This is a genomic window from Spirosoma flavus (assembly GCF_054778555.1).
In genome coordinates, this window is sequence record NZ_BAAGZL010000002.1 from 173,015 (window position 1) to 230,685 (window position 57,671).

The window sequence follows — 57,671 nt, forward strand, 5'->3', positions numbered from 1 at the left end:
TACAGAAGGTGGATTCGAGAACGTAACGACTTGATTGGCCTGCTGCCCAAACGTAGCTGAAAGCATGAGTAGATTAGCAGATATAAAGTAGATGAACTTATGTGAAATGCTCATAAATTTTTGGTCATCAGATTGATAGGATGGGGTAATAGGTATTGGCTCAACGCTTTAGCAATGAGCTGATACGGTGGATAAATCAACAAAAATGATTATTCCTGCAGAATAGGAGTGCCAGGCTCGGGCATGGACGTAGCCGTCGGCTTTTTAACGGCAATTAACGTAATGATTGCTGATAGGAGCAGAGAACCGGACATAAAAAGATATGAAGCGCTGAAACCGCCGGTTGTGCCGTTTAGATATCCAACTATATAGGAGCCAAGGAAGGAGCCAAGCGCGCCAAAGCTGTTAATCAATGCCATAGCGCCACCCGCTACGTTCTTAGGCAATATTTCTGGAATAATGGCGAAAAATGGTCCATAAGGAGCATACATGGCCCCGCCAGCTATGATAAGCAGTACAAACGAAAGCCAGAACTGATTGACACCAATGACGTAAGATGCGTAGAAAGCAATTGCACCCAATAGCAGGAATGGCCACACAAAGATCTTGCGGTTCAGGGTTTTATCAGAAAAATAGGACGCGCTTAGCATACCGATAATCGCTAGTAGATAGGGAACCGACGATAGCCAACCCGTTTTAACAATGTTCATATTGGGTGCTGCATTCAGAATAGACGGCAACCACATCACGAATCCATACACGCCAATGCTCCAGAGGGCATACTGTAAACTGAGTAGTATAACCACGCGTGATTTGAACGCTTCTCCGTAATTTTTGACGGGCTTAATTCCCTGTTGTTCAAGTTGTAGCTGATTCTCCAGGGCCTGTTTTTCGGCATCGGTCAACCACGTAGCATTCTGTGGCTTATCGTCCACCAGTCGCCACCAGAAAAAGGCCCAAATAATGGCAGGCAACCCTTCAATAATAAACATCCACCGCCAGCCAACCGCCTGAACCAGATAACCCGATAGCACCGACATCCAGAGAATCGTCGCTGGGTTACCCAGAATTAAGAAAGTATTGGCCTGTGATCGTTCGGTTTTGGTAAACCATCGGCTCAAAAAGAGTAGCATCGCCGGCATCACCGCACTTTCGACAACGCCCAACATGAACCGAATCACGATCAGCGCGTTGACGTTACTAATAACGCCCGTTGCTGTTGCAAGGCCACCCCAAAGCAGCAACGACCAGAAAATGAGTTTTTTAGCGCTTTTCTTCTCGGCATAAACGGCTCCTGGAACCTGGAAGAAAAAGTAACCCAAAAAGAAAAGCGACCCCAGCAGCGACGACATGGCGGGCGTAATTTTCAGATCGGTTGCCAAACCGCTGGCGGCACCAAATCCATAATTCGCCCGGTCGAGGTAGGCTAAACTATAGGTGATAAAGGCAATGGGTAACAGGCGGTACCAGCGGGATTTCGCGAGAGTGGCGTTCATGCAGATCGGACGTTGATTCGAAAGAGGGATTACGTACTACGTTCTAAAGACAGGCATTTGGGTAGCTCTACTGTGCTTAATTAGTGCGTAGTATCTAAAGAGTCATGCAGCTTTTTCGGTTTTTTCGGCTCCTTGACATTGATTCAGCCCATAAATGAAAGCATTATCCGTAACCTATGAATACCTAATTGTACCCTCTTCGGAAATAGTAAAATTAATTATTGAATCGCTACAGAATGGAAACTGATACGTCGCGGATGGTTTGGGTGGATTACCTGCGGGCATTTGTTACGTTGCTGGTGGTAACGCATCATGTCGCACTGGCTTATCCTACGTTCGCATATTTTAACCCTACGCATTACATCAGTTCCACAGCGCCAATCGTCGATGAAAAACGCTGGGTGGGGATGGATATCCTGATTGGCTTTAATGATATATTTTTCATGCCGCTCATGTTTTTTATCAGCGGACTGTTTGTCTACCGTGGTCTTGTTAAAAAAGGTGCGAAAACGTACCTGAAAGATCGGCTGCTACGTCTGGGGCTTCCGTTTTTGGTGGCGGAGGTCTTACTTATTCCGTTTGCATATTTTCCTTCGTACTACGTAGCAACGCACGATACGTCGCTCTTTAGTTTTCTGAATGATTACGTTTTCCCGCAGCAATGGCCGGTGGGGCCGCCCTGGTTTATCTGGCTGTTACTGGCTTTCGACGGAATAACTGCTCTTATTTTCAGTATCTGGCCTGCGTTTTTTAGCAGTATTGGCCAATGGCTGACTCGTCTGGGCGAGAAGCCGCTACGTCTGGGAACCATTCTCTACGTAGTGGTCGCCCTAAGTTTTATTCCGATTAGTTTATGGGTAGGACAATATACCTGGGTTGGAAATTGGGGGCCATTTGATTTTCAACTCAATCGGGTAATTTTCTATTTATTATTTTTTCTGCTGGGCGGTTGTCTGGGTGCTACTTCCTGGCAAAACGTCTTTTTCCGTAATAACAAACTTTTCGGAATTAGTTGGCCGTTCTGGCTTGGCTTAAGCCTTATGTGCTACGTTCTGGTCCGTCTTATTTCGGACTTTGGAACCAACCAAGTAAAACAGGGAAACTGGACGGAGCCAATAGGCTATTTAATCTTCGATTTAGCATTTGTAGCCAGCTGTCTAGCCAGTATTTGCGCCAGCTTAAGCGTCTTCCGGCAGGCTATTTCCAAACCAAACCCCATCTGGCAAACTCTTTCAGCGAACGCTTATGGTATATACGTACTGCACTACGGCTTTGTGACCTGGCTTCAGTTTGCGCTGTTACGTAGCGACGTTGTGGTGCCTTTAAAATTCCCGCTTGTGTTTATGGGAGCGTTAGGGTTGAGTTATATGAGTAGTGTTTTGTTACGCCAGAGTGGGTGGGGGGCGAAAGTTTTGTAAATTACTTTTCGATAAATAGAATGAAATTATTGTAATCAAATATTGCAGATAAAACAAAAGCCTGATACTGTTTCGTATCAGGCTTTTGTTTTATCTGCAGAGAGAGAGGGATTCGAACCCCCGGACCTGTTACAGTCTTCGGTTTTCAAGACCGACGCAATCGACCACTCTGCCATCTCTCTTTCTGGGTGCAAATATACAAGCGTTTTCACATTTGTCAACCCATAGCGGGGCACTTTCGGGCAAAAAAGCTAATTTTGGCCCATGTTTAAAGAGCGAAAGTGAGCAGGCTGCGTTCGGCAACGAGTGAACGTGCGGTAAATAGCTGCCCTTCAGCCGGAATGCCGGATCACCACTCTTTCGCTCATTCACTCTTTCGCTCTTTCAAAATGGACGCTACGGAATCGCTTCCGACAGTTGAAACCGCCCGCAAACTGGGCCTGCTCCCCGAAGAATTTGACCGGATCAACCAGATACTGGGCCGTCAACCGAATTTTACCGAGCTGAGTATCTTCTCAGTAATGTGGTCGGAACACTGTTCGTATAAAAACTCCATCGTCTGGCTTAAAACGCTGCCTCGTGATTCAGAACGGATGCTGGCTAAAGCGGGAGAAGAAAATGCGGGTCTGGTCGATATTGGCGATGGACTGGCCTGTTCGTTCAAAATTGAGTCGCATAACCACCCCTCGGCACTGGAACCCTATCAGGGAGCGGCTACGGGTGTGGGCGGCATCAATCGCGATATTTTCACGATGGGCGCCCGACCCATTGCGCAATTGAATTCGCTACGTTTCGGTGATTTAAGTCTAGCAAAAACCAAGCGTCTGCTACGTGGCGTCGTGAAAGGTATTGGCGACTACGGCAACGCGTTCGGTATTCCAACAGTAGGTGGAGAGATTTATTTCGATGAGTGTTACAATACCAATCCACTCGTCAATGCATTCTCGGCGGGTATTGTCGAAGTGGGTAACGTAGCAAAAGCGACCAGTTACGGCGTTGGTAATCCGGTATTTATTGTCGGTTCGGCTACGGGCAAAGACGGTATTCACGGCGCTACGTTCGCGTCGGAAGATATTACGGCGGCCTCTACCGAAAAGCTGCCCGCTGTGCAGGTAGGCGATCCATTCATGGAGAAACTGCTGCTCGAAGCTACTCTCGAAATCATTGCCACCGGCCACGTGATTGGAATTCAGGACATGGGTGCAGCCGGTATTATATGCTCTACGTCGGAGATGAGTGCCAAAGGCGAACACGGTATGATCATCGACCTCGACAAAGTACCAACTCGCCAAGCCAACATGGCACCGTTCGAGATTCTGCTGTCGGAGTCGCAGGAGCGTATGCTTGTGGTCATTGAAAAAGGCAAAGAGAGTGTTATTCAGGCTATTTTCGATAAGTGGGATTTGAACTGCGCGCAAATTGGTGAAGTAACCGACACGCAGCGGCTCCATTTCTACCGCTACGGTGAACTTGTTGCCGACGTACCGGCGTATGACCTCGTGCTTGGCGGGGGGGCACCGCAGTATCACCGCGAGTACAAAGAACCAGCCTACATCCAGGAATATGCTAAATTCAACGCAGACGACATAGACGATATTGAGCTAGAAGACGTAGCGAAAATCGCCGAACATCTGCTTTCTCACCCCAACATTTGCTCCCGCAAGTGGGTGTATGAACAGTACGATTCGATGGTGGGAACGGCCAACCGCAGCACAAACGCGCCTTCCGATGCGGCCGTTGTTCGTGTGAAAGGCCCCGGTTTACCTGCTACTGACAAATCCATTGTCATTACGGTCGACTGCAACAGCCGCTACGTTAACGCGAACCCACGTCAGGGGGCGATGATTGCTGTTGCTGAAGCCTGCCGTAACATCGTTTGTACAGGTGGTGAGCCACTGGCAGTGACCAACAACCTCAATTTTGGCAATCCATACGTACCGGAAGTTTACTGGCATTTTGTGGAAGCCGTGCAGGGCATGGGCGAAGCTTGTCGTCGGTTCAGTACGCCGGTAACCGGCGGAAACGTGAGTTTCTACAACCAGAGTTCCGACCACGGCCCGGTGTTCCCGACACCCACGATTGGTATGCTGGGGCTGATGGAAAACCCAGACCATCGGATGACCCTGGATTTTAAAAACGAAGGTGATTTGATTTTCCTCGTCGGCCCATCGACCAACGATATTGCTTCGTCTGAATACCTGTATTCGTATCTGGGTATCAAGGCATCACCCGCGCCAACTTTTGATTTTGAAACGGAATGGCGGGTGCAGGAAAGCATTAAAACCATGATACGTCACGGGTGGCTGCAATCGGCGCACGACGTATCGGATGGAGGGCTGTTTGTTACGCTGGCCGAGTCTGCGATGGCGGGAAACAAGGGCTTCTCGATTAATGTCGATACGCGGCACCGCACCGACTCGTACTTATTCGGCGAAAGTCAGAGCCGGGTTGTTATTTCGATTTCGCCCGAGCAACTGCAACACGTAGAAGGCTACTTAAATGACAGCATTCTGCCATTCCGCTTTCTGGGCAACGTAACAGCGGAGGGACTACGTGTCGAAGACACCTTAGTAATGACCAGTGAAGCGGCCAAATCGCTGTACGACAATGCTTTGGGGAATATTATGAAGTAAGACGCTTTTTAACCCCTTCGGCGACTCGGAGGGGTTGAAAATCCTGATATTTACCGATAAGTCATCGGAATAAGACACGTAACGTAGTACAAATGTCTCAAGACTTAGCTTCTCTTACCCGCGAACTTTGCCAGATTGCCAGCGATGCCGGAGCGTTTCTGCTTCAGGAACGGCGTCTGTTTAAACGCGACGCCATCGAATACAAAGGGCTGAATAATCTGGTTTCCTACGTCGATAAAGAAACTGAAAAACAACTTGTCGAGCGGTTGCATACATTGCTTCCCGAGGCCGGATTTATTACCGAAGAAGGTACGACGGGTCAAGACGCCGATCAGAATGGGCTGAACTGGATTATCGACCCACTCGACGGAACTGCCAATTTTATTCACGGCCTGCCAGTATTTTCCGTCAGTATTGGTTTGGCCGAGGGCAAGAAACCCATTGCCGGCGTGGTTTACGATCCCAGCCGCGATGAGTGTTTTTCGGCCTGGGATGGGGGAGGAGCGTATTGCAATGGCGAATCCATTGCGGTATCGCCCGCCAAAACGCTGGGTGAAAGCCTGATTGCGACGGGCTTTCCATATTACCGTTTTGATCAGATGCAGACGTACCTGCAGATCCTGGAGTCGCTGATGCAGCGAACGCATGGCCTGCGCCGGATGGGTTCGGCAGCTATCGATCTTTCTTACGTTGCCTGTGGACGTTTTGAAGCGTTTTACGAGTATAATCTCAACTCATGGGACATGGCTGCGGGCGTATTGCTCGTGCGCGAAGCGGGCGGTATTGTTACTGATTTCGATGGGGGGGATGAGTTTTTATTTCGGGGCGACGTAGTGGCAGGATGCGGTATACACCCTGAACTGATTCAGGCTATCAAAGAATACTGGCCGTAAGATTTTTCAAACCGGACTACCTGAATTTCGGAAATCGGTCGATTTCTGTAGGCCAACGTAGCACGATATTTGTTGAAACATACCACCAAAATCTGCGTTCCGACAGAAAAGCAACTTAAATACGTATGCAGGACCTTGAGACACTACGTTATCCCATCGGCGATTTTGTATATGGGAAAACCTATTCGACCGAAGACACCCAGCAGCATATTGCCATCCTGGATGAATTTCCCATCAAACTAACTGAACTAGTTGGCAAGTGGGGTGATGACCGGATTGATATACCTTATCGGCCCGGCGGCTGGACCATTCGGCAGCTTATTCACCATGTAGCAGACAGCCACATGAATGCCTACGTTCGGACGAAGTTAGCCCTGACGGAAAATAATCCGACTATCAGCCCGTACGAAGAAGGTGAATGGGCTAAGCTGCCTGATAGTCAACTCGATATTGCTCCCTCGCTGGTCATTCTGCGTAATCTGCACCATCGATGGGTAACGATATTTCAATCATTATCCGACTCCGATTTTTCCCGAACGTATTACCATCCGGGGAGCCAGCGCTCATTTGAGCTCCGCGAAGCCTTAGCTATGTATGCCTGGCACGGCGAACACCACTATCAACACGCATACCGGCTGGCCCAACGGAACGGATGGGGTTGAAAAAATGTATGATGTATGAAGTAGAATATTTAGCGTTCCAAATACATTCTACTTGATTCATAGCTATGCAAGAGGTCATTATTTTTCTGGTTTTTGCCGCTGCGCTGACGTATCTGGGTTACCGTGTTTATCGTAACTTCTCGAAAAAACAGGCCGGCTGTGGAAAGGGATGTGGTTGTGCTGCCGATGCGAAAATGACTCGGGCGCATTAACCGATAGATTACAAGCGAGACCGAAACCTAACATTTTTACATGCCGATGGTTTTGTTGATGCAATGAATGCTCAACGAATCATCGGTTTTTTTATACTACTAGCCTTTGTCGCGGGGGGCAATAGTTGTAAGCGCGTAAAACCAGCGGCTCCAGCTGCCGAGGAATTTGAACCTCCGGTCACAAACCCTGTGTCATATATGGCTGGAAATCTTACGTTTAACATTCGCGACCTTGAACAGAAAATCAATAAAGGATTACCAACTACACTAGTTACCGAAGAAACATTTGAGGGAAGGAAAGGGGAGGCTTGGCGGCTTCGCGTAGAACGTACTGGTCCCGTCAAAATCCGGTATGCAAACCGACGGGTGTTCATGTCGGCACCCTTGCAGGTTTGGTACAGCAATCCAATCGGCCTGCGTAAAAGCGAAAAGCGAAAAAGTCGGCCACTTTGTGCACTGGCCGTAAATTTAGCAAGTTCCATCGGCGTTGCGGGCAATTGGCGGTTAAAGACTCAGTCCAAATTCGAAGAATATCAATGGATTGAAAAACCAACTGTTCGCTTGCTGGGCATAAAGGTTAGTGTGCAGAATATAGCTGAAAAAATTCTGGATAAACGCAAGGCCGACATCGAAGATGCCATTGATAAAGCCGTTTATAAAGGTTTAAGGCTTGATAAAGAGGTCGGTAAAATCTGGCGTGATATGCAGAAACCACTACGTATCGCCAAAGTGCCGGAGAATATCTGGCTGTTACCCAAACCGTTCAGTATTGCTGCTGCCCCGGTTCGGGGTGATGCACGACGTATTACGGTACCTATTCAGATTGCGTTCCGTGTCGATACGCGCATCGGTCCTATGCCCACCGTCGATACGTTGGAACGGTTGCCCCGACTGCTCCATCGAAATGCGCTTCCGAAAGCCGCCCGACTAGAAGTATTGGCTTTTATCCCTTATACTGACGTGAACAACGTATTGGCCCGTACGTTAGAAAAAGAAAAGCTTAATTTGATGGGCGGAAACCTGAAAATTAAGAGCGCCAACGTTTACGGAAGCGGCAAGAAGATAATTTTAAAGACAGAAGTTGGAGGAGCGGTAAACGGTACGTTATATTTTCACGGAAAGCCCGCCTATGATACGTTGACCAATACGCTACGTATCAAGGATGTTGACTTCGACGTAGAAACCAAAGAACGCCTATTTGCCACCGCCGACTGGCTGCTCCACGACAATCTGCGCGACACGATTCAGGCGGCCATGGTTGTTCCACTCCGCCAGCAGGTTACAAGTATTCCTGAAAAGATAGAAACGGCTTTCTCAAAAGCGAAAGCAGGGAAAAAAACAGCCCTCGATATTGATACGTTTCGCCTGGTTCCGCAACGTATCGTGGTACGTCCCGACGGCATTCAATTGCTGATCAAAGTGCGTTCGAAAATAGCCGTAAAGGTGAAAAGGCTGTAATTGATGTATGATCTTTCAAGAGTTGAAGCTTATTTCTATTTATACCTCATGCATCAGGCGGCTGGTTTCCAGCGCCATAAATATCGACAGGCGGTGGTGCGATACGGTCGCCAGTTATCGGCAATCTGGTGTAGCACTTTGTATAAAGCTTTTCCACTTAATTCACCCGTTTGATCGCTGTACGCACGTATCACCCGTTGGCGAATAATAAGATCGTCGATTGGGAAAATATCATGTCGGTTAAGCACAAACATCAATAACATCTCCACCGTCCAGCGACCAACGCCCTTGATTGGAATCAGGTATTGCACAATTTCCTCGTCGGTCATAGCATCCAGATGGGCGCGGTCGATGGGATTCTTCTGAGAAAATTCAGCTACACTCTGTAAATACTTGATTTTCTGAAACGATAAACCGGCGCTCCGTAGCTCATCGGTGGTTTTCAGAAGTAAAGCCTTTGCATGGGGATAATTATCTGGAAACAGTGCCCGAAAGCGAGAAAAAATGGCATCGGCCGCCTTCACCGAAATCTGCTGCGACACAATACTTTCCAAGAGTGCCAGATAGACGTCATCAGCGTAATCATTAAAAATTTTAGGCGCTTCCGTTTCGGCAATAATTCGCGCCATAATGGGGTCTTGGGCGAGATGGGAGAGGATCGCAGCTTCTGTTTGGGGCGTCATAAAGGCATGTAGGATATTTGATTAATGGAATATATCCTATCTCATAAATCATACATTTTTTCATTCCACTCCGTTTCATACGGCTAAATTTCCAATTGAGTCATGTGTTCTACCAGTTGATCCAGTACCCGTTCGGGTTGTCGAAAAGCGGGTGATAAGTTTGTATCGGCTTTCAGGAATACAAGATGGCCAGACATTCGAATCTTTCTCTTTTTTCTAAAACAACACAACTAATGACACGATTAACTACTTTCTGCTTAGCCAACGCATTGTTGGTAATTGCCTGCACCACTACGTCGGTATCGGCGCAATCAACGGCTCACCGGGCCGCTCCTGCCAAACAGGCAACGCGGACCAGCCCATCGCGGCCGATGACGTATAAACCAGTACGTCCGACCCAATCCACCCAGTCCCAACCGGCTGCTACGTCGCAGGCGAGACCTGTTCAGGAACAACCTGCAGCTTCTCAACCGGCTGTAAGCCAGACCCGGAATGAACCAGCCGCCACATCGACGCAACAATCGGCCAGTCGTTCTCAATCGTCGGGGCAGCGCGCACGTAACGTATCACACCGGGGTTCGCGGGCAAGCTATCTGAATCTAGGTATCGGCCTTGCTACGTATTACGGCGGTGGTGTACCTGTAGGTGTATCGTATGAAGTTGGCTTGAAGAGTAATCCTAACTTTTCGGTAGGAGCTTCGGTTGATTATTTCCACTACAACTATGGGTATTATTCCAGCGGCTACAATTTCGTCTATGCTGGTGCTAGAGGATCGTTTCACCTGGCTGAGGCTTTTAACACTCAAAGCAAAAGCTTCGACCCTTACATAGGTGCTACGTTAGGTTTCCGTTACGCTGGTTACAGCGACTCTTATGGGTACGATTATTACGGTAGCGGTTATAACAGTGGTGTATTCGTCGGCATACAGTTGGGATCACGCTTTTTGTTCAGTAAGAAAGTTGGTGCGTTTGCGGAAGTAGGATACGGCGTTTCAGCCCTGAAACTAGGCCTGACTGCAAAATTTTAATGAACAACATTTGTTAACTAATAAACAACAGAAAACATGAAATCGACACGATACATCCGCACCATTTTGCGTAGTGAACGAGTCCGGTTGCTGGGTATGGGAACGGTAACGACCCGTCCTGCACGGCGTACGGCAACTTTCGCCCTTGGACGATAAGTAAGATCAACTCACGAATACATTTCCGAACGAGCCCGGCCAACGCTGGGCTTTTTCTGTTTTCCTGGATGAGAATATTTTGAATAACTTGCCGCGACGTATTCATTTTTCATGACAACTTTTTCTTCACAAACGGTTCTCATTACCGGGGCCGGACAAGGTATTGGATTTGCAATCGCCCGCGCACTTGTTCAACAGGGTGCCAACGTAATACTGAATGATTTTGACGAAGAGCTGGCCCGAAAAGCAGCTGAAAGAATTCAGCAGGAAGTAACTTCGACAAGCGCTGGCCAGTGTGAAGCCTACCCTGGCGATGCATCCGACGTAGCGTTCATCGAAAAGATGGTCGCCCTTGCAGTGAGTCGGTTTGGGGCGGTTGATATTGCTATTGCCAATGCCGGTATCACCATCTTCGGCGATATTTTTACCACAACTCCTGAGGCTTTTCAGAAAATAGTCGACCTGAATTTACGGGGCAGTTTTTTTCTGGCGCAGGTAGCTGCTAAACAGATGCGCAGTCAGGGGAAAGGGGGGAGTATATTATTTATGTCGTCGGTGGTTGGGCACGTAGCACACCCCGGATTGCCGGTGTACAGCATGACTAAAGCAGGGCTGGAAATGCTGGCGAAACAACTCGTTATTGATTTTTCGCCCTTGGGCATTACCGTGAATGCCATCGCTCCCGGTGCTACGTTGACCGAACGGACACTTGACGATCCGACTTATGTACCCATCTGGTCGCGTATCACACCCATGGGTCGTCCGGCAACGGTTGATGACATTACTAATGCTGCCTTATTTCTCGTAGCTCCCGCATCACGGCACATCACGGGCCAAAGCCTGGTGGTCGACGGTGGCTGGACCAGTGTGGGGGTGCCACCGGTATAAATTTTAAAGAGTGAAAGAAATAAAGAGTGAAAGAGTGAATAGCTGATACGCCAGCAAAAATCATCTGGCAGGAAATTCGCTCATTTACTCTTTATTTCCGCCCCAGCGTAATAAGCACCACGCCAACCAGCGAGACGATGGCTCCGATAAAAGATTGTTGGGTAAAAATTTCGCCGGCAAACAGGGAGCCCAGCAACATGGCCACTACCGGATTGACAAAAGCATACGTAGCGAGTAGTTGTGGGGGCGCATTACGGGCGAGCCATGAGTACGACGAAAAGCCGATGATGCTGCCAAAAATGACCAGGTAAATCATTGAGCCAACAGCTTTGGAGGGTGCATCGAAAATGCTCCATAGCGTAACAGGCTCCAATACCAGACTCAACAGCAACGTGGCGATACCGCCAACCAACATCTGAATGCCACTGGATAAAGTAGCTGATGGCAGTTTGAGACGAGGTGTCATCAACGTTCCGATAGCCCAGGCAAAATTGCCAAAGGCTACTAAACCAGAGCCAATTAATTTGGCATCCAGGCCACTCGTACCCTGCAACTTGTCGGGTTTAACGAGTAAAAAGACACCAATCAGGCCAACTGCCAGCCCTGCCAAAGCCAAATTACTAGGTCGTTGTTTGCCGAATGAAATCCAGTTCAGGGAAAGCAGATAAACAGGTAATAAGCCACCTAACAAGGCGGCCATTCCACTGGGAATATATTGCAGACCAATTGCCAGACATCCATTCGAAAAAGTGAGTAATACAATGCCCAACGTACCAGCCGAACGCCACTCCTGCCATGTTGGACGAGGTGTGCCTGTCAGACGTGCATAGCCATAGAGTAAAACGCCCGCAATCAGATACCGCACCGCTACCATATACAAAGGCGGCATCCGTTCGGTCATGAAATGGATAAAGAGGTAAGTTGAACCCCACAGAATATAGACCGAAATTAAATTTGCCCAAAGGGTCAGTCGATTGGGAGCAGGAGCAAGAGGAGAACTAACGGCTTGCATACAACTATTGAATTTATGCTGTTGCTAACGCGAATTTGTTGGATTTTTCTCCGATAGTAATCCCATTTTTTATTCTTTCTAAAATTGGTTATGAAAATTCTAAGCAAAATTTTATTCTGTCCCGAGATTTTAACAGGATTGGAAAGATTTACTGGTTTTTGTTTTCGGCGCTACTTCTCACTACGTAGCAAATCATGATAATCCCTGAAATCCTGTTTAAATCCCGGTTCAGACTAGTACGTTACCTGTGTATTATTGGCTTCGAGTTGCTTAATCTGAGGGGCGTAAATGCTGTTCATAGCTTCGCGACCGAAAAGCGGATTACTGCCCATAAACACCTTTTTTAAACCTTTCATTGATAATAGCACCGTCGGAAATTCCTGCACATTATTGTTGTTTAACGACAGTTCTTCCAACGAGGGCAGCGACGACAATACATTCGGAACAACCGTATACCAGTTATAACCCAGATCGAGAACGCGAAGATACCTGAGTCGCTGAAAATCGGCAGGAAGCTGGCTCAATCGGTTATGATGGGCATATAATACTTGTAAGTGAGGTAATTTGGCAAGCGATGCCGGCAACTCTTTCAAATCATTATGGGCAACGGCGAGTTGTTCCAGCCGTTTCATCTTCCCAAGTTGAGGAGGAAGTTTAGTTAAATTGTTGTAATACAAATCAAGGACTTTTACATGTTTCAATCGCTTAATTGTACGGGGAATTGACGTTAATCCGGCGTTGTAAAGATTAAGATCGTTTAACCGACGCATGCGTCGTAATGCGTTGCCATTCAGTTCTTTCAATTTGTTATTGCCCATCCAGAGACTTTCAAGCCGACGATTTTGCCGGACTGATGCAGGAATTTTTGTCAGTTTGTTCCCTTGTAAATTGAGCGATTGCAGGTGTTTATTTCGCGTAATGAACACACTGTCATCTGGAATTGAATTGTAGAGTACGCTCAACCGCTTCAACGTTGGAATATCAGCGGTAAGCCGGGCGGGTAGTTCGTGGAGATCATTTCTTGATAAATCCAATTCTTCCAGTTTAGGGAAAAGATAAACGATTTCTGGTATGTTTGTTAAATTCAATTGATTAAAAGCCAGCATCTTAACTGTATCAGGGCGGGTGGTTTTTTGGGCTGCTTCGAGCGTATTGATGATACCTGGACCCCGCCGAACGGTACGTGGTGTTACAAATGATTTTCCGTATTGGAGCATTGTAGTCACCCGAAAAGCAACGTTTCCTGTAGCTGGATAGGGGGTTGCTGTATAAAAGTCTTCCAGGTTTTTTATCATCGGAGCTAATACCGAGTCGGGGAGGGGGCGGTCGGGATTAAGGATGGCAAAACTGGCCAGTCCATCAGGCTGATAATATTCATAAACAATTACGCTGAATCCCTTTTGCGGAATATTACTCCGTTTTTTTACAAATGACTGGAACTGCTTATAACGTTCCTGCACCGCGCTCATTGCACCCTGGGGTTTCCCCTTAAATAAGTCTGTCAGGTCCGAATGTTTTTTATCAAGAGCAGATTGATTGATATGATACGTAGCGGTATCACGCAGGAGTAGAACTCTTACCTGTGCTACACCCGACAGCGAAAGCAATCCCAAAAAGACCGATAAGGCATACTTAATCATAACGAACGTAGTGTTTAGGTGACTAACGATATTTATAGTTTAAAAATGCAAAAAAGAACCGGGATTTGCCGGATCTAAGGATTGAACAGATTTTGCCCTTAATAAATTAGATGAACAAAATCCTGAAAATCCATAAATCAGTGTTATCCCGGTTCAGAAAATTTTAGTTCTTACCGCCACTCACCGACGAAGCAGGCTTATTATCAGCCGCTTTCTTGGCCGCTTTAGCAAAATCACCCGCTTTAATAATCGAGATTTTAGTTGGATCGATGTGCTTTTTCATGGCCGCATTTACCTGTTCAGGCGTGAGCGATTCCAATTTTTTCTCGAAGTCGGCATCCCAGCTTAAGGTCCGGTTCAGGTACAGGTAGTTGTTGAGCGTACCGGCCAGCGAAGGATCTTGTGCCCGGTTTACCACCCGCGACTGTAGCAAGCCTGAACGAGCTGCCTTGATTTCATCGGCGGTAAAACCTTCTTTAACGGCTTTGTCCATTTCTTCCCGGAACGCTTTTTCCAGGCGTTCGGCGTTTTCCGGATTGTAAATGGCATACGTCATGAACGTACCGGTTTTATCGAATGGGTTGGCCTGTAACTGCGAACCAACACCGTAACTAATACCTTCTTTCTGACGAATACGTACCGCCAGCCGCGAATTCAAAAAGCCACCGCCCAGCATGTAGTTTCCCAGCACCAGTGCCGGATAATCTGGGTCGTCGTCGCGCAAAGGCATATTGAAACCAGCTACCATAACCGCATTGGCTTTGTCAGGAGCTTCGATGCTTTGTGGAGTAGGTTTAATGTCATTATACGGCGTAACCAGACGGCTAAACGTCTTTTTCGCTTTCCAGGTCCCCAGTTCGTCGGTAATTACTTTCTTGACAGCAGGCTCGTCAAAGTCACCGACGACAGACATGGTCGCGTTTTGGGCACCATAGAAATCTTTGTGGAACTGCTTCAGGTCATCAAGTTTCAGTGCGTTCACGTCAGCTACGTCCTCGTCAGGAGTTGATGTATAACGGACATCATCTTTCGGATAAGGGCTCATCTGCCGCTGGAAAGCCGTGAAAGCAATAGACTGTGGTTCAGAACGTTGTGCTTCGATCTGCGCCAGTTGTTCCTGTTTCAGCTTTTCAAACTCGTTGGCGTCGAAAGCCGGGTGTTTCAGGATATCACCAACCAAACGTATTACGGCGGGCAAATTCTCCTTCGTGGTTTTGATGGACACGTTTACCTGATTACCACCACCGAAAACCCCAACCTGAGCTTTTAATTTGTCGAACTCATCCTTAATCTGCTGACGACTCTTGGTTGTGGTTCCTTTGTCGAGCATCTGCGCCGTAAAAACCGAAATGGCACTCTTGTTTTTCAGGCTGTTAACGTCGCCATAACGTAGCGTCAGTCGGGCGTTTACTTCGTTACCACGGGTGGTTTTTGGAAGCAGTGCCAGTTCGATAGTGTTAGGCTGTTCCGAACGGCGGGTACGTCCATCAATATTAGCTGGCGACGGGTCGAAGGCTTCGCCCTGCGCTTCTACCGCACGACCTTTGTAATCCTTCACCATCGACGCAATGTCAGGTGCATTTGGTACGTCGACACGGTCGGGTGCGGCTTCTGGCACAAACATCCCAACCGTACGGTTCGAAGGCTTGAAATAATATTTTGCTACCCGCTGGGCGTCGGCAGGGGTTACTTTTTCCAGCGCATCGCGGTACAGAAAACCTAATCGCCAATCGCCGGTAGCAATATATTCGCTCATAGCCAAGCCAACCCGTTCGGCACTTTTAAAACTTAACTCAACGTCTTTCAGGATTTTAGCCTTGGCGCGATCCACTTCCTCCTTCGTAGGCGTCTTGATGGCAACAGAATCCAACGTAGCAAGTAGCGTGTTACGGGCGTCTTCCAACGATTTGTCTTTCAACATTTCGGCGGCAAAATACACGTAGCCAGGATCTTTGGTCGTGAACGAATAGCCGTACTGCTGAGACGCTTTTTTAGTTTCTACCAGAGCTTTATACAAACGACCCGCAGGCTCACTGGTCAGCAATTCAATCACTACGTCCATTGCCGGGTAGTCGGGGTGCGAACCGGGCATGATGTGATACAGCGCCGATACCACCTTCGTATCGCCCACCCGACGTAGCGTCACCTGCTTTTCGCCGTCTTGCGTAGGTTCGATGCTATAAGTTGGCTGCAGCACCCGCGTAGGCCGTGGAATTGCCCCAAAATACTGATTAACAAGGGCCAATGTTTTACTTTCGTCGATTTTACCAGCTACAACTAGTACCGCATTGTCGGGCTGATAGAATTTTTTGTAAAAGGCCTGAAGATTTTCGATCGGTACTTTTTCGATATCGGAACGGTTACCGATGGTCGATTTACCGTAGTTGTGCCACAGATAGGACGCCGAAACAACGCGCTCGTTCAGTACGTTCTGGGGAGAGTTTTCGCCCATTTCAAACTCGTTACGTACCACCGAGAATTCCGTAGACAAGTCTTCTTTCTTGATAAACGAATTAACCATCCGGTCGCTTTCGAGGTCGAGCGCCCATTTCAGGTTTTCGTCGGTAGCGGCAAAGGTTTCAAAGTAGTTTGTACGGTCGAGCCAGGTAGTACCGTTGGGTCGTGCGCCGTGGCTGGTGAGTTCCTGCGGAATGTTAGTGTGCTTGGTGGAACCTTTAAACACCATGTGTTCGAGCAGGTGAGCCATCCCTGTTTCGCCAAGGCCTTCGTGGCGAGAACCGACTAAATAGGTGATATTGACCGTAATAGTTGGTTTCGATGGGTCTGGAAAAAGCAGGACTTTAAGGCCATTTTTTAGATTGTATTCGGTAATACCTTCAACGGATGCACCTTTGGTAACCCCTTCTGGCAACGTAACGGCAGCGGCCTTATCCTGCGCCTGGACAAATGATAAATTGCCCACGAGCAACGTAGCAGCTATCAAACCCATGCGTTTCCACCGGGTTCGGTTCAACGCGGGCTGATTGAAAATTGCTTGCATAAAAGTTCAGTTAGATGTAAGTACGGTAAACTAATCGTGTAGTTACGAATAAAAGTATAAATCCTGCCTTTGTCAACTGGATTTATACTTATTTAACGAAAATACGGATGAACGGTAGATGCTACGTAGTGAAAGAGCGAATGAGTGAAAGAGTGAAAGAGGAGCTACGTAGTTATTCACCGAGCCAGTGCCGAAATGCGGTTGCTTTCTCTTTACTAATCACTACGTCGAACGTATCATTCGGGCTTTTCAGGTGGACCTGGAGTTTGCCGCCGTCGGTATGTCGGTAACCAGCCACAGCGTCGAGTTGGATGAGCGACTGACGATTGGCCCGAAAAAAACAGGCTGGGTCGGTTAAATCTTCCAGCTCATCGAGGGTTTTGTAATCAGTTATCAGTTTTTTGCCGTCGATGGTGTGGAGGTAAATAAGTTCATGGCGCAGGAAATAAGCTACCTGTTCCTGAGGTACAGAAACGATTTGCCGCAAATGGTGCCCCGAGAATCGACGTTTAAAGTGCTGAGTAGGTGTCTGTTCGGACAATTGATTCAGAAAATGCCGGAAATGCTCTTCAAATCCGCCGGCGCCGTTCAATGCCCAGCGGTGGAATTTGCTCAGCGCCGTTTTCAGCTCGTCGGGATCGATGGGTTTGAGCAGGTAGTCCAGGCTGTTGAGTTTAAACGCCCGAATCGCGTATTCATCATAAGCCGTCGTGAATATAACGGGAGCGCTCAGGTTGACTTGCCGGAATGCTTCAAAACTGATGCCGTCAGATAGTTGTATATCTGAAATAATCAGGTCGGGATTGGGTAGCCCAGTCGTTCGTCGCTGACTAAAGTAGTCACAAATGGCCTGTACGCTCGCTAATGGCCCTTCAATAGCCGCCTTCGGCTCAAGCAACTGCACCAGTTTCTGAAGCTGCCGGGCAATGAGCGGTTCGTCTTCAATCAGCAAAATGGTCATTGGGAGAGGATGCGAAAAGTCAGATGATATCACCAGGCTGCAACGTGCCAGAATGATTTATCAGGATTAAAACACGCTAGAATCTTTATAAAGCCATTTTGTACGTTCAAAACAAAGTCAAACTGAACACCTTTGTGAATTGAGGTACGATTTGTATCTCAACTCACAAAAATGGTTAAAATCTGTATGCTCAATGTAATGCCTAAGAAGGTGGCATATAGTGATCTTCGTGCGTATAGCCATACTCGGCAACTTTCTGTGCCCGATATCGATATAAATCAGAACCATCGGGGGCCCACGTATCAAGCCCATCAACGTAACGGTTAAACATACAGAATGCGGCTGCAATCAGTACCGTATCGTGAATGTCGTGGTCGGTTGCCCCTTCTGCCCTCGCTTGGCTAACCTGATCAGGTGTTACGTATTTACCGCCCTGCTGTACGCTACCCGCTATAGCTAACAAGGCTTTAAGTTTATCTGAGATGTCGGCATGTTCATAATCCTGTTTAACCGATTGTACCAGCGACCAATCCGTATCGCCGAGGTGATGACTGGCAACCGCACCGTGTATAGTCTGGCAGAAAAAACAGTCGTTGCGGGCCGATACGAACGTAGCGATCAATTCCCGTTCGCCCTCGCTCAGGGTGGAATCCGGATGTTTAGCGTTGAAACGTAGTAGTACGTTGACTAGCTCATTGAGCGGGCGAGCCGTCTCGGGGCTAAACGCCATTGGTCCTCGAATACCGGGTAATCCGGGTAAAAAATCAATGTGGGGCATAAATCAGGTTTAATTAACTCGGTTTAGGTAATACGTATCCCAGCGTTCCCATGCGTTCACCCATAGCTACGTAAGCGGCTGGATCTTCGGGCGTTACAGTTGACAGCCCATCAACGTAGCGGTTATACATCGAAAACGACGCGGCAATCAGCACGGTATCGTGTACATCACCATCGGTGGCTCCTTCCGCTCGGGCAGCCGATACTACGTCGTCGGTAACCGTTCGGGCATCGGTTGCTACGTGTTTTGCGATGTTCAGCAAAGCGCGAAGTTTTGGCGAAATGGAAGCCGTGTCTGGATTCTGAAGCGTCTCATCGACGACAGAAGCCTGATCCCCAAACAGATAGCGCGACGCGGCTGCATGACTGTTCATGCAAAAATCCGTACAGTTCTGGCTCGATACAAACGCGGCAATCAGTTCACGTTCGGCGTCAGCGAGCGTACTATCGGGTGAGCCCGCCCGTAACAGCGCCTGAGCAAGTTCGTAAAGCGGTTTACCCGTATCGGGGCGGTACGTCGCCAGGCTTCGAATGCCTGGTGCATCATTATTGAGTTGAATATGTGGCATTTGTGAGGTGCTGGTTTAAAAGTGGTTAACTGCGATGCTACGTTAGGTGATCGTTAATGAGAATCAGGTTTGTACCGAACAAATACGGCCATCCAGGCAATCAGAAAGGCAATGGAAAACGTCAGTAACGCATTGCCGAAACCGCCCAGTCCCAGTACCATTGTTCCCACAAAAAAAACGGCGGTTGCTGTAAAAAAACGACCGATGTTAAAACTAATACCCACTGCCGTTGCCCGAATCCGAACCGGAAATAAGGCCGGAATAATACTCGACAGAGCTCCCTGACTGATGCCAAAAAACAAAGCTACGAAAGCTGTTTCGGCATATATAATCGGTGTAAACTGGCGATTCGTTAAAAACAGTAGTGCACAACCGCCCGCGCATCCAGCAAAGGTTAGCAAAAGCGTTGTTCGCGAACCCAATCGACCAATTAATACCCCCGACAACATACCACCGATAATACCCCCCATGCCGAGGAGCATCATCGTTAAACCGCGTTCTTTCCCCCCGGTTTGGCCAGCTGGTAGTAACGATTGTACCCAGGTCGGAATCCAGGAAAATGTGCCCCACAATCCGATCAGTACCGTACCAAAGACCAGAACGCCGGTTAAAAGGTTGGATTTGTCGGCAGAAGTCCAGGTCTTTTCGGTTTGAGGTTGCTGGCGGAGTCGTTCCCAGTTCGCCGATTCGGGCAGTCGGACCAGCATAAGCGCCGACACCAGAACAGGAATTATCCCCAGCCAGAACGCCTGCCGCCAGGGCACCAGCCCCGCATTGAGCCCGCCTGTCGCCACAATCCCCACCGGAAACATAACGGCGAGAACACCCAGGACCACCGCCCGACTTTTCTCAGGCCAGATTTCTGACAGATAAACCGTTGTGAGCAGTAAAACCCCACCCACGCCGGCCCCCGTCAGGAATCGGTAAAGCAGCAGTACTGGCCAACTCGGCGCAAAAACGGTAAATACCATTGCCACACCATAGAGGAACGTAACGAAGGCCACCGCCCGCGATCGGCCAATCTTATCGCCAATCAGTCCGAACACGAGTCCACCCGTCATCCAGCCATACAAAAATGCGGCACTGATGTAAGCCCCCACATCGCCCAGTTGGGTTTCGGAAACCGATTTGCCGAGTAGTTCCGGTATGGCAACGGGCAGGAACGTAGCCATGAGCGTTGAGGCCGTTCCGCCCAGCAAATACGACAGCGCGCACAAACCAAAGGCGAGCCAGTCGGCACGTAGCGTTTCTGGTTTTGTTAATGTTGCTTCCATATGGATTAATGAGTGAAAGAGCGAAAGAGTGAATGAGCGAATAGCTGCCGGAGAGACGCTCTTTCGCCCATTCACTCTTTCACTCTTTATTTAATTCCCTGATCAAATACCAGCGATACGTAGTACAGTCCGCCCACCGCCGGGGAGCCGTACGACTGCACGATGTACTGATTCGTTAAGTTATTGGCACCAAGTTTCAGCACCGTTTTCAACGACGGCATCCGATAGCTGACCTGCGCATCAAGCAAATGATAAGCCGGTACGCGTCCGGGAATCAGCGCGTTGAACGAACCGACCCAGTCGAAACTTTCCTGCCAGTGCCACGCTACGTTAAAGCCAATGTTGGGCGCAATAGTGCGGTGGCCGACCGTTACGTTCGTTTTGAAACGGGGTGTATTGAAAGCCGCTACGTTGTTGGGGTCAGCGTTTCGTATGTCGAACGACGACCACGTACCATTGGTCCCGATCTGATAACCGCCGGATGTTCGATAGGTCAGACCGAGCGTTGCGCCTTGTGCCGATACTTTGTCGGGAGCATTGGTATAAAGCTGAAACGCCTGTACCCGACCACTCAAAATATCCTGCGCAGCCGCCGGATTCGGCTTACCATCCGACCCCAATACCGGACTCTGCGGACGTAGCACAACCGTATTGAGAATGAAGTTGTTATAGACTCCATAATAGTAGTTCGCATCGACTGACAGATTGCTGCTGAGAAGTCCGCGATAGCCAATTTCGAAACTATTAACTCGTTCGGGCGCAATGTATGGTACGTTCGATTTCTGCAATTTGTCCTTATTATTCAGCACCGCCTGTTGCGGACCCACTTTGTTTACGTCGGCTCCGAAACCGGCCCCAAACACATTCACGCTGGCGGCTGTGTACGAATTTTCATACACGTTCATGCCCGCGCTGTTGCTGGGCGCACCACCCAGAATAGTAATTGGCCCTACATTGAGCTTGATGAACTGATCGGAAGGAGTGGGGTTGCGGAACCCGGTCTGATAACTCGCCCGGAAATGATGCCGGTCGGTGGCCGAAAACACCGCTGAGGCACGGGGCGTAAAATAGCCCGCGAAATTCTGATTTTTATCGTATCGGCCAGATACCGTGAGTTTTAGCTTGTCGGCCAGAAACGCCTTACTAACCTGGGCAAAGGCACCGTATTCATAATACAGAATCCGTCCTCCTTTATCATCGAACAACGTACCGTTGGTGAACAGACTATACTCCCGGTAATTACCACCAACGAGCACTTCTGCTACGTTGTTAAGCGCCGATGTCAGGTTATACTGACCATCGGCGTGCCACATGCTGGTTTGGCTCAGAATTCCCGCACCAGCCAGTCCCTGAACAGCGGTTAGCCGATTTTTCTGAGCTTCATATTCGGCTGTGCCGGGGAGTAATCGACCCTGGTCGGCGAAGGCGCGGGCGGCTGTATGATCGCTGCCCGTTACGTTCGGAATAGTGCCCCCGTAGGCTGCTGTATACCGGGCAAACCACGTATCGTCGGCTTTGTCGGGTGTTACTACGTTACCGTTCAGATCGCGCACCCACGTCCGGTTTATCTGCTGGCCCAACGAGCGGGTATTGTACGAATCGTGCGAGTCCTCGGCGTTGCTGTACCAGCGCACAAAAAACTGTTTTCCCCGTAACTCCAGCCGGTGTTGCGTGAGAGAGAACCCATTGACCGAGAAGCGGTTAGACCCCGTGTAATTAGCTGTACCTTTCGCGTAATTAAAAGCATAAATGGCTTCCAGCTTCGGAGTGATCCGGTAGTGAAGCGCGCCGTTTAGCTTCAGACTATACACGTTGTAATCGGTCAGGTCTTTCTCCTGATAGCCCGTCCTCGACACTTGCCCCGCACCAGTCAACGTTCTGACAACCTCATCCCCATAAATATTGAGCGCATTCCGGGCCGGATTTTGTGCACCACGCTGCTCCACAAGGGTCGACTGGTTTACGTCCGTATAATCGGTAGCGAACCAGTCGAGACCCCACATGTACGACGCATTCAGTTTGAAAGCCAGCTTGTTATTGAACGCTTTAGCGTAACGAATGGCATGATCGTTATAAATGGCCGCACTGGTATTAGGATCGCTCAGGTGATTCACACCCACTTTGGCCTGAACACTCAAACCCTGATACGTAAATGGGTCTTTGCTCGTCATCAGCAATGCACCGTTGAAAGCCGCCGGCCCATATAAGGCCGAAGCTGCGCCGGGCACAAGTTCTACACTTTCGGCATCTAAGTCGCTCAGACCAAACATATTACCGACCGAAAATCCGAATCCGGCGGGTTGGTTGTCCACGCCATCAATAAGTTGCAGAAAGCGGCTGTTTCCCGTACTGGCAAAGCCCCGCGTGTTAATTTGCCGATACGTAAGACCGCTTGTCACCATATCAACGCCTTTGAGGTTATTGATTCCCTCGTAGAATGTAGCCGATGGCGTTTCGCGAATCGTTCGGGCGTCCATTTTTTTCAATCGTGACGGGGGCTCTGACCAGCCGTTCCTCAACACGGGAGGCCCCAACCACTACTTCGTCTAACTCGCTGATTGATGGATTCAGAAGGAGGCTGATTGGCGAATTCGGATCGGTTACCAAAACCGTTTGCGGCTCATACCCAACCATCGAAATACGTAGTGTAAGTGGCCCTTTTCGATTGATCGAAATACTGAATTTACCATCACTATCCGTAACGGTACCTGAATTTTGTCCTTTTGCGGTAACGGTTGCACCAACGAGTGGTTTTTGTGTAACAGGGTCCATGACGGAGCCGGTTACGTTTACAGACTGCGCTATTGTTAGGGTACTAATGAGCCAGAACCATGCGAAAAGCAGGGCGTGCTTCTTTATGTTCATGAGATAAGAATCTTTAGGATTGGCCACGTAGCATTTGGCCTTTCTAGCACGTAGTGAACGTAATGGGAAAGCCTGGTTTGCTACGTAGCGTGTTAATTATGAATTACTTGATGAACTCTGTGGTGCCGGATAACCTCCCGGCGGACGAGTATAGCCACGGTGCACAATACGGTCGCCCAGCGTATCATAATAAGCTGGGTCGGTGGGCGTTACAGTTGCCATACCATCAACGTATTTGTTGTACAGGCAAAACAGCGCGGCAATCAGTACCGTATCATGAATTTCGCGGTCGGAAGCACCGGCTTTTTGAGCACGGGCCACAGCTTCCGACGTAACGGCCCGACCCGATTTCTGAGTTTGAGCGGCAATTTGCAGCAGGGCTTTCATCTTCTCGCTCACGGGCGCCGTTTCGATATCGGCTTTCACCGCCCTTGCAGTTGTATCGTCGCCCAGCAGCAGGTCAGCGGCTTTTGTATGGGCGGCATTGCAAAAGTTGGTGCAGTTTCGCGACGACACCAGGGCGGCAATTAGCTCGCGTTCGCCCTGTGTCAGTGTCGATTCACCACGTAGCAGGATCTGGGTAAGTTCCCGAATTGGCATGGCCGTATCGAGCCGGTATTCGAGCAAGCCCGTAATACCCGGTAAATGATCCGGTAAAGGAATATGAGGCATGATTTAATGTTGTATAGAAGTTAGCCACGGGTCGCTATCAGACGTAGCGAATTTGTGCTAACCTGGTCATTGTCAGTAAATAGAAGGCCTATCGTTTCCTGCGTCGTGACGGCGCGCAGAAACGACTAAACGATTTCAGAAATCGTACTTTCCAGACAAAACGGGTCGTCTGTGCTGCTGATCATTCTGCATACCGTAATGAATCGACGCTACGTGTAAGGCAACGTTGCTACGTTCAGTCAACAGAATGCGACTGCTTCGAGGGACACAAAACGGAAGAGAAAATACCGGTCAGGCTTCGGGCGGAGGAGAAGAAACGCGTAGGGCCAACTGACGGGATAGAAGCGGTTTTTCGGGAATCCGAATGTGGTTACGCCAAGCTGGCGAATTGAAACAGAAGGCAAGGCGCGGGGTCGGCGAATATTCTTTAAGCAAAAATTTCAGTAACGTATTGGCCTTTTTCGGGGAATCGTCGGGGCCTGTTACGTGCTCCTGCATGAATGATAGTAAGTCGCTCTGCCAGAACGAATTACTTTCCGTTTGCAGGCCAGCGATATACAACGTATCACCCGCAATGCTCATGCTGACTACTGAATAGTACTGCCCTCGGTGCGTGAAGCCATCCGACGTAGTGCGGGTAATCGCGTTGGCATCGGGCTTATCTTTAAGAGGAATCTGGAACTCAACAATACTATCGACCGAACGATACACCTGAAGCCGTTTGGAAAGGTCGTGTTCGGCCTGCCACCAGGTGCCAACGCACACCAGCATATAAGCCAGCACGTGGCTTAATAGCAAGCAAACCAGACCAACCGATAGAGCCTTCTTCACGCGGATACTTCAGGGGAATTTTTTCCAATAATAATACTAAATTTTAAAGCAAGCTACCAACCGGCCTTATCTGTAGTATCCTCATTTTGCCACGAGAGGCACACGTACCTGAAAAACAGCCTCTTTCTCGTCAAATTCAACTGGCTGCGGGCTTAGATAACTATACAATTGTTTTAGATTCTCAAGTCCCTGCTTATTCGATGTTTCAACCTGTCGTTTACGATGAACCGGATTTGATACGTTCAGAAAACCGTCGCTGGCGCTGATGGTGACAATTAGAGGGTGGGCTTCGCTGATGACGTTGTGCTTGATAGCGTTTTCAATCAGAATCTGGAGCGTAACCGGCACAATCTGCTGCTCAAGGGCGTCATCACCAACGTAGCACTTTACAATAAACTGCCCGTCGAAGCGCGTCTTCAGGAGTGATACGTAGTTTTTGATAAACGCCAGTTCCGTTTCGACGGATACCAGCGCCTTGTTTTTGTGTTGCAATACGTAGCGGAATACCTTCGACAATTGTTGCAGAAATTGGCGCGCCAGCGCCGGGTTGTCGTCAATTAAGCTGTCGAGCGACGAGAGGCTATTAAACAAAAAATGTGGACTGATCTGGTTTTTCAGGCTGTCGAGCTGCACCTGCACTTTTTCTTTTTCGAGTTGGGTTGCACGTAATGCATTTTTCTGCCATTGGGTCAATAAATGACTGGCAATGAAGCCTAGACACGTAACTGTATTGACGAGAAAAACCAGCAGCGAAATGATGATGATGGTAAAGCGATTGAATTGCGCCAATATCTCCGGTACGACGTACGTAACGACTACATACCCCACAATAAAGAAGATAGTCTTGACAATTGACCAACCGCCAACGAGTTGAACCAGTACGCGCCATTGGACATTTTTTTCGAACGGAAGAATTCGATTGAGCCATTCATTTAACCGATAATGAAAAACCCAGATGACGTTAAAAACGAAGAACGATGAAAAAAACAGGAGGACCTGTAGCTCCCACGATATATTTGGAATAAGCCACTGACGAGCCACAATTCCTGCCAGAGCCATCCATAAGAACAGGACTTCGACGTATTTATTGAACTTTATTTTCATGACTGGCGATAATCATTCCGTCCGACATTTCGATTACGCGGTCAGTTCCGTCGGCAAAATCAGGATCGTGCGTAACGGCAATGATGGTCTGGCCTTTCTGAGCCAGATCCCGAAAAATTGAGAACACATTTTCGGTATTTGCTTTGTCCAGGTTACCGGTTGGTTCATCGCCCATAATGATGGTCGGGTCGTTGATGAGGGCGCGGGCAATAGCCACCCGCTGCTGCTGTCCACCCGATAACTTACTGGCCGATTTCCGGGCGAAATCGGCCATGCCAATCAACCGGAGTTTTTCCATGGCCCGTTCTTCTATTTCTTTTTCTGAATATTTGCCAAGTTTCAGTCCGGGTAACATAACGTTTTGCAGGGCCGAAAATTCCGGAAGCAGAAAGTGAAACTGAAATACAAATCCCAGGTGTTCGTTGCGAAAGTGCGCCAGAAAATCCTGATTCCGTCCTTTCAACGGCGTACCGGCCATTTCAATCTGCCCCTCATAATCCGTATCCATAGTTGACAGCAAATACAACAAGGTCGATTTACCGCAACCCGATTTTCCAACAATAGACAGAAATTCACCTGTCTGTACGTCGAACGTAACATCTTTCAGAACCTGAAATTTCTCCGGGTCGTAAAAGTATTTGTTAATATGCTTGGCAGAAAGAACAGACATAATTTAAAGAGCGAAAGAGTGAATGAGCGAAAGACCGGCCCCCCGGAGCGGTGAAAAGCTGCTGGAGTTTATCGCTCTTTCGCTCATTCACTCTTTCGCTCTTTAATGACCTAACCACGTAGTATCGACACCGGGTCTACCTGCGCGGCTTTTCGGGATGGAAGAAAGCCAGCGAGAACGGTGGTGATGACACCGAACAGGATGCCCATAACGTAGTATTTCCCGTCGAAAATGACGGGGAATGTTTTAATGCTTAGGAAATCGCCCGCATCGAATGGGGTGATAGACAGCATGTAACTCAGGCCAAAACCAATAAAAAGCCCCAGCAAGCCACCCGATAAACCAATGAAAACCGCCTGCAGCAAAAAAATAGCGACGATATCTTTTCCGTCGAAACCAGTGGCTTTGAGGATGGCGATGTCTTTGATTTTATTGATGACAGTCATGTTCATGATGTTGTAAATGCCGAACCCCGCCACGACCAGCAAGGTCATCGATACGACAAACGTCATGACGTTACGTATCTTTTCGCCCGCCAGAATGGCCGTGTTGGCGGTTGCCCAGTCTTCGGTGTAATAGCCGTACATGGCCCGAAGCCGCTTGCCAAACGGAAGCGCCTGAAGCGGGTCAATCATTTTGATGTGGATGTCAGTAATGTAGCTCGGATCTTTCTGAAGCATTTCCTGAACCGTCGACAGGTTGGCGTAACTCTTGGTGTTATCGACTGTGCCAACGCCAAACCCGAACGTACCGACCACCCGCAGAATCCGCGTTCCTCCGGCGGGCGTAGTAACACTAACTTTATCGCCAACGCGAACGTTGAGTTTACGAGCCAATACCACGCCCATAATTAGCCCATCGGGATTGGTTTTCAGACTATTAATGGACCCAGACTTTAACCGGGTTGTCAATCGGTAAAGCCGGTTTTCCCGCTCAATATCTACACCCGAAATTGTTCCCGACAATTGAATTGGACCATTATTGTAAAATGCCTGCGTGGCAACCTGGGGCGAAACGCCAAGCACACCTGATTCTTTCTCAACCCGTTCGGCAATGGCAATTCCATTCTTGATACGTGCCTGTTCGTCTTTCGGTTTCTGGTGATATACGACGTTAAACTGACCGGGTTTCAATTGTTCAATTAAACTTGGTCGCTGGGTATTCACTTCGTTATACATCCGAATGTGCGGACTGGCGTCCAGCGCCGAATCTTCCAGAAATTGATTCACGCCCTGCATAAACGATATCATCGTAATGAACATGGCAATTCCGAACGTAACGCCGAGCATAGCAACAAGCGTTTGCCGCTTTTTTGCCAGCAAATGGGTCCGGGCAATTTGTGATGCGATACGTATGTCCATGGTGAAAGAGCGAAAGAACGAAAGAGTGAAAGAGCAGGGGAATGAAAGGTTGAATGGGTGTCGCTAGCTGTACGCGCTTTCACTCTTTCGTTCTTTCGCTCTTTAATTTTACTCATTTAAAATTAGTTTTGTCTTCTCCGTTAAGCCGCCTTTCACTTCCACAAAATCGAAGTTTTCGGCGCCTTTCTGGAATTTGATTTTTTGGCTATTTCCATTCTGCTCAATCAGTACGCTGTCGGCGCCGATGACGTAGGATTTCGGAATGGTCAGTACGTGGTCATTCTGGCTAATTATGATATTGGCTTCTACGGTTAGGCCGTAGTAAGAATCGGGTTTTTCACCCACAAACTCAGCGTCGACCCGGAAGGACTGATCGGTACGGTTGAGTTTAGGATAGATTTTACTAACGCGGGCTTTAAACGTTTTTTCGCCATATATGTCGGCCTTTAGTACTACGTCCTGTCCAATCCGAAGCCGCCCGAAATCGCTCTCATCGACTGACAATTGCGCATAAAGCTGATTTCCGCTGCCAACCAGCGCTAACTGATCGCCGATACGTACTACCTCGCCGGGGTCTTTATAAACTTCGTATACTTTCCCATTGACAAAGCTGCGAATGCGCGTGTTACGTCCCGCTACTTCCGAGCTTACCAGTTGACTCCTGTTGTTTGCTACGTCGAGACGAATCTGGTCGCGGCTACGTGCCAGCGTATTTTGCTGCGCCCGAAGGTTATTCCGTGAGAGCGTAAAGTTGAGTTCGGCCCGTTCGAGTTCGGCTTTGGATGTAGCGTTCTGAGCGTATAATTCGCGAAACCGATTGTAGTTAATCGAGTCGTTGGCGAGCCGGGTGCGGGCGTTACGTACCTGCGCTTCTAGTTCGGCCAGCACGGGCGAATTGGTGCTGAGGTTAGCCCGGGCCTGTCGGTAAGCGTTGGCAGCTGCCTCCTGGCGGGCATCTTCAGAAGCGCTTTCCAGCACAAATAACAACTGACTCTGGTGGATGGAATCGCCCTCGTTAATCAGGCGTTTTTCCAGTACACCGGCCGCATCGGCCGTTACGGTATATTCGTTACGTGGATACACATTTCCCGACGCATACACCGCTTCTGTCAATTCTCGATACGTTGGCGATGTGCCTTCTTCACTACGTTTACAACCAGCGCAGATCAGTATGAAGAATATAAATTGGTAGAATGCAGTTTTCATCAATGTTCAGATTTACTGTTTTCTGTTTACTGCTGGCAGTTTACAGATATTGATACGTATTAAAATCCTTTTTTTAAATCAGTAAATGGACGACTGTAAACCTCTCTATTGACCGTTACGGATTTGTAAAATCGTCTGGTTGATAAACACGTTCGATAAATTGTTTAGATAGCGATTCTGAGCTGTTAGTGCTTCATTGAACACGTTGAGATACTGATCGTAAGCGAACAATCCGGATCGGTATTTAACGAGGGCAATTTGTACGTTCTGGCTGCTGAGTTCGTAATTTTGACGATTTAAATCCAACGAGCGTACCGCCTGATTGAACGTATTACGTATGTCTTCATTGTCCGTTTGTTGTTTGTTACGTTCGTAAGCAAGGGCGATTTCGGCGGCTTTAATTTGTAATTTGGCGCGGATTAAATTGCTGTTACGTAACCCGCCTGTATACAGATACCAATTGAACTGTAAACCCGCTACACCAATCTGATACCACGGTTGGGAGGTATTTAAGAAGTTAATCTGATTCCGCTGAGCCTGCTCCATATAGCGGCCGTAGGCCGACAAAGTAGGCCAACGTTGTAATCGCTCCCGGTTCAATTGAAGTTGTGCGAGTTCAATTCGTGCCTGTTGAAGTATAATCTGCGGTCGTTCAACGGACAGTAAATCGGTAGTTGGAATTGGTGAACCTGTTGATCGTGTAGACAGATTTTCGGACAATACCAGACTATCGGCAGGTGCCAGCCCCAATATGAGTTTCAATTGATTGAGGTTCCGAGTGTAGGCCAGTTCATTCTGATACAGAACGTCGGCGGTGGTCAGCTGAACTGAACGTATTCGGTTGTATTCCAGCGGTTCAATCAAGCCTTTAGCCAATCTTTCGCGGGCAATCTGCGTGAGCGTATCAGCCGCAGAAAGGTTGCGTTTGGTCAACGTAATGGCCGAACCGGTAAGCAACGTAGCATGATACACCCGGGCCGTCTGCGTCGAAATTTCATCCTGAAGCACCAGATTCTGACTATCGGTAATTCTTAGATTCTGGTCGGTAATACCGATGTCAGCGCGGGCGGGGCGATTTACAATTGGTACGTTAACTTCTACTCCGGCAGCCAGTACGTAAGGGAGGCCGAATTGAAGCGTCCGAAATTCGCCCGGTTTACCACCCGGCAAAAACTCGGCTGGCACCAGTTGCACAGGCAGCGCGTAGTTGTAATCGAAGTTGGTAAAGAAACGAGCCTGCGGTAACAGATTGGCGCGGGTGGCACTTAGTTGCTGGGTTTGTACCTGCCGATTCTGCCGAGCATTCAGGATTTCCGGGTTATTACGTCGGGCTAGCGCGAGTGCTTCCTGAACCGTAGCGACAACCGTTTGCGCATTGGCAGTAATGGAGCAGAAAAGAAATAATATAACGAGAAACCTATTCATAATCAGCGCGAATGGTGAGCCAAAGGAAATAGGTTTTTGCGATTCAGGTAAGCGAGATATTCACGAAGCCGGTAAAAACTACGATTAAGCTGACGTTTCTGGGCATGAAAAAGCCGGAGTGTGTGACTCCGGCAGTTATTCTGAGGGCAATTTTTTGCGCGGCTTTCGCAATCCCGGTGGGTAAAAGCGATAGGGGTTACCCTCCGCATCGAATTTGTAATACTTTCCATCAACGCGCATCATCATCGTTGTTGGGTCTGAATTCCAATAAGGCTCTGAAATGCCCAACTCGTTATCCAAATCGGATACTGTTTTTTTTGAGTTGCGCTTCGTAACGCTGGTGGATGTCTTTGTTGTTTGTGGCATAGCACGTAACGATTATAGCAAACAATTTATCACAGTCTTGTCGCTTTTCTAAATAAAACACGATATAATAATATCTGCCTTCATATTGAGAAACAGCAAAGTACTTCTTTTTCGCATCAGCGTATTTCTGTATTAGAACATTCCCCTGGCTTAGTACTTTAATAATCTCTCCAAAGGTTAGCCGGTGAAAACGCTTATTGTCAGACTTGCTGAGGTCCTGAAGGTATTTTGTCAGATAGTGATCAAGGTTTATCGTTTGAAAGAAAATTTCAGCACGACCTTCGTCGGTGTAAATGGTTTTGTTTTTGGGATAATGATTCATGGACCTACTAAAGACATACACTTCCTTAATTAGTCACAGAGTGCAATACCTATTTTTAGGGCAGAATTAAATTTTGATAGAAAAGGGCATCTTATCCAGTCAGTTCAATTATAACCGAAACTGTCAGTAGAAAAACGGTTTTAGACGTTTTTAATCGGGAAATCCCTTTCTGAGTTATCCGTCACATTTCATGACTACACGACGAACATTTCTTAAAAACGCTGGTGGTTCATTCGCACTGGCAAGTATAGCACCAGCCATTACGTCTGTTGCAGCTCCCAATCATAACAAAGCTGCTGGCGAGGATTTATTTAAGCTGGGCATGGCTGGATTCACGTTTGTTAACTTCAAACTCGATCAGTCGCTGGAGATGATGCGGAAAGTTGATGTACGCTATCTGTGTATCAAAGATTTCCATCTTCCGCTCAACAGCAACGAAGAGCAGATTAAAGCCTTTCACGAAAAGCTGAAAGAGTCGAACGTAACGGGCTATGCGGTGGGTCCCATCTACATGAAAACAAAGGAAGAAATCGACAACGGATTCGACTATGCGAAGCGCGTCGGTGTAAAGCTTATTGTGGGGGTGCCTAATGAAGACTTGTTGCCGCTTATCGACAAAAAAGTGAAGGAGTATGATATGCGCTATGCCATTCATATTCATGGTCCTGACATTAAACTATGGCCAAACGCCAAGTCGGTAATCGATGCGGTGAAGGACCTGGACCCACGTATCGGCCTTTGTTTTGATATGGGCCACGACGCTCGTTTTGGTGATGACCCCATTGCCGATTTGGAGAAATACGCCAAACGTATCTTTGACATTCACCTGAAGAACGTAACAGCAGCTTCAAAAGAAGGAAAAACCTGCGAACTGAGCCGGGGTGTGATTGATATTCCTGCCTTCGTTGGTATGCTACGTAAAATCAAATACGACGGCAGTTGCAGCCTTGAATATGAAAAAGATATGAAAGACCCGCTGGCAGGAATCGCCGAGTCAGTTGGCTATTTCAAAGGTGTCTGCGATGCCACAAAATCCGGCAAACGCAAAGCATAATAATAGTGATGAGTAATAAGCGATGAATGATAAATTGGCCGACGCACTCAAGAATTGCTGGCGTCGGTCAACTTATCATTCATCGTTCATCACGTATCGTTCTAAAACTTATCACTTATAAAAAGACATGGAAAACTCGCGGAGAGAGTTTATGAAAAAAGCTGCTTTGGGAGCGGCCAGTATAAGCATAGGCGGGATGGGGATGCCCGCCAAAAGCTATGCTAAAATCATCGGTGCTAACGAACGGTTGAACGTAGCAATTGCCGGTTTGGGTCGGCGATTAGGCGCTTATTATGAGCCTATTGGCAAAAAAGAAAGCAACGTTGAGCTCGTCTATCTGTGCGACGTAATGAAAAAGCAGCGGGAGTCGGCGGTGCAGAAATTTTCAAAGCACATTACGTATACCCCGAAACTGGAAAATGACATCCGCAAAGTTATTGCTGATAAAAACGTCGACGTACTGTTCAACGCAACACCCGATCACTGGCATGCACCTGGTACGTGGCTGGCGGTGCAGGGCGGTAAGCACGTATATGTTGAAAAACCCTGTAGCCACAATCCCCGTGAGGGCGAAATTCTGACTGAACTTCAGAAAAGATCAGGGAAAGTTATCCAGATGGGTAACCAGCAACGCTCGTCAGCGGAGTCGATTGATATTATCGGACAGATTCATAATGGCGTTATTGGCAAGCCATTTAAGGCGGTGGCTTTCTACGCCAGTGCCCGCGGTGAGGTGCCACATCAGAAAAAAGCGCCCGTTCCCGATGGACTGGACTGGGATCTGTTTCAGGGACCGGCTCCTCGTCGGGAATACACTTCCGAAACCTGGGATTATAACTGGCACTGGTATGGCTGGACGTACGGTACCGCCGAAGCAGGTAACAACGCTACGCATGAACTGGACGTAGCACGCTGGGCATTGCAGGTCGAATATCCGGAATTCGTTTCCGTGGAAGCGGCTAAGCGGTATTTCGCGGAAGATGGCTGGGAAATGTACGATACCATGGATGCTACGTTCCGTTTTCCGGGCGATAAAATCATTAAGTGGGATGGTAATAGCCGCAACGGTCAGAAAACGTTCGGCAGCGACCGGGGAACGTACATTTACGGTACCAACGGCACTGTTTACGTTGATCGAGATGGGTATACGCTCTACTCACGCGAAGGCAAGGTTGTTAAAGACAGCAAAGCGAAAGGTTCCGAAGCCGGTACGGCACTTGGGGGTGGGGGCGATATGACTACCCGGCACGTAATGAATTTCTTCGAAGCCATTCGGGGTAAGGAAAAACAGGCGTCACCTATAGCTGAGGGCGCTAAAAGTACGCTGCTTTGTCACCTGGCAAACATTGCATTCCGAACCAAAAAATCATTTGCGGTCGATACCAAAAACGGCCACATTAAAGACGCTGACGCCATGAAATTGTGGAGTCGACAATACGAAAAGGGTTGGGAGCCTCCTTTCTAAACCTGGATTTCAGTAAGATCAAAAGGATTTTCAGGATTATGTTTACTACGCCACCTTTGACAAAGTAGACAAATCCTGAAAATCCTTTCAAACCTGGTCTATATAAAAACTGAAAGCCGGAATCGACAGATTCGGGCTTTCAGTTTTTTGCACCATTACTGACTATAGATCAGCGATGGCTTTATTGATTTCGTCTTTCGTTTTGCCCGTTTTTTGCTGGACTTTACCCCACATTTCGTCTTCTTTGCCTTCTTCGTAGGTCAGATCGTCGTCGGTGAGGTCACCGTAAGCCTGTTTGATTTTACCTTTAAGCTCGTTCCAGCCTCCTTTGATTGTGGTCTCGTTCATGGTAGTAATTTATTAAAACGTTGATTGAATTCTGTAATCTTCCTGATTACGTAAATAGAACTATGCCGAGACAGAATTGTTTTCTGTGATGTACTGTGCGATACGTTTTGAGTCGACGTTAAGTTGATAAAGTACGCCTGTTACGGGAACTGTAAAGCCCAGAAAATAAAGTCCGCGCAGCGTAGGATCGCTGAACCACAGACTTTTAGGAAAACCACGTTCGTTCAGGATTTTTTCTGCCAGTTGATTCGAAAAAAAAGTAGTAAGTCCTGGACGATAGCCAGTCGCCAGTATGATAGCATCGAAGGGAAGTTCGCGGCCATCGGTGAACGTAACGGTTTTTGCGTTGATCTGGGCGATCCCCGGCACAACTTTAATGTTACCCCCCTTAATCTGGTCGAGAGTACCAATGTCAATAACAGGAGTTTTACCCCGGCGACTGTAGTACGTAGGTGCATGAGCGGGTTTGCCAAGACCATAGGCCGATACGTCGCCCACCGTTAATTTTTGGGAAATTCCTGCCAGAATATCACAAAGCCAGTTCGGAAGTTTACCCAATAAAATGGCTGTTGTCTGGACAGGTCGGCCAAATATTTCCCGTCGAATTAAGTTAATCGTGCTACGTACCGAAACAAACGGCCGTGCGCCGTTTTCCAGCAAATCAAGAGCAAGTTCTGCCCCCGTGTTGCCCATACCTACAACCAATACGTTTTCGTCGCGAAACGGAGCGCCATTTCTGTATTCGTAGCTATGCCAGACAATACCCCGGAAGTTACGTTGGCCGGGTAAATCTGCTACGTTCGGCACCCGATTGTAACCTGTAGCCACAATCACCCGTTCGGCGGTGAACGTATCGGTTTCAGTAGCTACCTGCCAGCCTTCCGACGTACCATCGGCTAACGTAGCGCGTTGAATACGTATCACTTTCTGGTTCAGAAGCGGCTTTATGCCAAAGTGTTCGGCGTAGCGTTCGAGGTATTCCACAAACTCCAGCCGTGAAACATACTGCGGATAATTGGCCGGATAAGGTAAATGAGGCAGAGCGGAAAACTGTTTTACTGTATGCAGATGTAAACGGTCGTAATGATTACGCCAGCTTAAGCCAATGTGTTCACTCGCTTCCAGAATTGTAAACGGCAGCTTCAATTGAGCCAGTTGTCCGGCCATTGCCAACCCTGCTGGCCCCGCTCCAATGATTAACGTTGGCGTGTGCATTGTTGAAAAGTTATAGGGTTATACAGTTATAAAGTTACAGAGTTGTAATGTTTATATATAGCCACTTTTTTAACCTTCCCTACAACTATATAACCCTGTAACTCATTTTATTCTCGTCCAGGTTTGGGTTTTTCCCAGGAGTGAAATGCCGACGTAGCCACGGACTGATAACGTATTAGGATCTTGCAGCGTCATTTTACAATTATACTCTTTACCATCTTCAGGATTGTAAATTTTGCCGTCGCTCCAGACGTTGTCACCGTCGAATTTAAAATTGTACATCAGAACCATGTTCATCAGCGGGCGCGAACGTTTCGACGCATCCGTGTTTCGGCTGTCGGTTTTGGGTTTGCCGGTCGCCGGATCGTTGGGTTCGCTGATCCAGACGAGTTTACCGAAATACGTGCCCCCTTGTTTGTAAATTTGAATATGCCCCTTTTTAGTGCCGTTGAGCCAGGTGCCAACTACCGCATCGGCATCATTTTTGGGAGCAAAAGCTGCCAGCGACACAAATAATGTAAGTAAAGGCAATACTAAGCGAATCGTTTTCATGGGTGTTCAGGAATTAATGGAAATAAACAAACTTAAAGAAATCTGAATCGGGATTTAACGGATTTATGGATTTTCAGGATTTTAGACCGGGATTTAGCAGATTTAAGGATTTTCTGGATTTTGTTTTGCTTCTTTAAAAACGCAATTACAGCGAGCAGAATCCTGTACATCCAAAAATCTGTTAAATCCCGGTTCAGAATCAAAGTTTTATGTTCAAACGCGACCCTAACCGCAGTTATCCAACCGAAACAGAATCACGTGTGATTATCCGTTTTCAGGACTGCGATCCGCTGCAACACCTCAATAACGCCAAATACTTCGATTATTATTTCAACGCCCGTGAAGATCAGGTTGCCAAGCTGTATGATTTTAGCCCCGGTCAGTTATTTCGCGAGCTGAAAACGAGTTGGGTTGTGTATCAGCATCAGATTGCCTACGTCCGACCGGCGTTGGTGAGCGAATGGGTACGTATCAAATCACGGCTGATTTATTTTAATGAAGACACAACCGTAACCGAGTACATCATGACCGACGACGGGAAAACGCAGTTGAAAAATGTACTTTGGGTTACGTCGAAATATGTGAGCATTCTAACCGGGAAGCGTATCCCGCACGATGAAAAGGTAACGGGGTTGCTGGAAACCATTTTGGTACCACATATTGATTTCCCCAATCTTAACTTCAACGACCGTATCCGCGAAATAAAAAACCAAGAAGTTAATAAATGATGAAAGTGATAAACAATACGTCAGCAACATCATCACGTATCGTTCAGCACTACTATCGCTCATCTCTCCATGAAAATCTTCCAAAATCTGACCGTACGTGTACTGATTGCCATTACGTTAGGTATTCTGACCGGCTATTTTTTCCCGGAAACAGCTTCCAAACTCAGGCCGCTTGGCGAGCTGTTTATCAACCTGATTAAAATGGTTATTGCTCCGATCATCTTTTTGACTATTGTGCTGGGAATCAGCAATATGGGCGATCTGAAGAAGGTGGGCAGAGTGGGAGGGAAGGCTCTTCTTTACTTCGAGATTGTCACAACCGGAGCGCTGATCATTGGACTTATCCTGGCGAATGTAATACGTCCCGGCGACGGCGTGCAGACTAATGCAGTGAAAGGCGGTGACGTCAGCAAATACACCGAACAGGGTGCGGGTATGGACTGGACCGAATTTTTCCTGCATATTGTGCCGAACAACGCCATCAAAGCATTTGCCGAAGGCGATATTTTGCAGGTACTGGTATTCTCGATTCTGTTTGGCGTTGGCCTAACCCGTATGGGCGAATCGGGTAAACCCTTAATTCAGACGTTTGAACGTATCTCGAAGGTATTTTTCAACATCTTGAACGTAGTGATGGTGCTGGCTCCACTGGGCGCTTTTGGTGGAATGGCGTTTACGATTGGTAAGTATGGGCTTAGTACGTTGCTGCCGCTGGCCAAACTGATGGGCACCGTTTATGCGACTATGTTTCTGTTCATCTTTCTGATACTTAATCTGTTGCTACGTTATTACAAGATCAGTCTCTGGGCGGTTTTGAAATTCATTCGGGAAGAGTTGCTGATTGTGCTTGGTACGTCATCGTCGGAGTCGGCGCTTCCTCAGATTATGGACAAACTCGAAACGCTCGGCTGTTCGAGGTCAGTAGTCGGGCTGGTGGTTCCGGCTGGGTATTCGTTTAATCTGGATGGCACGACGATTTATCTTGTAATGGCTACCGTTTTTCTGGCGCAGGTTTTTGGCGTCGATCTTTCGATTGGTCAGGAATTGACCATCATTGGTATTTTGATGATTACGTCGAAAGGGGCCGCCGGGGTTACGGGAAGTGGCTTTATCGTGTTAGCCAGTACGTTAACGGCAATCAAAGTAATTCCGGTGGAGGGATTGGCGCTTTTGTTGGGCGTCGACCGGTTTATGTCGGAAGCGCGTTCCATCACCAACATTATTGGCAATACGGTGGCCACGATATTTATCGCCAACAACGAAAATGAGTTTGACCGGGAGCGCTATAATCGTGTTCTTCAAAAACAGGATAAAAACGAATTGACTGAATACAACTATTGAAAATTTGTCTTTTATAAATTTTTATCATTCTGAATGATGAAGATGAATTGCTCGGCACCGGCTGCCCGGCTCAGAGGGCCAGATCAATCTTTGTCATTCTAGGATAGTTTTGGAAATATTTGAATAAAAAATTAAACCTTTTCATGGTAAGTTTTTCAAAGGGACAAATACAACCTGAAAAATTTAACTACCATGAAAAAGCTCCTGATGTCAACCGCCCTGCTGGTTGTTCTTCTCTCTGCCGGTGCTTCGGCCCAGCGCTACGGTTATCCCAATACTAATTATCCGCAACAACCGGGCTATGGTCAGCCGAATTACGGGCAACCAAATTACAACTACGATTATGACGACTATCAGTTTGACCGTCACCTCGATTGGTGGGATCGCGAACTGAATCTGTCTCGTAAGCAGGAGCGGGAGATCCGGCGAGTTCGCGACCGGTTCAATCAGCAAACGCAGGGTCTGGATCCACGTAATCCCCGCCAACGCGATTTCCTCCGGCAGGCTCGTCAGCGTGAGTTTTTCGACATGATGGCGGTGCTACGTCCTGACCAACGCGACCGGGTTATCGACCGGATGCGTCCTTACGAACGTACTGCCGGGCGTGGACGTGGCTATGGAAGAGGCTACGATAATGGGCGCGGATACGACAGAAATCCTTACGGATATTGAGCAAGAGAAGGGAGTGGTAAAAACAGCTGGCCAATTGGCTGGCTGTTTTTTTATGTACGCTGCTCACAATCAGGCTATGAGTTTTGAGCGCTGGCGTGAATTGGTTTTCCATTCGTCATTTTGTATAACCTTCTGTGCAACAAAGCATTGTAAAAGTTGTCTTTGTTTTGTATTTTTCGAGGAAACTCATTTCGCAAAACTGTATGTTTAATCATCAACGAATCAAGCAAATGGGCGTTTTGCTGGCCGCCGTTGCTACTACAACCCTGGCCCAGCCTTCGCCGTCGCAGCCTAAAATGTCACAGAATCCTTTTTTAGTACCGTACGTAACACCGCATAAAACGGCTCCTTTCGATAAAATTCAGAATGCTGACTACCTGCCTGCTCTTACCGAAGGACTTGCACAGGGCCGTAAAGATATCGACGCCATCGTCAACAATCCGGCGAAACCAACGTTCGAAAATACCATTGTCGCACTGGAAGATGCGGGCGACCTTCTGGGCAAAGTAACATCTGTGTTGTTCAATCTGAACAGCTCCGAAACCTCCCCAGAACTTCAGAAAATCGTGAAAGAAGCGTCGCCTATGCTTAGTGAGTATAGAAACGACATTACACTGAACGAAAAACTATTTGCCCGCATCAAAGCGGTATACGAACAACGTAGCAGCCTGAAACTCGATCCGGAAAGTGCAATGCTGCTCGAAAAATCGTACAAACGTTTTGCGCGTAACGGAGCTAATCTGGACGTTAAAGGTAAAGAGCGACTCCGGGCCATCGACAAAGAACTGTCGCAGTTATCGCTGCAATTTGGCGAGAACGTACTGAACGAAACCAATGAGTACGTGATGGTTATCACGGACGAAAAAGAATTGGCTGGATTACCCGATTTTGCGCGTGAAGCAGCCAAAGCTACCGCAAAACAAAAAGGTAAAGAAGGCTGGGCCTTTACATTGCAGGCTCCCAGCTACGGCCCATTCATGCAGTATGCCGATAATCGTGAACTGCGGAAGAAATTGTATATGGCCTACAATAGCCGTGGTTTTCAGGGCAATAAAAACGATAACTCGTCCATTATCCAGAAAACGGTAAACCTGCGTTACGAACGGGCTAACTTGCTGGGCTATAAAACCCACGCTGATTTTATTCTCGAAGAAAGTATGGCGGGTTCGAAAGACAAAGTACAGGGTTTCCTGACCGAACTTGTTACGTACGCCCGTCCAGCTGCTGAGCGCCAGTTGCTCGAACTGACAACTTACGCGAAAGCGCATGGTTTTACCGACGATAAATTGCAGGCCTGGGATAACAACTATTACAAAGAAAAGCTCAAAAAAGAAAAATACGACCTCGATGATGAAACACTAAAGCCGTATTTCAAGCTGGAGAATGTATTGAACGGCGTATTTACAGTTGCCAACAAGCTGTATGGTGTTACGTTTAAGGAGCGGAAAGATATTCCGGTTTACAATCCTGAAGTAAAAACCTTCGACGTATTTGACAAAGACGGGAAATTTTTGGCGGTGTTTTACGGCGATTATTTCCCACGCCCCGGCAAACGTAGTGGTGCCTGGATGAATAACGTACAAGGCCAGAAAATTGAGAATGGTGAAAACATTCGGCCGCACGTAGTGAACGTTTGTAACTTCACCCGCCCGACTGATACGAAGCCTTCGTTATTGACTTTTTACGAAGTCACTACGTTGTTCCACGAGTTCGGTCATGGGTTGCATGGCATGCTGGCCAATGGCAAATACGAAAGCCTGAGTGGTACCAGCGTTCCCCGCGATTTTGTGGAACTGCCTTCTCAGGTGATGGAAAACTGGTGCTACGATCCCGAAGCTCTCAAGCTGTTCGCTAAACACTACCAGACGGGTGAAGTGATTCCGAACGAGCTTATTGAAAAAATCCGGGCGAGCCAAAATTTTATGGCTGGCATGGATAATCTTCGTCAGCTTCGCCTGGGAATGATCGACATGTATTATCACGGTAGCAAGCCGAATGGTGAAAGCGTTTCCGACGTAGAAAATAAAGTTGATTCGGTTGCCAACCTGTTCCCACGCGTGCAGGGCGTAGCCATTAGTCCCGCTTTCTCGCACATTTTCGCGGGTGGTTATTCCGCTGGTTACTATAGCTACAAATGGAGTGAAGTGCTTGACGCTGACGCGTTTGAATTCTTCAAGGAGAAAGGTGGTTTGGATAATAAAGCAGCCGCCGACAGTTTCCGTAAGAACGTACTGGAAAAAGGCGGTACCGAAAAACCCATGGAACTCTATAAGAAATTCCGGGGTCGTGAACCGTCACCCAAAGCCATGCTTCGACGCAGCGGTCTGATCCTTTAAAACAAATCAGGAAAATTTATAAAGCAAAGGTGGCAGAGATTGCACGGGGCTGGGTTGGTGATACCCTGCTCCATGCAAACTCTGCCACCTTTGCTTATAAAAGCACTTACTTCGTTTGCTGCTGAATCCAGGCAGTTATTTCAGCTAACGCCACCGGCGAAAACGTCTGTTCGATGCTCCCGTATTCGGCAGGTAAGCCGGTTTTGCTTTCCTGAAATAAATGATTCAGGCCCGGTAATGCTTTAGTTGTTACGTTCTTATTACCAGCTTTCGCAAGTGCATTACGTATGGCCGTTAGGTTGTCGTTGGGTTCAACCTGCAAGTCTTTTTCACCGTTGAGAGCCAGAACCGGACATTTCACTTTTTCTAAGGCAACGGCTGGATTATAACGCAAAAAATACGTCATCCACGGACTTGAAAGTTGATTTACCTCTGCTTTAATACGTTCATCAGCACTTGATCCGGATGAATTTGCGGTTGAAGATGATTCTGTCGTCTTATAGTAACGCGTTAAATCTCGTTTAAGAGAATCAGCATTGGCCGATTTTTTGACAATATCGAAAGCCCCTTTGTTAATTTCCTGCGATTTCTGAAGTAAGGCATCACTCATACCAGCGGCTTTTCCGATCAATTTCTGTTGAGTTAGCATCAACTGGTCGATCGGTGTACCCGGACCGGCAAGCAGGACGATAAACCCAATATCTTTTGATTGCTGGGCCACCATAGGGGCTATCATGCCTCCTTCGCTATGGCCAATCAGCCCAATTTGTTTCTGATTAATTTCTTTCCGGGTTTTAAGATACGTAACGGCGGCTGCTACGTCGGTAGCAAAATCGGCTGACGTGGCAGTTCTGAAATTTCCTTTCGATTCAGCCACACCCCGATCGTCGTAACGTAGCACGGCAATACCATTGCGGGTTAAATAATCAGAAAGTACTAGAAAAGGCTTATGGCCAACCAGTTCAGAATTACGATTTTGCGGCCCACTGCCGGTAATGAGGACAACAGCCGGAAAATTCCCTTCCTTTTTTGGGAGCGTTAGCGTACCGGCCAAGGTAATGTTCGCTGATGTATTATCAAACGTAACATCTTCAGAATAATAAGGATATGGCTTGCTTGGCTCCTGCTGTCGAGCGATTACCTTTTTCGCTATTTCTTTTTTCGAGAGCGTCAAGGGCAATGAAAAATTGCCCTGTTTGAACGTACCGGCAATGCTGTCGCCCTTGAGTTCACCAGCGTATTCGATGGAGAGATTTTTTAACGCAATACTCAACTTAGGGTCTTCGAAGCTGATCGACGTAGCGGGTATGCCCCTGGCGCCCTGGTCGGGGCTGTCCATCGTGGCCGAATAGCCATTGTCAGTTTTCGATATATTGAAGACCAATCGTAATTGTTGATTGCCCGGAATACGTAGCGCGCCAAACCATTGGCCCGTAATGGCCTGGCCATGAGTCGAAAGGGCTAGTAATGAAATGATCAGAATCAGGATTATATTTTTCATACAGGTTGTCGATAGTGTGCTTCAGTATAGCCAATGCACGTAGCAGCACAATAGTACAACAAGTTCAGTAGAGTTAGTGACAGGTAGCCAAGATTGATAGTGACTGTCAGCAGCTTTTTCTGAGCAATCAGCCTACTACCTGGGTGGGCCTGACAGGTTCGACGGACGTACAATAACCAGTTAATAATTACACCTAAATAAGCCTGATTAACCTGGTTTTTGACTGTATTTTTCGGCACCTTTACCCCCGTATTTTTGTTATCTATTTGTATCAAAATTCATAAAAATGCCAAACTGGTTTCTCGGAAAAATCCGCTATCAGCAGCCTATCGACGACTCGAATGTCGGCACCCGAAATGAAGAGTTTATTAAGCAAAAATCCGTAACGGAAGCCTATCTGGTTGACGCCGTTAGCTATACCGACGCCGAAACGCGCCTATATCAGGAAATTGCGGCTAACACACCTGATTTTGAAATTACCAACATCAACCGCATGAAACTGGCGGATGTATTTCATAATGAAGACGGTGGCGAAACCTGGTTTAAGGTTAAAGCCATGTTCATTACTGAAGATGAACGTAGCGGCAAACAGAAGAAAACGCCAAGTGTAATGCTTGTGAATGCCGAAAACGTTAAACAGGCTTATGAATTCGTTGAAATAAGCCTCAAAACCGCCCTCGATCCGTTCGAAATCACCGATGTGAACGTAACGAAAATTCTCGATATTTTCCCCTATTCGGAGGAGGCTTCCCGCAATCTGCGCCCCCTCAGTGAGTTGGTAAGCCCTGAGCCGGAAACCGTATAAGTGATCTATGAAGTATGATGTATGAGATATTGTGGACCGGTTTATCCTGGCATAATTCATACATCATACCTTTTATAGGATTCATTGCCCCGTTTTACATAATTCCGGCCTTTCCGTTGTCGCCCCTTGCGTCGAATCCCCGCAATTGTGGATATTTGCCCCTATGAAACGTATTCTGTTCCAGGTGTTCAACGTAGTGATGGCCGTCGTGGTGCTGCTGAGCAGTACCGGCTTCGGGCTGGTTGAGCACTCGTGTCAGATGCGGGGCAAGAAAAAAACGATGGTGGTTGCTTTCTCCGATGTGAAACCGCCAAAATCATGTACTACGCATAAAAAAACGCCACCAACCGATCAGACGAGAATTGAACGCGACAAATGCTGTCAGGATAGTCAGTATTACGAAAACGTTGATGTATCGTCATCGCTGAGTCAGTTGGCGGCTAAATGTATCAAGGCAATTAGTCAGCCGATTGATACGATTGCTGTTACGTTGCTGGCCTGGCTGACCGACTGGATTTATACAGAAACGTCAGCTTCAACGCCCATTTTCTCTCCCCCTTTATCGCTTTCCGGGCGCGATATTCTGAAGCTGGCTCAGTGTTTGCTGATATGATACGTTGATTTTGAGGGATTTGCTGGTGATTTTATCACGAGCGTATACTATCTTTTACAAAATCAACGAACATATGCGTTACTTTTTTCTCTGGATTGCCCTGGCGGTTACACTGCCGGCCTGGGCGCAGTCCGATTCTATACAAACAGTTGCCAGTCAGCCTGATACGTTACGTACCGTAGTTCGAAATGTTCGGGGTAGTGTGGGCGAACTAGTAAAAAATAAACGAGTACCCCTGGTGGGTGCTACAGTTTTGTGGCTTGGAACTCGATCAGGTGGCGTAACGGGGGCCGATGGTCGGTTTCGGGTAATGCTTCATCCCACCGTTCGCCAATTGGTTATTAGCTACGTTGGTTTTCAATCGGATACGTTAACCATTACGAATCCAGCGTCAGACATTACCGCCACGCTACGTAGTGAGCGAACGCTTCAGGAGGTGACCATTTCCGGTTCGCCCGGGAAAATCGACCAGATTAATCCAATCCATACTGAATTTATTACGCAACGGACATTGGCGAAGGCTGCCTGCTGCAACCTCTCCGAAAGTTTCGAAACCAATGCCTCCGTCAGCGTATCGTTTAGCGATGCGGTTACGGGCGCCCGACAAATTCAGTTTCTGGGGTTGGGGGGGCAATATGTTCAAACCAATGTCGAAAATATTCCAGCGATTCGAGGTCTGGCCACTACGTTTGGTTTAAGTTATATACCCGGCACCTGGATCACGAGCATCGACGTAGGTAAAGGAGCCGGCTCGGTGGTGAACGGGTACGAGTCGATGAGCGGTCAGATGAACGTAGAGCTTCAGAAATCAGATGCAACGGACAAGCTGTTTCTGAATGGCTACGTCAACAGCTTCGGACGGGTTGAAGGCAATGCCAACTGGTCGAAACCGCTGAGTAAAAAGTGGAGCGTTGGGCTGCTTGGACACGCCAGTACGCTACGTTCCGAACTGGATCAGAATAGCGACGGATTCCGCGATTTACCACTATACACGCAGGTTAACGCTGTTAACCGCTATAAATATGATGGTGAACGATTCATGGGGCAGGTAGGTGTTAAGGCTTTGTACGAAGATCGTGACGGTGGTCAACTTAGTCGGTTTGGGAATACACGGTATCAGTTTGGGAACGTAACAAAGCGGCTGGAATTCTTCTCCAAAACGGCGAAGCTTTACCCCGACAAACCCTACAAAGGACTCGGCTTTATCCTGAACGGTGTACACCATGAGCAAACCGCCAATTTCGGCTACGTACCGTACAACGGTCGCCAGCAGACGTTTTACGCCAACCTGATTTACCAGAGCATTATTGGCAACACGAACAATAGTTTTAAAGCCGGACTGAGTTATCTGCTCGACGATTACAAGGAATTGTACCGCACGCTGAACTATCTGCGGACGGAGTCGGTGCCGGGCGCGTTTCTGGAATACACGTATACTTATCCTGAAAAACTGACACTGGTATTGGGGGGGCGCGTCGATTTTCATAACCTGTTCGGTACGCAGTTTACTCCCCGAGCGCACCTAAAATACAACCTGAGCCCGAGTGTTACGTTACGGGCATCGGCAGGACGAGGCTTTCGGACAGCCAACCCGTTTGCCGAAAATTTTGGGTATCTGGTCAGTTCGCGTTTTGTGGTGCTGACGAAACAGTTGCAGGTTGAATCATCCTGGAATTACGGGCTTAGTTTAACCAATGATTTTAGTCTGCTGGGTAAAAAAGCGTCGCTGGTGCTGGATTATTACCGCACTGATTTCCAGAATCAACTCATTGTCGATATCGAACATCCTGGAGAGCTTTTCTTTTATAACCTGAGCGAATTTGGCGCAAAAGCACGCTCATACGCCAATAGTTTTCAGGCAGAACTGAACCTACAGCCGGCCAAACGGGTGGAGGTTAAGGCCGCTTACCGCCTGTTCGACGTACGGCAAAGCATGGGCGGTCCATTTGGCGAAGAGCGACTGCTTCCCCGCATGATGATTAGCCGCGACCGGGTTTTAGTGAATGCGGCTTATGCGTTGCCTTATGACAAATGGAAAGTCGATGCTACGTTGCAATGGAATGGGCCAAGGCGAATTCCGTACCTGCGGGAGGGCTACGTTCACACCACGTATCAGGCAATGCCAACCGAATCCGCACCGGGTTTTTACAATTTGAACGCTCAGGTAAGCCGGGCTTTTCGAAGCGGCTGGGAAGTGTATCTGGGTGGCGAAAATCTGACGGGCTTCCGACAGGCAAACCCGATTGTGGCAGCAAATGACCCATTCAGTGCCCGATTCGACGCCGGAGCACAGGTTTGGGGGCCAATTACGGGTCGGATGGTGTACGCAGGTTTTCGTTTTAAACCCCAAAACTAATCACTACGTATGACAACCCTGCTCATCCGAAATATGGTGTGTGATCGCTGCCGACGGGTGGTACGCGAAGAGCTTGAAAAGTTGGGACTTACCCTGGAGAAAGTGGATTTAGGCGAGGTAAACGTGACCAAATGGCCTGAAAATCTGTCAATAGAACAAGTGCAACGAACACTTCAGGAAAATGGGTTCGATTTGCTGGCCGATAAGAAGCAGTCGCTGGTGGAGCATATCAAAATTTTGCTCATCAACGAAGTGCAACACCTTAAAGGCGAGCGGCTTGCTTCCGAGAACTATTCGACTTTTCTGGAGCGAAAGCTGGGCTATGAATATTCGTACCTGAGTGGTTTGTTTTCGACCAGCGAAGGGCATACACTGGAAAAATACATCATTGCGCTGAAGATTGAAAAAGTGAAAGAGTGGCTGCGTTACGATGAACTAACCCTGAGCGAAATCGCCTGGCGACTAAGTTACAGCAGTGTGCAGCATCTGTCGAATCAGTTTCGGCAGGTGACTGGGTATACACCGGGGCAGTTTCGAAAACTGACGGATGTACAGCGGCTGAGTCTGGATGATATTTAGGTCAGGTTGAGGCAACGTAACACCAGCGATACGTATTGAATTGACAGTCAGTTAATTCCTATGTCACTACGAAAGATATTTTATCGGCTGTTACGTATTTTCGGTATTACGTTGCTGGATAAGCAGCAGAGTGACGATTTTCTGGAACCCTATCTACTTAGAGAAAGTCCGCCGATTGAGGTTTTTCTGCCGGACGTTTTCAATCAGTCTGTGGTGCCAACCCGGATGTTTAAGCAGCAAAATGCGACTTCGTTTCCAGCGTACGTATGGCGTTGCACCGGGCCATTGTTAACCATGCGGCAACTGGCTTACGGTGGAGTGCTGCTCAATAAACATCTCCTGTGCGTTGATTTCAATAATTATCACCTGATAAAAAACTTCCTGACTCCCCCAAAGCGAAATCAGATAGCACGTACAACGGTAATTATTCCGTTTACGCATTATCTGGATGGTGTGTTTTTGGGTGGGTATTATGATTTTACGATACTGGTGGCGGCCAAACTATGTCGTATAAAAGAAGCGATGTCGCCAGCCGATTTTGCCAAAGCGGTGGTGTCATACCCGCACTTTAAAACGGATTACGAGCGAGATTTCCTGGAATTAATCGGCTTCACCCCCGACCGTATTTTCGATAGCCGTCAGACCGAACTACTATTTGAACAATGCCTGATGGGCAACAGCGGACACTGGTTCTACCCCCATCCCGACGACATAATGGCGTTGAAAAAACAGGTCGAGGGCAAACTCAATATTTCACAGACAGAGCGCAATCGTATCTACGTCAGTCGGTCGGGGCGTCGGCGAATTGCCAATGAGGAAGCACTCATCCAGTTGCTGAAAAAGTATGATTTTCAGATCATTGAGGATAAACCCCGGCCGGTGGCTGAACAGGTAAGTATTTACAAAAATGCCTCTTACATTATTGGTCCCCATGGTGCTTCGTTTACCAACATCATCTGGTGTGAACCCGGTACGCATCTGTTTGAATTGTTTTCGTCGAAATACATCGTCGACCATTTTTTGTATCTCTCCCAACTAATGGGCCTTAATTATACGGCCTATCATCATGTTATTCAGCTGGGGCACGTTCATCATGACGTAGAGGAAGACATCTTCGTATCCATCGCTGATCTGGAAAAAATTCTGGAACAGACATTTCTGCCGCTACCAAGCTTCGACTAGCCTCTTATATAGGTAGTCTCAAAGAGCATTTTGCACACCTTAGTCGGAATTATGTAAAAACTCTATCGGCTATGCTTGGTTATTTTGCTAGACCAACGGTGGTCAACAAACTCAACTCTTTATGGAATCAATGAACCACGTCCATAGCCACGTAGATACCTGTTTCTCGTGCGTTGAAGCCTGCGAACGTTGCCTGACAGCCTGTCTGGAAATGGGCGATAAAGACGGAAAAGGCCATGACATGACGGCTTGTATCAAACTCTGCCGCGACTGTGTCGATTTTTGTTCGCTATGCGGTCGGCTCGATGCAAGGGGTTCTGCTTTCTCCCGTGATTTTATGGTGCTCTGTGCCGAAGTATGCGAAGCCTGCGCCGACGAATGCGAAAAACATGCTGACCACCATGCTCACTGTAAGGCCTGCGCCGAGGCTTGCCGCAAGTGCGCCGAAGAATGCCGGACCATGTCGGCCAGCGCTTAAGAAGTGCAAAATGGCTAATGAAGAATAATTGATTAGTCAATGAAACATCTTCATTAGCCATTAACATAACAAACTGATGAACAGAATACTATTTGTGTTGTTGCTTGGCCTTGGGAGCTTAGCCTGGGGCCAGCATCAGCACCATGAGCCAACAGCTAAGCCTTCACCTCAAAAAAAGGGGAGTAAATCGAAAGCTGACTCGGTAGCAACCATGCATCATTCCATGCATCACGAAATGGGGGAGATGATGGGCGAAAATGGAGTAGGTACCATGATGAACTATGGCTTGACGATGGATACGTCGATGGGTATGACCCACAGCCTGTCTCGTTATTTGCCAATGAATCGGAACGGTTCTGGTACGTCGTGGCATCCCGACAACACACCCATGTATGCCTACATGAGTCATCCGAACCAGAAAGGCTGGAGTTATATGCTGCATTACGCCGTTTTTCTACGCTATACGCGCCAGAACGGCAATAATTCGGATAAGCGTGGCTACGGGCAACAGTTTGGTGCGCCTAATTGGGTGATGGGTATGGCACAGCGTAAAGTCGGCCGGCGGGGGCTGATTCAATTACGTGCTATGTTGTCACTTGATCCGTTAACTGTCGGAAACGGAGGCTATCCGCTACTGTTTCAAACGGGGGAAAGCTATAAAGGGCAGCCGCTGGTCGATAAACAGCACCCGCACGATTTACTGTCTGAATTGTCGGTGAGTTATAGTCACGCATTTAGCAAAGACATTGATTTGTATGGCTACGTAGGCTACCCCGGCGAACCGGCACTTGGGCCGCCAGCGTTTATGCACCGGATTTCGGCTTTCAACATTCCCGATGCGCCCTTAGGCCACCATTGGCAGGATGCTACGCATATTCTGTTCGGTGTCGCAACGGCAGGATTTCGGTATAAATGGGCCAAATTGGAAGCCTCATCCTTTACTGGTCGCGAACCGGATGAAAACCGGTATAATCTTGACAAACCCCGGTTCGACAGTTATTCGTATCGACTGTCAGTAAATCCCTTGCCCTCGCTGGCTTTGCAATTTTCGCAGGGATTTATTAAAAGCCCGGAAGATCTGCATCAGGACGAGAACGTAACACGTACTACGGCATCAGTTTTGCATAGTAAAGCGGTAGGACCGAACCGCTACGTTACCTCGGCTTTCGTGTGGGGACGTAACAGTCACGATGGCAAAGGGGAAGATTCCTTTCTGGCCGAAAGCAGCCTACAGTGGAATAAACTGGCTTTCTACGGACGATATGAAAACATTAGAAAGTCAGTGGGAGAGCTGAACTTGCAACCCGGCTCTCTCTTGCTGGAGTTAGCGCCTGACAACGTGTATGCCATCAATTCGCTGACACTGGGCATGAATTATCGAATAGCACAGGCGCATAGTACTGATTTGGCGATAGGAGCGCAGTTAACCAGTAGTATGCCAGCTCCAGTGTTGCAGCGGTTCTACGGGACTATGCCGCTATCGGGCGAGATTTATTTACGCATTACCCCCAGCCTGATGACAATGCGTAGTATGCATCGAATGGATAAAATGTAAACGTAGTACCAAATGACAGGACTTACCCGATTCTTTAGGCGACATACCGCACCTTTTGACATAAATTTACGTTATCAGTTCACAATTAACCAGTTACTGTTATGTTACGTAACCTGTTCCTAACCAGTTTAACCGTTCTGGTACTTCTTGGTAATGCTTTTGCTACGTCGTTGACTAATGATGACAAAGAAAAAGAAGTAAAAATTAAAACGTCGGCCATTTGTGGCATGTGCAAAGCCCGCATTGAACGAAATCTGGGCTTCGAGAAAGGTGTCAAGGAAGCAACACTGGACGTTAAATCCAAAATCGTTACGATCAAGTACAACCCGGCTAAAACCGACGTAACGAAACTCAAAGCCAACATCAGCAAAACAGGTTATGACGCCGATGAGGTGGTTGCCGACGAAGTTGGCTATAACAAATTACCCAGCTGCTGCAAGAAAGATGGTGGCATGGACCACCAATAAGATTTTCTATTTTGAATTGGTAAAGCGGCTCGAAATCAACTGATTTCGAGCCGCTTTTTTGATACGTAGCGATGGCTAACGTGGTGTAAAATTGATGATGATACGTCGTTTCCCGTTAGCGTCGGGACGTTCAATCACTACGTTCCCAATCTCAATATCTTTCCGACTGAGCAGTTCTTTTACGTACTTTTTGTCGGTAGTTGGCTGAGCGTTCAGTACATACGTAACGCTGTCTGCCGGATAACCCAATAGGTCGATTTGTCGCGTTGAAACAGTTTGGCGCTGACCCGGTACGTAGTCAATTATTTCGGAAGAAGCTGGTTTTATTTGCTGATACGTTGGGAAGGTCTTCACCTCTTTTTTTGCCTGTCCGTATGAACGTATCGCTATTAGTGTAATCAACGTAGCAAAAAAACGCATCGTCCGCAAAGCTTTAGCTTTGGTAGAAGATTCCGAAAACCGTTGTTTGGTTGTAAATACCTTTCTTTGTTCATGCGCTGGTCAAAACTGAGAATGTTGTCATGTACGTCTGCTTTACTTTTATGTTTGTTACTACTTGTAACCCAATCTCCCGGGCAGACAACGGGGAAGAAAAAAGAGAAGTATAAATACCTGATTTATTTACCCAAAGAGTACACGACTCAAAAAGCAGACTACCCGTTGGTAATTTATCTGCACGGAAGCTCTCATCGAGGTCAGGATCTGAATAAATTAAAGGGGTATGGGTTGCCAAAAGAAATTGAAAAAGGGCAGTCGTTTGATTTTATTGTTGCATCACCACAATGTCCGGACGGTAAATACTGGTCGACGGATAACTGGTTTGAGCCCTTACTTGCTGAACTGAAATCCAACTACCGCATCGATTCAAGACGAATTTACCTAACCGGAATCAGCCTGGGCGGCTACGGTACCTGGCAGACTGCTGTCGAATATCCTGATACGTTTGCCGCCATTGTGCCCCTATGTGGCGGTTGCGACGATTCGACTCAGGTTTGCCGCATCAAAAATTTACCAGTCTGGACGTTCCACGGCTCGGCTGATGATGTTATACCTATTTCCGAAACCGAACGATTGGTGAAACGCCTTGTGGACTGTGGGAGTCTGGTGAAGTTTAGCCGATTGGAACAGGAAGGGCATGGAATTCAGTATCTCTACGAAAGAAGGGAAATTTATGACTGGCTGTTAAAACAACATCGGTGAGATAGCGATTTATTAATTTTCAGCCATGACGTACGAAAATTCACTTGCTTTTGCCCAGCATCTCGACCAGATCGACCCGCTACGTTTCTTTCGCGACCGGTTTCATATTCCCCAACGCGACGGAAAACCACTGATTTATTTCTGTGGTAATTCGCTGGGTCTACAACCAAAAATAGCTCAGGAAGCGTTGAAGCAAGAGCTTGCTACGTGGCAAAATCTGGGCGTAGAGGGTTGGTTTGACGTAACGGAAGCCGCTGAACAGCCGTGGCTACGTTACCACGCTACGTGCAAAGACGCGCTGGCCGAGATAGTGGGAGGGAAGCCGTCGGAGGTTTGCCCGATGAATGCGCTGACCATTAACCTGCATCTTTTGCTGGCTTCATTTTACCGTCCTTGGCTGAATTCACCTCGCAAGGATGCGCCTGATCTGGCAAAAAAATACAAGATACTGACCATCAAAGGCGATTTTCCTTCTGATCAATATGCACTGGAAACGCACATCAAACACCATGGACTGAATCCATCGGATGTGTTGATAGAAGTTGGCCCACGAGCCGATGAACAGGCGTTGGGATACATCCATACTACTGACATTCAGCATGCTATCGCCGAACATGCCGATACGTTGGCGCTTATCTGGATGAGTGGCCTGAATTATTATACTGGACAAGTGTATAATATGGCCGCCATTGCCGAAACGGCGCAAAAACACTGCATTCCGGTTGGGTTTGATCTGGCGCATGCCATCGGCAACGTACCACTTCGACTTCATGACTGGGGCGTCGATTTTGCTACGTGGTGTTCGTACAAATACTTGAATGGTGGACCTGGCGCCGTGTCGGGCGTTTATGTGCACGAAAAGCATCATGATCAGAATCTACCTCGGTTAGCAGGTTGGTGGGGGTATCGAGAGGACGAGCGCTTTGCCATGACACCCGGTTTTATACCCGCACCCGGCGCCGATGGTTGGCAGGTAAGTACACCTAATATTTTGTCGCTAGCGCTGCATCGGGCGGCCTTATCCATAACGGCGGAAGCAGGTATGATTGCGCTACGTCAGAAAAGTGAACAGCTAACTGGTTTTCTGGAACATGTATTGACTCCCATTTCAGCTATTCAACTTTTAACGCCCGACGATCCTAACCAACGGGGCTGTCAGCTTTCCTTGCTGGTACGTAAAAACGGGAAATCTTTATTTAATTACCTCACCGAACAGGGTATCATCGGCGACTGGCGCGAACCGGATTGCATTCGACTGGCTCCCACACCCTTGTATAATACGTATGAAGAAGTTTGGCGACTGGGTCAGGTTTGTAAAGAGAGTTTTAAAGCTGTTGAATTATAGAGTTGTAGAATTGCTTAGTAGAAGCGTATAAGTTTATCTGACTTTACGACCGTACAACCCTTTAACATTTTACTACGTAGCAGAATTGACAAAAGCGATATTTCGTTTCAATCCGTCCAGTTTGGTTCGCTTCACCGCCGATCTCCGGAAAATTTCCCGGAAAACGTCTTCCGTTATTTCGAGCCAATCCTTTTTTGTGAACGTAGTGAGTTCCGGATTTGGATTAAAGTCGTTGGTTTGATGAGGGCGGGCGAATCGATTCCAGGGGCAGACATCCTGGCAGATATCGCAGCCAAAAATCCAGTTGTCAAACTTCCCCCGAACATCTTCAGGAATGGCTTCTTTTAGTTCAATGGTGAAATAGGAGATACATTTACTGCCATCCACTACGTAGGGCGCCACAATGGCATCGGTTGGGCAGGCGTCGATGCAGCGCGTACACGTACCGCAATAATCAGTAATGGGACCGTCGGGTTCCAGTTCAAGGTCGAGAATCAGCTCGCCAATGAAAAAGAACGAACCTATTTCGCGGTTGATCAGATTGGTATGTTTTCCCACCCAGCCCAAACCCGCGCGTTTCGCCCATGCTTTATCCATAACCGGTGCCGAATCGACAAACGCCCGACCGCCAACCTCGCCAATCTCGTTGTGGATATATGCCAATAATTCTTTTAGCTTATCTTTAATAACGTAGTGGTAATCAGCTCCATATGCGTACTTTGAGATTTTTAAATCATCGCTGCCTTCCGGCAATTTTTCGTCCGGATAATAATTCAGCAGGACTGTAATTACTGATTTTGCATCATCGACTAAGAGTCTTGGGTCGAGTCGTTTATCGAAATAGTTGGCCATGTAATTCATCTGACCGTGCATTCCGTTTTTGAGCCAGGTTTCCAGTCGGGGCGCTTCGCCTTCCAGAAAATCAGCTTTCGCTACACCACAAAAGTCAAAACCGATTGCAGCAGCTTTGGCCTTGATTAGTTGGGTATAATGATGAGCAGTCGCGTGCACGGGGTATGAATGATTAATAATGAATGCTATTCCTTATTTCCACTAAAACGACTAAATCTGACTTTTAAATCCTATAAGTCGTTTAAATCCAGAAAATCCTGCGGGTACGTCCGTGCGGTGCATACATTACGGGTCAGATAATGTCAACTTGTCAGGAAATGTGGTTTTGGCCATTCTTTTGCCCATCTTTGCGTATGAATTTCTGGAAGCGAAATAGAAGCTCATCAATGGAAAATAAAGACATTATGGACGAAAAAGCGTCTGCCAACTCGCAACAACCTGACAACCTGACAACTGACGAAGCCATCAACATTAACGGCGGAGAGTCCGAAGAAGTAGCTGATGTAGAGGTGACGGATGACGTAGTTGCTGATACTGAATCTGCACCCACGAGCACAACTAAAACCAGCAGTGAGGTAGCCGAACTGAAAGATAAATATCTCCGTTTATACGCTGATTTTGAGAATTTCCGTCGTCGTACGGCCAAGGAAAAATTAGATCTCATTGGCAGCGCTAACGAAGGCTTGCTACAGGCGTTGATTCCGGTCGTTGATGATTTCGAGCGGGCCATGCAATCCATCGATAATACGGACGACGTAATAGCGGTAAAAGAAGGTGTATCGCTGATTTACAATAAATTATTTAAAACACTGGAAAGCAAAGGACTTAAACCGATGACCTCAAAAGGAGAGCCGTTCAACGCCGATCTACATGAGTCGGTTACCCAATTCCCGGCCCCTAGTGAGGATATGAAAGGTAAAGTCATTGATGAAATTGAAAAAGGCTATTACCTCAATGATAAAGTCATCCGGTTTGCAAAAGTGATAGTAGGAAGTTAAAAATAATGTATGAAGTATAATACAGAATGTATGACAGTCTTCACGACTACATATCCTATATCATACTTCATGCATCAATATACATGGCAACGAAGCGCGATTATTACGAAATTTTAGGGGTTGATAAGAACGTATCGGCAGAGGACTTGAAAAAGGCGTATCGGAAGATGGCCATTAAGTACCATCCCGATAAAAACCCCAACGACCCCACCGCCGAAGAAAAATTTAAGGAAGCGGCTGAAGCCTATGACGTGTTGAACGATCCGCAGAAAAAAGCTCGATACGATCAATTCGGTCATGCAGGAATGAGCGGAGCGGCTGGTGGTTATGGCGCGGGCGGGCCGACCATGGAAGATATTTTCAGTCAGTTTGGCGACGTATTTGGCGACGATTCGCCCTTTGGCAGCTTCTTCCGGGGGGCCAACGGAGGAGGAGGCCGTCAGCGTGTACGTCGTGGCTCCGACCTACGTATTAAACTGAAGCTAAACCTTCAGGAAGTTGCCAATGGCGTTGAAAAGAAAATTAAAGTCAAGCGGCACGTAACATGTAACACTTGCGGAGGTAACGGTTCTAAAAATGGAACCGCCGTGCAAACCTGCTCAACCTGTAATGGAACCGGCCAAACCCGTAAAGTGGTGAATACCATGCTAGGTCAGATGGTATCGACCAGTACGTGTCCAACCTGTAACGGCGAAGGTAAGCTCGTAACCGACCGTTGTGAAGCTTGTTTTGGCGAAGGCCGTGTGCTACAGGAAGATGTAATTCCAATCAAAATTCCGGCAGGGGTAGCCGAAGGTATTCAACTGTCGGTGGGGGGTAAAGGGAACGTACCACCACGCGGGGGAGTAGCTGGCGATTTGCTTATTGTAATCGAAGAGGAAGAAGACGCCGAACTCAAACGCGATGGTAACAACGTAGTGTTTGATCTCTATGTGAACTTTGTGGATGCCGCCATCGGTATGAGTGTTGAAGTTCCGACCATCGACGGTAAGGCACGTATCACGCTGGAACCAGGGACACAGAGCGGTAAAATACTGCGTCTTAAAGGAAAAGGGATCAAGGAATTGAACGGCTACGGTCGTGGCGACGAATTGGTGCACGTAAACGTCTGGACGCCAAAATCACTTACCTCTGAGGAAAAAGCGTTGTTGGAAAAGTTACGTCATTCGCCTAACTTTCAGCCCAAACCGAACAAAAATGAAAAAGGCTTCTTCGACAAAATGAAGGATTTTTTTCATGGCTAACTGATTAATATGCTTACTCAATACGTTTATGTGGAGCGGTTGGGTAGCCACGGCCTTGTGGTGTAATGGATAGCATGACGGTCTTCGGAACCGTTCGTCGGGGTTCGAGTCCCTGCAGGGCCACTTTGATAATTTTATAAATCGCTATAAATCATTGATTTGTAGCGATTTATTTGTTAATTAACTATAACATTACTGAAACAATAGTAGGAATAGACTCAACTGGATAGGGGAGTGTAAAAACAAAGACCATCCTGTTCAGAATGGTCTTTGTTAAATTTTACTTGGTTTATTTTTTCTCAAACAACTGTTTAACGATTTGCTCTAACTGTTCAATACGTTCTTCCTGCTTTTTGATTTTCTTATCCTGTTCAATACTGTAAAGCGTCAGTTCTTCAATCTTTTCCAGTAGCTTGGCATCCATTTTGGCCGGATCAATTCCTTCTTTGACAACCTGCTCTGCCGAGGGTATGTTTGGTAAATAGCCGTGCTGTTGAATATACAGCTCCACCTGGGCAAGTGGCTTTAGCTTATACATTGGCGAGAATACTTTATCGCTCCATTGATTGACATTATCGATACGTAGTCGATGGTGGGCAAGTACGGTTTCTCCTTCTTCGTTGACGGTCAGAAACTGATCGGTGTAGCCGTTACGTAGGAAGGGGTTGGAGAGGTGAGAAAACTTGATGGTACCGTTGTTACGGAGGTTGATGATGCCGCGAACATCGAGAGGAAATTGAGGGGCGGTGATACCAATACCGACTTTGGTGTTCTTCGCTGTATCGCCTAGAACTATTGCATTACTTACATTAACAAGGGAATTGGAGCCAATGGCCGAGGCATTTTGTAAATTATTTGACGCCTTACTCTTGTAACCAATAAGCACATTTTGGCTGCCCGAGGTAACTGACGCACCAGATAAAGGGCCTATCATAACATTACTATCTCCAATAGTATGGTCATACCCTGCCCCATAACCAAAAAAAGCGTTATAGATACCTGACGTATTTAAATATCCCGCTTCGTAGCCCACAAAGGCATTCCCAAAGCCGACTGTATTATTGAAGCCAGAACGATTTCCTATAAATGAATTATAGGGCCCTGTAGTGGTTTTAACGCCTGCACTTCCTCCTATAAATGTATTATGCTGAGCGGATGTATTAGAATTCCCTGCACCGTTTCCTATAAACGTGTTAGCGATG

53 protein-coding genes and 2 tRNA genes (2 of these 55 running past the window's edge) are annotated in these 57,671 nt (G+C 47.6%); 27 read left to right on the plus strand and 28 right to left on the minus strand.

The window, feature by feature from the left end; translation table 11 throughout:
* Positions 1-114 carry the 5' end (the start) of a RidA family protein gene (locus ACYVF1_RS09715; protein ID WP_461078091.1) on the minus strand. 375 nt of this gene lie to the left of the window's left edge, so the window shows 114 of its 489 coding nt (coding positions 1-114); the start codon lies at positions 112-114; its stop codon lies beyond the left edge, outside the window.
* A 95-nt stretch (positions 115-209) separates the two neighbouring features.
* Positions 210-1,496: an MFS transporter gene (locus tag ACYVF1_RS09720; protein WP_461078093.1), complete on the minus strand. Its 1,287-nt coding sequence runs from the start codon at positions 1,494-1,496 to the stop codon at positions 210-212.
* A gap of 236 nt (positions 1,497-1,732) precedes the next feature.
* On the opposite strand from ACYVF1_RS09720, the gene ACYVF1_RS09725 reads away from it, so the two are divergent.
* Positions 1,733-2,914: an acyltransferase family protein gene (locus ACYVF1_RS09725; RefSeq protein ID WP_461078095.1), complete on the plus strand. Its 1,182-nt coding sequence runs from the start codon at positions 1,733-1,735 to the stop codon at positions 2,912-2,914.
* 97 nt (positions 2,915-3,011) lie between these two features.
* On the opposite strand, the gene ACYVF1_RS09730 is transcribed toward ACYVF1_RS09725, so the two are convergent.
* Positions 3,012-3,096: transfer RNA gene (locus tag ACYVF1_RS09730), tRNA-Ser, on the minus strand.
* A 207-nt stretch (positions 3,097-3,303) separates the two neighbouring features.
* On the opposite strand from ACYVF1_RS09730, the gene purL reads away from it, so the two are divergent.
* The 5 genes from purL to ACYVF1_RS09755 all read left to right on the plus strand — a co-directional run bounded on the left by purL (position 3,304) and on the right by ACYVF1_RS09755 (position 8,772).
* Positions 3,304-5,547 (plus strand): phosphoribosylformylglycinamidine synthase subunit PurL, encoded by a 2,244-nt coding sequence (gene purL / locus ACYVF1_RS09735; protein WP_461078097.1) that lies wholly within the window; start codon positions 3,304-3,306, stop codon positions 5,545-5,547.
* A 92-nt stretch (positions 5,548-5,639) separates the two neighbouring features.
* Complete coding sequence (locus tag ACYVF1_RS09740; protein WP_461078099.1) at positions 5,640-6,440, plus strand: inositol monophosphatase family protein; 801 nt, start codon at positions 5,640-5,642, stop codon at positions 6,438-6,440.
* Between the two features lie 125 nt (positions 6,441-6,565).
* Positions 6,566-7,102 (plus strand): YfiT family bacillithiol transferase, encoded by a 537-nt coding sequence (locus ACYVF1_RS09745; RefSeq protein ID WP_461078101.1) that lies wholly within the window; start codon positions 6,566-6,568, stop codon positions 7,100-7,102.
* A gap of 65 nt (positions 7,103-7,167) precedes the next feature.
* Positions 7,168-7,314, plus strand: coding sequence for a FeoB-associated Cys-rich membrane protein (locus ACYVF1_RS09750; RefSeq protein WP_461078103.1), 147 nt, complete (start codon positions 7,168-7,170; stop codon positions 7,312-7,314).
* A 198-nt stretch (positions 7,315-7,512) separates the two neighbouring features.
* Complete coding sequence (locus tag ACYVF1_RS09755) at positions 7,513-8,772, plus strand: DUF4403 family protein (RefSeq protein ID WP_461078105.1); 1,260 nt, start codon at positions 7,513-7,515, stop codon at positions 8,770-8,772.
* Positions 8,773-8,825: 53 nt separating this feature from the next.
* Here the strand turns inward: ACYVF1_RS09755 and ACYVF1_RS09760 are convergent, their stop codons facing one another.
* Positions 8,826-9,455: a DNA-3-methyladenine glycosylase family protein gene (locus ACYVF1_RS09760; protein ID WP_461078107.1), complete on the minus strand. Its 630-nt coding sequence runs from the start codon at positions 9,453-9,455 to the stop codon at positions 8,826-8,828.
* Positions 9,456-9,688: 233 nt separating this feature from the next.
* Between ACYVF1_RS09760 and ACYVF1_RS09765 the strand changes: the two genes are divergently transcribed.
* Both ACYVF1_RS09765 and ACYVF1_RS09770 read left to right on the plus strand, forming a co-directional pair.
* On the plus strand, positions 9,689-10,483 hold the full coding sequence (locus tag ACYVF1_RS09765) for a hypothetical protein (protein ID WP_461078109.1): 795 nt from the start codon (positions 9,689-9,691) through the stop codon (positions 10,481-10,483).
* A gap of 267 nt (positions 10,484-10,750) precedes the next feature.
* Complete coding sequence (locus ACYVF1_RS09770) at positions 10,751-11,527, plus strand: SDR family NAD(P)-dependent oxidoreductase (RefSeq protein ID WP_461078111.1); 777 nt, start codon at positions 10,751-10,753, stop codon at positions 11,525-11,527.
* 91 nt (positions 11,528-11,618) lie between these two features.
* On the opposite strand, the gene ACYVF1_RS09775 is transcribed toward ACYVF1_RS09770, so the two are convergent.
* From ACYVF1_RS09775 to ACYVF1_RS09855, 17 genes are all read right to left on the minus strand, one after another.
* Positions 11,619-12,539 (minus strand): EamA family transporter, encoded by a 921-nt coding sequence (locus ACYVF1_RS09775; protein WP_461078113.1) that lies wholly within the window; start codon positions 12,537-12,539, stop codon positions 11,619-11,621.
* Between the two features lie 233 nt (positions 12,540-12,772).
* The gene (locus ACYVF1_RS09780) at positions 12,773-14,179 is read right to left on the minus strand and encodes a leucine-rich repeat domain-containing protein (RefSeq protein WP_461078115.1); all 1,407 of its coding nucleotides are present in this window, start codon (positions 14,177-14,179) and stop codon (positions 12,773-12,775) included.
* A 163-nt stretch (positions 14,180-14,342) separates the two neighbouring features.
* Positions 14,343-17,180: a M16 family metallopeptidase gene (locus ACYVF1_RS09785; RefSeq protein ID WP_461078117.1), complete on the minus strand. Its 2,838-nt coding sequence runs from the start codon at positions 17,178-17,180 to the stop codon at positions 14,343-14,345.
* Between the two features lie 172 nt (positions 17,181-17,352).
* Entirely contained in the window at positions 17,353-18,141 is a 789-nt protein-coding gene (locus tag ACYVF1_RS09790) for a LytR/AlgR family response regulator transcription factor (RefSeq protein ID WP_461078119.1), read from the minus strand.
* 202 nt (positions 18,142-18,343) lie between these two features.
* Positions 18,344-18,919 carry a carboxymuconolactone decarboxylase family protein gene (locus ACYVF1_RS09795; protein ID WP_461078121.1) on the minus strand — a complete coding sequence of 192 codons (576 nt, stop codon included), beginning with the start codon at positions 18,917-18,919 and terminating at the stop codon, positions 18,344-18,346.
* A 13-nt stretch (positions 18,920-18,932) separates the two neighbouring features.
* Positions 18,933-19,487, minus strand: coding sequence for a carboxymuconolactone decarboxylase family protein (locus ACYVF1_RS09800; protein WP_461078123.1), 555 nt, complete (start codon positions 19,485-19,487; stop codon positions 18,933-18,935).
* Between the two features lie 53 nt (positions 19,488-19,540).
* Positions 19,541-20,761 carry an MFS transporter gene (locus ACYVF1_RS09805; protein ID WP_461078125.1) on the minus strand — a complete coding sequence of 407 codons (1,221 nt, stop codon included), beginning with the start codon at positions 20,759-20,761 and terminating at the stop codon, positions 19,541-19,543.
* An 86-nt stretch (positions 20,762-20,847) separates the two neighbouring features.
* On the minus strand, positions 20,848-23,238 hold the full coding sequence (locus ACYVF1_RS09810; protein ID WP_461078127.1) for a TonB-dependent receptor: 2,391 nt from the start codon (positions 23,236-23,238) through the stop codon (positions 20,848-20,850).
* Positions 23,180-23,626 carry a carboxypeptidase-like regulatory domain-containing protein gene (locus ACYVF1_RS09815; protein ID WP_461078129.1) on the minus strand — a complete coding sequence of 149 codons (447 nt, stop codon included), beginning with the start codon at positions 23,624-23,626 and terminating at the stop codon, positions 23,180-23,182. Before ACYVF1_RS09815 ends, ACYVF1_RS09810 begins: the two co-directional genes overlap by 59 nt.
* A gap of 96 nt (positions 23,627-23,722) precedes the next feature.
* Positions 23,723-24,298, minus strand: a complete 576-nt coding sequence (locus ACYVF1_RS09820) for a carboxymuconolactone decarboxylase family protein (RefSeq protein WP_461078131.1) — start codon at positions 24,296-24,298, stop codon at positions 23,723-23,725.
* Between the two features lie 291 nt (positions 24,299-24,589).
* A complete protein-coding gene (locus ACYVF1_RS09825; RefSeq protein WP_461078133.1) occupies positions 24,590-25,129 on the minus strand; it encodes a hypothetical protein in 540 nt (179 codons plus the stop codon).
* Between the two features lie 81 nt (positions 25,130-25,210).
* Positions 25,211-26,233, minus strand: a complete 1,023-nt coding sequence (locus ACYVF1_RS09830) for a sensor histidine kinase (protein ID WP_461078135.1) — start codon at positions 26,231-26,233, stop codon at positions 25,211-25,213.
* Positions 26,214-26,906, minus strand: a complete 693-nt coding sequence (locus ACYVF1_RS09835) for an ABC transporter ATP-binding protein (RefSeq protein ID WP_461080713.1) — start codon at positions 26,904-26,906, stop codon at positions 26,214-26,216. Before ACYVF1_RS09835 ends, ACYVF1_RS09830 begins: the two co-directional genes overlap by 20 nt.
* Positions 26,907-27,013: 107 nt before the next feature.
* Entirely contained in the window at positions 27,014-28,264 is a 1,251-nt protein-coding gene (locus ACYVF1_RS09840) for an ABC transporter permease (protein WP_461078137.1), read from the minus strand.
* 108 nt (positions 28,265-28,372) lie between these two features.
* Positions 28,373-29,470: an efflux RND transporter periplasmic adaptor subunit gene (locus ACYVF1_RS09845; protein ID WP_461078139.1), complete on the minus strand. Its 1,098-nt coding sequence runs from the start codon at positions 29,468-29,470 to the stop codon at positions 28,373-28,375.
* 105 nt (positions 29,471-29,575) lie between these two features.
* Positions 29,576-30,895 (minus strand): TolC family protein, encoded by a 1,320-nt coding sequence (locus ACYVF1_RS09850; protein ID WP_461078141.1) that lies wholly within the window; start codon positions 30,893-30,895, stop codon positions 29,576-29,578.
* 135 nt (positions 30,896-31,030) lie between these two features.
* A complete protein-coding gene (locus ACYVF1_RS09855; RefSeq protein WP_461078143.1) occupies positions 31,031-31,261 on the minus strand; it encodes a hypothetical protein in 231 nt (76 codons plus the stop codon).
* A 512-nt stretch (positions 31,262-31,773) separates the two neighbouring features.
* On the opposite strand from ACYVF1_RS09855, the gene ACYVF1_RS09860 reads away from it, so the two are divergent.
* Positions 31,774-32,637 carry a sugar phosphate isomerase/epimerase family protein gene (locus ACYVF1_RS09860; RefSeq protein ID WP_461078145.1) on the plus strand — a complete coding sequence of 288 codons (864 nt, stop codon included), beginning with the start codon at positions 31,774-31,776 and terminating at the stop codon, positions 32,635-32,637.
* A 127-nt stretch (positions 32,638-32,764) separates the two neighbouring features.
* Positions 32,765-34,102: a Gfo/Idh/MocA family protein gene (locus tag ACYVF1_RS09865; RefSeq protein WP_461078147.1), complete on the plus strand. Its 1,338-nt coding sequence runs from the start codon at positions 32,765-32,767 to the stop codon at positions 34,100-34,102.
* A 162-nt stretch (positions 34,103-34,264) separates the two neighbouring features.
* On the opposite strand, the gene ACYVF1_RS09870 is transcribed toward ACYVF1_RS09865, so the two are convergent.
* The 3 genes from ACYVF1_RS09870 to ACYVF1_RS09880 form a co-directional block, all read right to left on the minus strand.
* Positions 34,265-34,450: a CsbD family protein gene (locus tag ACYVF1_RS09870; protein WP_190887516.1), complete on the minus strand. Its 186-nt coding sequence runs from the start codon at positions 34,448-34,450 to the stop codon at positions 34,265-34,267.
* A 60-nt stretch (positions 34,451-34,510) separates the two neighbouring features.
* The gene (locus tag ACYVF1_RS09875; RefSeq protein ID WP_461078149.1) at positions 34,511-35,665 is read right to left on the minus strand and encodes a flavin-containing monooxygenase; all 1,155 of its coding nucleotides are present in this window, start codon (positions 35,663-35,665) and stop codon (positions 34,511-34,513) included.
* A gap of 102 nt (positions 35,666-35,767) precedes the next feature.
* Entirely contained in the window at positions 35,768-36,217 is a 450-nt protein-coding gene (locus ACYVF1_RS09880; RefSeq protein ID WP_461078151.1) for a DUF2147 domain-containing protein, read from the minus strand.
* Between the two features lie 209 nt (positions 36,218-36,426).
* Here ACYVF1_RS09880 and ACYVF1_RS09885 point away from each other — a divergent pair, with 209 nt between their 5' ends.
* From ACYVF1_RS09885 to ACYVF1_RS09900, 4 genes are all read left to right on the plus strand, one after another.
* The gene (locus ACYVF1_RS09885; RefSeq protein ID WP_461078153.1) at positions 36,427-36,945 is read left to right on the plus strand and encodes an acyl-CoA thioesterase; all 519 of its coding nucleotides are present in this window, start codon (positions 36,427-36,429) and stop codon (positions 36,943-36,945) included.
* A 69-nt stretch (positions 36,946-37,014) separates the two neighbouring features.
* Positions 37,015-38,286, plus strand: a complete 1,272-nt coding sequence (locus ACYVF1_RS09890; RefSeq protein WP_461078155.1) for a dicarboxylate/amino acid:cation symporter — start codon at positions 37,015-37,017, stop codon at positions 38,284-38,286.
* A 192-nt stretch (positions 38,287-38,478) separates the two neighbouring features.
* Positions 38,479-38,958, plus strand: coding sequence for a hypothetical protein (locus ACYVF1_RS09895; RefSeq protein WP_461078157.1), 480 nt, complete (start codon positions 38,479-38,481; stop codon positions 38,956-38,958).
* A gap of 296 nt (positions 38,959-39,254) precedes the next feature.
* A complete protein-coding gene (locus ACYVF1_RS09900; protein WP_461080715.1) occupies positions 39,255-41,294 on the plus strand; it encodes a M3 family metallopeptidase in 2,040 nt (679 codons plus the stop codon).
* Positions 41,295-41,400: 106 nt separating this feature from the next.
* Here ACYVF1_RS09900 and ACYVF1_RS09905 read toward each other — a convergent pair whose 3' ends face one another.
* Positions 41,401-42,795, minus strand: coding sequence for an alpha/beta hydrolase family protein (locus ACYVF1_RS09905; protein WP_461078159.1), 1,395 nt, complete (start codon positions 42,793-42,795; stop codon positions 41,401-41,403).
* Positions 42,796-43,081: 286 nt separating this feature from the next.
* On the opposite strand from ACYVF1_RS09905, the gene ACYVF1_RS09910 reads away from it, so the two are divergent.
* From ACYVF1_RS09910 to ACYVF1_RS09945, 8 genes are all read left to right on the plus strand, one after another.
* Entirely contained in the window at positions 43,082-43,600 is a 519-nt protein-coding gene (locus tag ACYVF1_RS09910) for a DUF4494 domain-containing protein (RefSeq protein WP_461078161.1), read from the plus strand.
* A gap of 163 nt (positions 43,601-43,763) precedes the next feature.
* Complete coding sequence (locus tag ACYVF1_RS09915; protein WP_461078163.1) at positions 43,764-44,213, plus strand: HYC_CC_PP family protein; 450 nt, start codon at positions 43,764-43,766, stop codon at positions 44,211-44,213.
* Positions 44,214-44,286: 73 nt separating this feature from the next.
* Positions 44,287-46,569 carry a TonB-dependent receptor gene (locus ACYVF1_RS09920; protein WP_461078165.1) on the plus strand — a complete coding sequence of 761 codons (2,283 nt, stop codon included), beginning with the start codon at positions 44,287-44,289 and terminating at the stop codon, positions 46,567-46,569.
* 9 nt (positions 46,570-46,578) lie between these two features.
* Positions 46,579-47,148, plus strand: coding sequence for a helix-turn-helix domain-containing protein (locus ACYVF1_RS09925; protein WP_461078167.1), 570 nt, complete (start codon positions 46,579-46,581; stop codon positions 47,146-47,148).
* Positions 47,149-47,208: 60 nt separating this feature from the next.
* Entirely contained in the window at positions 47,209-48,330 is a 1,122-nt protein-coding gene (locus ACYVF1_RS09930) for a glycosyltransferase family 61 protein (protein ID WP_461078169.1), read from the plus strand.
* Between the two features lie 121 nt (positions 48,331-48,451).
* Positions 48,452-48,808 (plus strand): four-helix bundle copper-binding protein, encoded by a 357-nt coding sequence (locus ACYVF1_RS09935; RefSeq protein ID WP_461078171.1) that lies wholly within the window; start codon positions 48,452-48,454, stop codon positions 48,806-48,808.
* A gap of 76 nt (positions 48,809-48,884) precedes the next feature.
* Positions 48,885-50,363 (plus strand): hypothetical protein, encoded by a 1,479-nt coding sequence (locus tag ACYVF1_RS09940; protein WP_461078173.1) that lies wholly within the window; start codon positions 48,885-48,887, stop codon positions 50,361-50,363.
* A gap of 101 nt (positions 50,364-50,464) precedes the next feature.
* Entirely contained in the window at positions 50,465-50,830 is a 366-nt protein-coding gene (locus tag ACYVF1_RS09945) for a heavy-metal-associated domain-containing protein (RefSeq protein ID WP_461078175.1), read from the plus strand.
* Between the two features lie 75 nt (positions 50,831-50,905).
* Here ACYVF1_RS09945 and ACYVF1_RS09950 read toward each other — a convergent pair whose 3' ends face one another.
* Positions 50,906-51,250, minus strand: a complete 345-nt coding sequence (locus tag ACYVF1_RS09950) for a hypothetical protein (protein ID WP_461078177.1) — start codon at positions 51,248-51,250, stop codon at positions 50,906-50,908.
* Positions 51,251-51,376: 126 nt separating this feature from the next.
* Between ACYVF1_RS09950 and ACYVF1_RS09955 the strand changes: the two genes are divergently transcribed.
* Together ACYVF1_RS09955 and kynU are read left to right on the plus strand one after the other, a co-directional pair.
* Positions 51,377-52,030, plus strand: coding sequence for a carboxylesterase family protein (locus tag ACYVF1_RS09955; RefSeq protein WP_461078179.1), 654 nt, complete (start codon positions 51,377-51,379; stop codon positions 52,028-52,030).
* Between the two features lie 25 nt (positions 52,031-52,055).
* Entirely contained in the window at positions 52,056-53,375 is a 1,320-nt protein-coding gene (gene kynU, locus ACYVF1_RS09960; RefSeq protein WP_461078181.1) for a kynureninase, read from the plus strand.
* A gap of 72 nt (positions 53,376-53,447) precedes the next feature.
* Here the strand turns inward: kynU and queG are convergent, their stop codons facing one another.
* Positions 53,448-54,386 carry a tRNA epoxyqueuosine(34) reductase QueG gene (gene queG / locus ACYVF1_RS09965; protein ID WP_461078183.1) on the minus strand — a complete coding sequence of 313 codons (939 nt, stop codon included), beginning with the start codon at positions 54,384-54,386 and terminating at the stop codon, positions 53,448-53,450.
* A 227-nt stretch (positions 54,387-54,613) separates the two neighbouring features.
* On the opposite strand from queG, the gene ACYVF1_RS09970 reads away from it, so the two are divergent.
* The 3 genes from ACYVF1_RS09970 to ACYVF1_RS09980 all read left to right on the plus strand — a co-directional run bounded on the left by ACYVF1_RS09970 (position 54,614) and on the right by ACYVF1_RS09980 (position 56,592).
* Entirely contained in the window at positions 54,614-55,225 is a 612-nt protein-coding gene (locus ACYVF1_RS09970; protein ID WP_461078185.1) for a nucleotide exchange factor GrpE, read from the plus strand.
* 83 nt (positions 55,226-55,308) lie between these two features.
* Positions 55,309-56,469, plus strand: a complete 1,161-nt coding sequence (gene dnaJ / locus ACYVF1_RS09975) for a molecular chaperone DnaJ (protein ID WP_461078187.1) — start codon at positions 55,309-55,311, stop codon at positions 56,467-56,469.
* Positions 56,470-56,520: 51 nt separating this feature from the next.
* Positions 56,521-56,592 (plus strand) — tRNA-Arg (locus ACYVF1_RS09980).
* 166 nt (positions 56,593-56,758) lie between these two features.
* On the opposite strand, the gene ACYVF1_RS09985 is transcribed toward ACYVF1_RS09980, so the two are convergent.
* Positions 56,759-57,671: the 3' portion of a hypothetical protein gene (locus ACYVF1_RS09985; protein WP_461078189.1), read on the minus strand. 161 nt of this gene lie beyond the right edge of the window; only the last 913 of its 1,074 coding nucleotides appear in the window; its start codon lies off the right edge, out of view — the gene reads right to left on this strand; the stop codon is at positions 56,759-56,761.

Excerpts from the sequence above, each read along its gene's own strand:
- ACYVF1_RS09720 (WP_461078093.1), bottom strand. The coding sequence starts at position 1,496 with ATGAACGCCACTCTCGCGAAATCCCGCTGGTACCGCCTGTTACCCATT.
- ACYVF1_RS09725 (WP_461078095.1), top strand. The coding sequence starts at position 1,733 with ATGGAAACTGATACGTCGCGGATGGTTTGGGTGGATTACCTGCGGGCA.
- purL (WP_461078097.1), top strand. The coding sequence starts at position 3,304 with ATGGACGCTACGGAATCGCTTCCGACAGTTGAAACCGCCCGCAAACTG.
- ACYVF1_RS09740 (WP_461078099.1), top strand. The coding sequence starts at position 5,640 with ATGTCTCAAGACTTAGCTTCTCTTACCCGCGAACTTTGCCAGATTGCC.
- ACYVF1_RS09745 (WP_461078101.1), top strand. The coding sequence starts at position 6,566 with ATGCAGGACCTTGAGACACTACGTTATCCCATCGGCGATTTTGTATAT.
- ACYVF1_RS09750 (WP_461078103.1), top strand. The coding sequence starts at position 7,168 with ATGCAAGAGGTCATTATTTTTCTGGTTTTTGCCGCTGCGCTGACGTAT.
- ACYVF1_RS09755 (WP_461078105.1), top strand. The coding sequence starts at position 7,513 with ATGGCTGGAAATCTTACGTTTAACATTCGCGACCTTGAACAGAAAATC.
- ACYVF1_RS09760 (WP_461078107.1), bottom strand. The coding sequence starts at position 9,455 with ATGACGCCCCAAACAGAAGCTGCGATCCTCTCCCATCTCGCCCAAGAC.
- ACYVF1_RS09765 (WP_461078109.1), top strand. The coding sequence starts at position 9,689 with ATGACACGATTAACTACTTTCTGCTTAGCCAACGCATTGTTGGTAATT.
- ACYVF1_RS09770 (WP_461078111.1), top strand. The coding sequence starts at position 10,751 with ATGACAACTTTTTCTTCACAAACGGTTCTCATTACCGGGGCCGGACAA.
- ACYVF1_RS09775 (WP_461078113.1), bottom strand. The coding sequence starts at position 12,539 with ATGCAAGCCGTTAGTTCTCCTCTTGCTCCTGCTCCCAATCGACTGACC.
- ACYVF1_RS09780 (WP_461078115.1), bottom strand. The coding sequence starts at position 14,179 with ATGATTAAGTATGCCTTATCGGTCTTTTTGGGATTGCTTTCGCTGTCG.
- ACYVF1_RS09785 (WP_461078117.1), bottom strand. The coding sequence starts at position 17,180 with ATGCAAGCAATTTTCAATCAGCCCGCGTTGAACCGAACCCGGTGGAAA.
- ACYVF1_RS09790 (WP_461078119.1), bottom strand. The coding sequence starts at position 18,141 with ATGACCATTTTGCTGATTGAAGACGAACCGCTCATTGCCCGGCAGCTT.
- ACYVF1_RS09795 (WP_461078121.1), bottom strand. The coding sequence starts at position 18,919 with ATGCCCCACATTGATTTTTTACCCGGATTACCCGGTATTCGAGGACCA.
- ACYVF1_RS09800 (WP_461078123.1), bottom strand. The coding sequence starts at position 19,487 with ATGCCACATATTCAACTCAATAATGATGCACCAGGCATTCGAAGCCTG.
- ACYVF1_RS09805 (WP_461078125.1), bottom strand. The coding sequence starts at position 20,761 with ATGGAAGCAACATTAACAAAACCAGAAACGCTACGTGCCGACTGGCTC.
- ACYVF1_RS09810 (WP_461078127.1), bottom strand. The coding sequence starts at position 23,238 with ATGGACGCCCGAACGATTCGCGAAACGCCATCGGCTACATTCTACGAG.
- ACYVF1_RS09815 (WP_461078129.1), bottom strand. The coding sequence starts at position 23,626 with ATGAACATAAAGAAGCACGCCCTGCTTTTCGCATGGTTCTGGCTCATT.
- ACYVF1_RS09820 (WP_461078131.1), bottom strand. The coding sequence starts at position 24,298 with ATGCCTCATATTCCTTTACCGGATCATTTACCGGGTATTACGGGCTTG.
- ACYVF1_RS09830 (WP_461078135.1), bottom strand. The coding sequence starts at position 26,233 with ATGAAAATAAAGTTCAATAAATACGTCGAAGTCCTGTTCTTATGGATG.
- ACYVF1_RS09840 (WP_461078137.1), bottom strand. The coding sequence starts at position 28,264 with ATGGACATACGTATCGCATCACAAATTGCCCGGACCCATTTGCTGGCA.
- ACYVF1_RS09845 (WP_461078139.1), bottom strand. The coding sequence starts at position 29,470 with ATGAAAACTGCATTCTACCAATTTATATTCTTCATACTGATCTGCGCT.
- ACYVF1_RS09850 (WP_461078141.1), bottom strand. The coding sequence starts at position 30,895 with ATGAATAGGTTTCTCGTTATATTATTTCTTTTCTGCTCCATTACTGCC.
- ACYVF1_RS09855 (WP_461078143.1), bottom strand. The coding sequence starts at position 31,261 with ATGCCACAAACAACAAAGACATCCACCAGCGTTACGAAGCGCAACTCA.
- ACYVF1_RS09860 (WP_461078145.1), top strand. The coding sequence starts at position 31,774 with ATGACTACACGACGAACATTTCTTAAAAACGCTGGTGGTTCATTCGCA.
- ACYVF1_RS09865 (WP_461078147.1), top strand. The coding sequence starts at position 32,765 with ATGGAAAACTCGCGGAGAGAGTTTATGAAAAAAGCTGCTTTGGGAGCG.
- ACYVF1_RS09870 (WP_190887516.1), bottom strand. The coding sequence starts at position 34,450 with ATGAACGAGACCACAATCAAAGGAGGCTGGAACGAGCTTAAAGGTAAA.
- ACYVF1_RS09875 (WP_461078149.1), bottom strand. The coding sequence starts at position 35,665 with ATGCACACGCCAACGTTAATCATTGGAGCGGGGCCAGCAGGGTTGGCA.
- ACYVF1_RS09880 (WP_461078151.1), bottom strand. The coding sequence starts at position 36,217 with ATGAAAACGATTCGCTTAGTATTGCCTTTACTTACATTATTTGTGTCG.
- ACYVF1_RS09885 (WP_461078153.1), top strand. The coding sequence starts at position 36,427 with ATGTTCAAACGCGACCCTAACCGCAGTTATCCAACCGAAACAGAATCA.
- ACYVF1_RS09890 (WP_461078155.1), top strand. The coding sequence starts at position 37,015 with ATGAAAATCTTCCAAAATCTGACCGTACGTGTACTGATTGCCATTACG.
- ACYVF1_RS09895 (WP_461078157.1), top strand. The coding sequence starts at position 38,479 with ATGAAAAAGCTCCTGATGTCAACCGCCCTGCTGGTTGTTCTTCTCTCT.
- ACYVF1_RS09900 (WP_461080715.1), top strand. The coding sequence starts at position 39,255 with ATGTCACAGAATCCTTTTTTAGTACCGTACGTAACACCGCATAAAACG.
- ACYVF1_RS09905 (WP_461078159.1), bottom strand. The coding sequence starts at position 42,795 with ATGAAAAATATAATCCTGATTCTGATCATTTCATTACTAGCCCTTTCG.
- ACYVF1_RS09910 (WP_461078161.1), top strand. The coding sequence starts at position 43,082 with ATGCCAAACTGGTTTCTCGGAAAAATCCGCTATCAGCAGCCTATCGAC.
- ACYVF1_RS09915 (WP_461078163.1), top strand. The coding sequence starts at position 43,764 with ATGAAACGTATTCTGTTCCAGGTGTTCAACGTAGTGATGGCCGTCGTG.
- ACYVF1_RS09920 (WP_461078165.1), top strand. The coding sequence starts at position 44,287 with ATGCGTTACTTTTTTCTCTGGATTGCCCTGGCGGTTACACTGCCGGCC.
- ACYVF1_RS09925 (WP_461078167.1), top strand. The coding sequence starts at position 46,579 with ATGACAACCCTGCTCATCCGAAATATGGTGTGTGATCGCTGCCGACGG.
- ACYVF1_RS09930 (WP_461078169.1), top strand. The coding sequence starts at position 47,209 with ATGTCACTACGAAAGATATTTTATCGGCTGTTACGTATTTTCGGTATT.
- ACYVF1_RS09935 (WP_461078171.1), top strand. The coding sequence starts at position 48,452 with ATGGAATCAATGAACCACGTCCATAGCCACGTAGATACCTGTTTCTCG.
- ACYVF1_RS09940 (WP_461078173.1), top strand. The coding sequence starts at position 48,885 with ATGAACAGAATACTATTTGTGTTGTTGCTTGGCCTTGGGAGCTTAGCC.
- ACYVF1_RS09945 (WP_461078175.1), top strand. The coding sequence starts at position 50,465 with ATGTTACGTAACCTGTTCCTAACCAGTTTAACCGTTCTGGTACTTCTT.
- ACYVF1_RS09950 (WP_461078177.1), bottom strand. The coding sequence starts at position 51,250 with ATGCGTTTTTTTGCTACGTTGATTACACTAATAGCGATACGTTCATAC.
- kynU (WP_461078181.1), top strand. The coding sequence starts at position 52,056 with ATGACGTACGAAAATTCACTTGCTTTTGCCCAGCATCTCGACCAGATC.
- ACYVF1_RS09970 (WP_461078185.1), top strand. The coding sequence starts at position 54,614 with ATGGAAAATAAAGACATTATGGACGAAAAAGCGTCTGCCAACTCGCAA.
- dnaJ (WP_461078187.1), top strand. The coding sequence starts at position 55,309 with ATGGCAACGAAGCGCGATTATTACGAAATTTTAGGGGTTGATAAGAAC.